Source organism: Alteromonas sp. CNT1-28, from assembly GCF_022348345.1.
GTDB classification, from domain to species: Bacteria; Pseudomonadota; Gammaproteobacteria; order Enterobacterales; family Alteromonadaceae; genus Alteromonas; species Alteromonas macleodii.
The window spans coordinates 1-57,671 of record NZ_JAKREZ010000024.1 but is presented as its reverse complement, the minus strand read 5'-3'; the positions used below and the strand labels follow the sequence as shown (position 1 = coordinate 57,671).

49 protein-coding genes (1 of these 49 running past the window's edge) are annotated in these 57,671 nt (G+C 44.9%); 12 read left to right on the top strand and 37 right to left on the bottom strand.

The features are described 5' to 3' along the window. Window positions 1-2,711, bottom strand: the 5' portion of a protein-coding gene (locus MHN02_RS14710) for a beta-galactosidase (RefSeq protein WP_239247028.1). It extends 409 nt beyond the left edge of the window; only the first 2,711 of its 3,120 coding nucleotides appear in the window; its start codon is at window positions 2,709-2,711; its stop codon lies off the left edge, out of view. A gap of 104 nt (window positions 2,712-2,815) precedes the next feature. Here MHN02_RS14710 and MHN02_RS14705 point away from each other — a divergent pair, with 104 nt between their 5' ends. Next, on the top strand, window positions 2,816-3,670 hold the full coding sequence (locus MHN02_RS14705; RefSeq protein ID WP_039225847.1) for an AraC family transcriptional regulator: 855 nt from the start codon (window positions 2,816-2,818) through the stop codon (window positions 3,668-3,670). Here the strand turns inward: MHN02_RS14705 and pmbA are convergent. Continuing rightward, window positions 3,667-4,998 (bottom strand): metalloprotease PmbA, encoded by a 1,332-nt coding sequence (gene pmbA / locus MHN02_RS14700; RefSeq protein ID WP_239247026.1) that lies wholly within the window; start codon window positions 4,996-4,998, stop codon window positions 3,667-3,669. The two genes, MHN02_RS14705 and pmbA, sit on opposite strands and share 4 nt — an antisense overlap. A 72-nt stretch (window positions 4,999-5,070) precedes the next feature. Here pmbA and yjgA point away from each other — a divergent pair, with 72 nt between their 5' ends. Both yjgA and MHN02_RS14690 read left to right on the top strand, forming a co-directional pair. Continuing rightward, window positions 5,071-5,628 (top strand): ribosome biogenesis factor YjgA, encoded by a 558-nt coding sequence (gene yjgA, locus MHN02_RS14695; protein WP_239247023.1) that lies wholly within the window; start codon window positions 5,071-5,073, stop codon window positions 5,626-5,628. Window positions 5,629-5,689: 61 nt separating this feature from the next. Then, complete coding sequence (locus tag MHN02_RS14690; protein ID WP_239247020.1) at window positions 5,690-6,118, top strand: hypothetical protein; 429 nt, start codon at window positions 5,690-5,692, stop codon at window positions 6,116-6,118. Window positions 6,119-6,205: 87 nt separating this feature from the next. Here MHN02_RS14690 and tldD read toward each other — a convergent pair whose 3' ends face one another. The 29 genes from tldD to MHN02_RS14545 all read right to left on the bottom strand — a co-directional run bounded on the left by tldD (window position 6,206) and on the right by MHN02_RS14545 (window position 38,416). Beyond that, a complete protein-coding gene (gene tldD / locus MHN02_RS14685; protein WP_239247017.1) occupies window positions 6,206-7,648 on the bottom strand; it encodes a metalloprotease TldD in 1,443 nt (480 codons plus the stop codon). Then, a complete protein-coding gene (locus MHN02_RS14680; RefSeq protein WP_239247014.1) occupies window positions 7,641-8,459 on the bottom strand; it encodes a carbon-nitrogen hydrolase family protein in 819 nt (272 codons plus the stop codon). The genes tldD and MHN02_RS14680 overlap by 8 nt, the downstream gene beginning before the upstream one ends. Further along, window positions 8,452-12,447: a YhdP family protein gene (locus MHN02_RS14675; RefSeq protein ID WP_239247011.1), complete on the bottom strand. Its 3,996-nt coding sequence runs from the start codon at window positions 12,445-12,447 to the stop codon at window positions 8,452-8,454. The genes MHN02_RS14680 and MHN02_RS14675 overlap by 8 nt, the downstream gene beginning before the upstream one ends. 26 nt (window positions 12,448-12,473) lie before the next feature. Further along, window positions 12,474-13,940 carry a ribonuclease G gene (rng, locus tag MHN02_RS14670; protein WP_014947913.1) on the bottom strand — a complete coding sequence of 489 codons (1,467 nt, stop codon included), beginning with the start codon at window positions 13,938-13,940 and terminating at the stop codon, window positions 12,474-12,476. Beyond that, a complete protein-coding gene (locus MHN02_RS14665; RefSeq protein ID WP_039236916.1) occupies window positions 13,937-14,527 on the bottom strand; it encodes a Maf family protein in 591 nt (196 codons plus the stop codon). Before MHN02_RS14665 ends, rng begins: the two co-directional genes overlap by 4 nt. A 36-nt stretch (window positions 14,528-14,563) precedes the next feature. Beyond that, window positions 14,564-15,040: a rod shape-determining protein MreD gene (gene mreD, locus MHN02_RS14660; protein ID WP_061093985.1), complete on the bottom strand. Its 477-nt coding sequence runs from the start codon at window positions 15,038-15,040 to the stop codon at window positions 14,564-14,566. Further along, on the bottom strand, window positions 15,033-15,935 hold the full coding sequence (mreC, locus tag MHN02_RS14655; RefSeq protein ID WP_014978010.1) for a rod shape-determining protein MreC: 903 nt from the start codon (window positions 15,933-15,935) through the stop codon (window positions 15,033-15,035). Before mreC ends, mreD begins: the two co-directional genes overlap by 8 nt. A gap of 37 nt (window positions 15,936-15,972) precedes the next feature. Next, entirely contained in the window at window positions 15,973-17,016 is a 1,044-nt protein-coding gene (locus tag MHN02_RS14650) for a rod shape-determining protein (protein WP_014947909.1), read from the bottom strand. 355 nt (window positions 17,017-17,371) lie between these two features. After that, on the bottom strand, window positions 17,372-21,064 hold the full coding sequence (locus tag MHN02_RS14645) for an H-type lectin domain-containing protein (RefSeq protein ID WP_171336924.1): 3,693 nt from the start codon (window positions 21,062-21,064) through the stop codon (window positions 17,372-17,374). Further along, window positions 21,064-21,525: an agglutinin biogenesis protein MshP gene (locus MHN02_RS14640; RefSeq protein ID WP_171336925.1), complete on the bottom strand. Its 462-nt coding sequence runs from the start codon at window positions 21,523-21,525 to the stop codon at window positions 21,064-21,066. The genes MHN02_RS14645 and MHN02_RS14640 overlap by 1 nt, the downstream gene beginning before the upstream one ends. Then, entirely contained in the window at window positions 21,515-22,270 is a 756-nt protein-coding gene (locus MHN02_RS14635) for a type II secretion system protein (protein ID WP_171336926.1), read from the bottom strand. The genes MHN02_RS14640 and MHN02_RS14635 overlap by 11 nt, the downstream gene beginning before the upstream one ends. Further along, window positions 22,270-22,878, bottom strand: a complete 609-nt coding sequence (locus MHN02_RS14630; protein WP_171336927.1) for a type II secretion system protein — start codon at window positions 22,876-22,878, stop codon at window positions 22,270-22,272. The genes MHN02_RS14635 and MHN02_RS14630 overlap by 1 nt, the downstream gene beginning before the upstream one ends. After that, window positions 22,868-23,329 carry a type II secretion system protein gene (locus MHN02_RS14625; RefSeq protein WP_171336928.1) on the bottom strand — a complete coding sequence of 154 codons (462 nt, stop codon included), beginning with the start codon at window positions 23,327-23,329 and terminating at the stop codon, window positions 22,868-22,870. The genes MHN02_RS14630 and MHN02_RS14625 overlap by 11 nt, the downstream gene beginning before the upstream one ends. Before the next feature lies 1 nt (window position 23,330). Next, complete coding sequence (locus MHN02_RS14620; protein ID WP_075177603.1) at window positions 23,331-23,834, bottom strand: type II secretion system protein; 504 nt, start codon at window positions 23,832-23,834, stop codon at window positions 23,331-23,333. A gap of 22 nt (window positions 23,835-23,856) precedes the next feature. Beyond that, window positions 23,857-24,444 (bottom strand): prepilin-type N-terminal cleavage/methylation domain-containing protein, encoded by a 588-nt coding sequence (locus MHN02_RS14615; RefSeq protein WP_014978004.1) that lies wholly within the window; start codon window positions 24,442-24,444, stop codon window positions 23,857-23,859. A 45-nt stretch (window positions 24,445-24,489) separates the two neighbouring features. Then, window positions 24,490-24,984, bottom strand: a complete 495-nt coding sequence (locus MHN02_RS14610; protein ID WP_171336929.1) for a hypothetical protein — start codon at window positions 24,982-24,984, stop codon at window positions 24,490-24,492. Window positions 24,985-25,011: 27 nt separating this feature from the next. Continuing rightward, on the bottom strand, window positions 25,012-26,247 hold the full coding sequence (locus MHN02_RS14605) for a type II secretion system F family protein (RefSeq protein ID WP_239246944.1): 1,236 nt from the start codon (window positions 26,245-26,247) through the stop codon (window positions 25,012-25,014). Further along, entirely contained in the window at window positions 26,247-27,959 is a 1,713-nt protein-coding gene (locus MHN02_RS14600) for a GspE/PulE family protein (RefSeq protein WP_039236887.1), read from the bottom strand. The genes MHN02_RS14605 and MHN02_RS14600 overlap by 1 nt, the downstream gene beginning before the upstream one ends. Continuing rightward, a complete protein-coding gene (locus MHN02_RS14595; RefSeq protein WP_239240357.1) occupies window positions 27,959-29,185 on the bottom strand; it encodes a tetratricopeptide repeat protein in 1,227 nt (408 codons plus the stop codon). The genes MHN02_RS14600 and MHN02_RS14595 overlap by 1 nt, the downstream gene beginning before the upstream one ends. Next, window positions 29,182-30,084 carry an AAA family ATPase gene (locus MHN02_RS14590; protein WP_239246941.1) on the bottom strand — a complete coding sequence of 301 codons (903 nt, stop codon included), beginning with the start codon at window positions 30,082-30,084 and terminating at the stop codon, window positions 29,182-29,184. Before MHN02_RS14590 ends, MHN02_RS14595 begins: the two co-directional genes overlap by 4 nt. Window positions 30,085-30,086: 2 nt before the next feature. Then, the gene (gene mshL / locus MHN02_RS14585; protein WP_239246938.1) at window positions 30,087-31,835 is read right to left on the bottom strand and encodes a pilus (MSHA type) biogenesis protein MshL; all 1,749 of its coding nucleotides are present in this window, start codon (window positions 31,833-31,835) and stop codon (window positions 30,087-30,089) included. Then, window positions 31,819-32,139, bottom strand: a complete 321-nt coding sequence (locus MHN02_RS14580; protein WP_239246935.1) for an agglutinin biogenesis protein MshK — start codon at window positions 32,137-32,139, stop codon at window positions 31,819-31,821. The genes mshL and MHN02_RS14580 overlap by 17 nt, the downstream gene beginning before the upstream one ends. A 9-nt stretch (window positions 32,140-32,148) precedes the next feature. Then, window positions 32,149-32,796: a type II secretion system protein M gene (locus MHN02_RS14575; RefSeq protein WP_061439059.1), complete on the bottom strand. Its 648-nt coding sequence runs from the start codon at window positions 32,794-32,796 to the stop codon at window positions 32,149-32,151. Then, the gene (locus tag MHN02_RS14570; RefSeq protein WP_061439056.1) at window positions 32,771-33,397 is read right to left on the bottom strand and encodes a PilN domain-containing protein; all 627 of its coding nucleotides are present in this window, start codon (window positions 33,395-33,397) and stop codon (window positions 32,771-32,773) included. The genes MHN02_RS14575 and MHN02_RS14570 overlap by 26 nt, the downstream gene beginning before the upstream one ends. Further along, window positions 33,394-34,308, bottom strand: a complete 915-nt coding sequence (locus MHN02_RS14565) for an agglutinin biogenesis protein MshI (protein WP_156085765.1) — start codon at window positions 34,306-34,308, stop codon at window positions 33,394-33,396. The genes MHN02_RS14570 and MHN02_RS14565 overlap by 4 nt, the downstream gene beginning before the upstream one ends. Before the next feature lie 166 nt (window positions 34,309-34,474). After that, window positions 34,475-34,978, bottom strand: coding sequence for a hypothetical protein (locus MHN02_RS14560; protein WP_239240361.1), 504 nt, complete (start codon window positions 34,976-34,978; stop codon window positions 34,475-34,477). A gap of 135 nt (window positions 34,979-35,113) precedes the next feature. Then, window positions 35,114-35,698, bottom strand: coding sequence for a phosphoglycerate mutase family protein (locus MHN02_RS14555; RefSeq protein ID WP_168462950.1), 585 nt, complete (start codon window positions 35,696-35,698; stop codon window positions 35,114-35,116). 107 nt (window positions 35,699-35,805) lie between these two features. Continuing rightward, the gene (gene glpD, locus MHN02_RS14550) at window positions 35,806-37,353 is read right to left on the bottom strand and encodes a glycerol-3-phosphate dehydrogenase (RefSeq protein WP_239246932.1); all 1,548 of its coding nucleotides are present in this window, start codon (window positions 37,351-37,353) and stop codon (window positions 35,806-35,808) included. A 304-nt stretch (window positions 37,354-37,657) separates the two neighbouring features. Further along, window positions 37,658-38,416 carry a DeoR/GlpR family transcriptional regulator gene (locus tag MHN02_RS14545; protein WP_101563271.1) on the bottom strand — a complete coding sequence of 253 codons (759 nt, stop codon included), beginning with the start codon at window positions 38,414-38,416 and terminating at the stop codon, window positions 37,658-37,660. A gap of 160 nt (window positions 38,417-38,576) precedes the next feature. On the opposite strand from MHN02_RS14545, the gene glpK reads away from it, so the two are divergent. From glpK to MHN02_RS14515, 6 genes are all read left to right on the top strand, one after another. Next, window positions 38,577-40,061 carry a glycerol kinase GlpK gene (gene glpK, locus MHN02_RS14540; RefSeq protein WP_014947887.1) on the top strand — a complete coding sequence of 495 codons (1,485 nt, stop codon included), beginning with the start codon at window positions 38,577-38,579 and terminating at the stop codon, window positions 40,059-40,061. 305 nt (window positions 40,062-40,366) lie between these two features. Then, window positions 40,367-43,111 carry a TonB-dependent receptor gene (locus tag MHN02_RS14535; protein WP_239246929.1) on the top strand — a complete coding sequence of 915 codons (2,745 nt, stop codon included), beginning with the start codon at window positions 40,367-40,369 and terminating at the stop codon, window positions 43,109-43,111. 66 nt (window positions 43,112-43,177) lie between these two features. Further along, window positions 43,178-44,632 carry an SLC5 family protein gene (locus MHN02_RS14530; protein WP_239246926.1) on the top strand — a complete coding sequence of 485 codons (1,455 nt, stop codon included), beginning with the start codon at window positions 43,178-43,180 and terminating at the stop codon, window positions 44,630-44,632. Between the two features lie 24 nt (window positions 44,633-44,656). Beyond that, window positions 44,657-46,204, top strand: a complete 1,548-nt coding sequence (locus MHN02_RS14525; protein WP_239246923.1) for a tryptophan halogenase family protein — start codon at window positions 44,657-44,659, stop codon at window positions 46,202-46,204. 43 nt (window positions 46,205-46,247) lie between these two features. After that, on the top strand, window positions 46,248-47,000 hold the full coding sequence (locus MHN02_RS14520; protein ID WP_239246920.1) for a SapC family protein: 753 nt from the start codon (window positions 46,248-46,250) through the stop codon (window positions 46,998-47,000). A 97-nt stretch (window positions 47,001-47,097) separates the two neighbouring features. Next, window positions 47,098-49,227, top strand: a complete 2,130-nt coding sequence (locus MHN02_RS14515) for an alpha-galactosidase (protein ID WP_239246917.1) — start codon at window positions 47,098-47,100, stop codon at window positions 49,225-49,227. Window positions 49,228-49,300: 73 nt separating this feature from the next. Here the strand turns inward: MHN02_RS14515 and MHN02_RS14510 are convergent, their stop codons facing one another. The 6 genes from MHN02_RS14510 to MHN02_RS14485 form a co-directional block, all read right to left on the bottom strand. Next, the gene (locus MHN02_RS14510) at window positions 49,301-50,587 is read right to left on the bottom strand and encodes a dienelactone hydrolase family protein (RefSeq protein WP_239246915.1); all 1,287 of its coding nucleotides are present in this window, start codon (window positions 50,585-50,587) and stop codon (window positions 49,301-49,303) included. Between the two features lie 179 nt (window positions 50,588-50,766). After that, window positions 50,767-51,720, bottom strand: a complete 954-nt coding sequence (locus tag MHN02_RS14505) for a hypothetical protein (RefSeq protein WP_101563268.1) — start codon at window positions 51,718-51,720, stop codon at window positions 50,767-50,769. Between the two features lie 370 nt (window positions 51,721-52,090). After that, the gene (locus MHN02_RS14500; RefSeq protein ID WP_239246913.1) at window positions 52,091-54,265 is read right to left on the bottom strand and encodes an AAA family ATPase; all 2,175 of its coding nucleotides are present in this window, start codon (window positions 54,263-54,265) and stop codon (window positions 52,091-52,093) included. Then, window positions 54,262-54,702, bottom strand: coding sequence for a hypothetical protein (locus tag MHN02_RS14495; protein WP_008468269.1), 441 nt, complete (start codon window positions 54,700-54,702; stop codon window positions 54,262-54,264). Before MHN02_RS14495 ends, MHN02_RS14500 begins: the two co-directional genes overlap by 4 nt. Window positions 54,703-54,705: 3 nt before the next feature. After that, complete coding sequence (locus MHN02_RS14490; RefSeq protein ID WP_239246911.1) at window positions 54,706-55,269, bottom strand: recombinase family protein; 564 nt, start codon at window positions 55,267-55,269, stop codon at window positions 54,706-54,708. Between the two features lie 266 nt (window positions 55,270-55,535). Continuing rightward, window positions 55,536-56,273, bottom strand: a complete 738-nt coding sequence (locus MHN02_RS14485; RefSeq protein ID WP_272492255.1) for a WYL domain-containing protein — start codon at window positions 56,271-56,273, stop codon at window positions 55,536-55,538. An 88-nt stretch (window positions 56,274-56,361) separates the two neighbouring features. Here MHN02_RS14485 and MHN02_RS14480 point away from each other — a divergent pair, with 88 nt between their 5' ends. From MHN02_RS14480 to MHN02_RS14470, 3 genes are all read left to right on the top strand, one after another. Next, window positions 56,362-56,724, top strand: coding sequence for a hypothetical protein (locus MHN02_RS14480; protein WP_239246907.1), 363 nt, complete (start codon window positions 56,362-56,364; stop codon window positions 56,722-56,724). Beyond that, window positions 56,705-57,025 (top strand): DUF1905 domain-containing protein, encoded by a 321-nt coding sequence (locus tag MHN02_RS14475; RefSeq protein ID WP_239246905.1) that lies wholly within the window; start codon window positions 56,705-56,707, stop codon window positions 57,023-57,025. Before MHN02_RS14480 ends, MHN02_RS14475 begins: the two co-directional genes overlap by 20 nt. A gap of 76 nt (window positions 57,026-57,101) precedes the next feature. Next, window positions 57,102-57,560 (top strand): DUF6194 family protein, encoded by a 459-nt coding sequence (locus tag MHN02_RS14470; RefSeq protein ID WP_239246903.1) that lies wholly within the window; start codon window positions 57,102-57,104, stop codon window positions 57,558-57,560. Window positions 57,561-57,671 lie beyond the last annotated feature (111 nt).

The following is a 57,671-nucleotide window of genomic DNA, read 5'->3' as shown; positions in this document are numbered from 1 at the left end:
TCGGCTACAGGTACCGCCGTTTGCATACCAATACGCGGCATAGGCGGTAAACCATCATCCAAAAGCACTTCAACGTCTACCGATAGCTTGGCCTGTACATTTATGGTGTAAACCCACTTTGTTGCCGCTACCAGCTTTTCTGAATGGTGATAATCAAATAACGATGTTATACGCACGTCTTGCGCGCCCTGCTCAACGTTTACGCCCGTGCAAGTGCGTGTCCACTTGCCAATTCCAGCACGACGCCAGCGAGACTCCCACGCATTTGGGTCTGGATTATCAACTTCGCTTACCCCAATGTCGTTATCTAGCGGCGCTCTGAAAAAGTTATCTTCTAGCGGCGCGCTAAGTGTTTCCTCCGCGCCTTGAAGCCACGAGGTTAATAGCCCGCTCTCACTATTAAAGCTAAATACGTTATTTTGCGCATGTACCAGCAACATCCCATCCTGAGCTTCAATTGATAGCTCACTAGTGCCGCTTGTTGTTTCGTTATCATTAAGAGAAAACGATACTATTCCACGCTTGTTGACTAGCGCTAACTGGGCGGTGTCCATAACATGCCCTGCTTTAGCCCACGAGCAGTCATTCGCTAGTACCACATCAATATTTAAGTGGTAGTCAGCGCCTGCTTTAAACGAAATATCTGGGCTAAGACTGAGCGTCTGTGCTTGTTGTGGCGCTATGTCGATTTCGCATTCGCCCTTCGCCTCAGCAATCGGTTGTCCATTTTCTAGCACTTGCCAACGTAACAACTCGTTGTCTGTGCGTCTAAATAAGTAATCGCTGCTTGCTGTAAGCTCAAACTTGTTGTCTTTCTCAACCAACGAAAAGCTTAAGTGCTGCTGACAATATTTAGCTTCTAATAAGTGCGGATGTGGCGTTCTGTCTGGAAATAACAGACCGTTTATACAGAATTGTCTGTCGTTTTCAGTATCGCCGAAGTCTCCGCCGTAAGCCCAGTATGCTTCGCCGCTATTAGTGTGCTTTACTAACCCTTGATCAACCCAGTCCCAAATAAAGCCACCTTGAAGGCGAGGATAAGCCTTAAACGCTTTCCAGTATTCATCAAAGCTACCCAAGCTATTACCCATAGCATGCGCATATTCGCATAGAATAACGGGGCGGTTTTCCCCCGGCATCGACAACCATTTTTTAATGGCCCACTTAGGCACTGCATCGTCTTTAATGTCGGTATCAACCCGTGCGTACATTGGCGCAATAATGTCGGTAGCCGAAGTATCAGCGCCGCCGCCTTCGTACTGTACAGGGCGCGATGGGTCAAATGACTTTGCCCAGCCATACATTGCATCGTGGGTAGGGCCGTGACCAGACTCATTCCCTAACGACCAAATAATGATGCTGGGGTGGTTTTTGTCTCGCTCGACCATTTGCGTAAAGCGCGCCATGTAGGCGCCGGCCCAGAGCGGGTCGCGAGAAAGCCTTCCCATTGGGAACATACCGTGGGTTTCGATGTTAGCTTCATCCACCACATAAAGCCCGTATTCGTCACAAAGCTCATACCAACGAGGGTGATTTGGATAATGAGCGGTACGTACGGCATTGAAATTGTTTTGCTTTAACAACTTAATGTCTTCAAGCATGTCATCTTCATTAATGGCATGCCCTTTCGTTTGATGGTGTTCGTGACGGTTAACCCCACGAATTAGCACGGCTTTACCATTTACCAGTAACTGGCCGTTTTTCATTTCAATGTTTCTAAAGCCAACGTTATAGGCCTCAACATCAACGGCATTGCCATTCTCATCAATAAGCGAGACTACGATGCGGTACAGATTCGGTGTTTCAGCAGTCCAGTGTTTAGGTTCATTCACATGAAGCGTTTGAAAAACTACATCATCCCAACCGCCCTTTTCATCAATACGCTTATTGTTAGTGCCGGTAATGACTTGCTCGGTAACAGCGTTATCGCCATCAAAAAGCTGGATACCCACTATGTAAGTAGAAGGCGCATTGATGGCGGTACGTACGGTTACTACTGCGTCGCGATAGCATGCGTCAAGGCTTGGCGTAACAAACACATCCTGAATGTGATGCTGAGGTTTGGTGACAAGATTTACGTCGCGGAAGATACCGCTAAGCCACCACATGTCCTGATCTTCTAAGTAGCTGCCGTCTGACCATCGGATCACCATTACCGCTAGTCGGTTTTCACCTTCGACCAAGTAGCCAGACAAATCGAATTCAGCCGGTAGTCGACTGTCTTGGGAATAGCCTACGTACTCGCCGTTGCACCATAAGTGAAACGCGCTATTTACCCCTTCAAAGACGATATGATTGCGCTGTTTTAACTCATCCTTGGTAACGTTGAACGTTGTTCGGTAGCAACCCGTTGGATTCTCGCTAGGAACCACAGGAGGGTTCACCGCGAAGGGATATTTCACGTTACAGTAAATCGGTTTGTCGTGACCTTGCAGCTGCCAATTAGAAGGTACCGCAATAGGCTGCCAATTAGCAGATTCATCATCACTTAATGTTTTAGAAAGCAGGCTTTCAGGTACGTTTGCTGGTGCCTCAAATAAACGGAAATCCCACTGACCGTTTAAACTACGCTTTTGCGCATTGGTATTGTGCAATGCGTCTTTTAGCGTTTTATATCCGTGATGTGGACTGTGGGCATTGATGCGATTCCTCTGAAATACAACCGGGTTTTGCCAATCGTTTTGAGCCACTACTTGCGCAACATTAAGCATGTCATATCCTTTACTTTTTCGTTAAGCGCAATATAGCTAACTTTCATTAAATCCTTTATGCTCTAATCTTTCATATATTTATCCAAAACTATCATTTCACATTTATGCAACTTAGCTTTAGAGACATTGTAGACATAGGCCCCAAGTGCTTTGAACGCTTTATTGATAGTAGTAATGCGCCTGAAATCAGCGACCTGGAGATTGAACTAGCAGGATGCTCTAACTTATCAGGTGACTATACGGTAGGTCGCGTTTCGCCTCCTAACCACACCTTGTTTTACAGCATTCATGGACAAGGAAAATTTCGTGTCCCGTCAGGCGAGATGCAATTGGATGAAGGACAGCTAATTATTTTACCCGCTGGACAAAGTTTCGAAGTCACAATAGTCAGTGAGCAATGGGATATAATTTGGGTCAACCTGGCAGACTCCGAACGCTGGACACTATTTAATAAGCTAGGTGCTGTGATAGTGGATAATGCCATGCTGGAAGGACTGCATCATGCAATGGAACTTTTGTATTTAGAGCGTGACGTCGAGAATCGAAATTCGGCGATGCAAGTTGTCTCTCGCTATCTGTATCGTATTATTGATGCGCCTTTGAGTGACGTACATACTCACGATGAGAAAGAACGACGCCAGGTAAGCAGGCTACACAGCCTCTTTTCTGCGGTTGAAAAACAGCTTCAGTTTGATTGGGATATGGAAAGCTTAAGTGAGAAAGCGCATTATTCTGCCCCTCACCTTCACAGGCTGTGCTTACAAGTATTTGGGAGAAGCCCCAAACAGCACGTTATCCATTTGCGTATGACACGAGCCAAAAGCTTATTACTAAGCACGCAGTGGCCCGTATCTTATATCGCCAGTTATGTAGGCTACGCAAATGTATTTACGTTCTCGAAACGCTTTAAGAAGTCCACCGGGCTGTCTCCTTCAGCGTTTCGAGAAAGCGTAAACTAGCTGCCTGCTATCTTCATTTGGTCAATAAGCACAGAACCGGTCTGTACACTACCGCGCACATCTTTTTCAGCGCCAATTGCCACAATGCCTTTAAACATATCTTTCAGATTGCCAGCAATAGTTACCTCGTGAACTGGGTATTGGATGATGCCATTTTCAACCCAGTATCCCGCTGCGCCGCGCGAGTAATCGCCCGTCACACCGTTAACGCCCTGCCCCATCAGTTCGGTTACGAACAAACCTGTGCCCATTTCTTTAAGCAGGTCGGCGTCGCTGTGACCCGTATCACCTACTAGCCAGTTATGAATACCACCGGCATGGCCATTCGAGCGGGTGTTTAGCTTACGCGACGAGTAAGTGGTATAAAGATATGTAGCCAATTTACCCGCATCGACAATGGTCATGTCAGAACATGCCACACCTTCGTTGTCGAAGCTTGAGCTTGCCAGACCGCCTTTAATAAACGGACGCTCTTCAATATTAAGCCATTCTGGGAAAACTTGTTTACCCAAGCTATCTAGCAAGAAGCTAGAGCGACGATAAAGGCTACCACCGCTAATAGCTCCGACATAATGACCAAACAAGCTAGATGCGATGTCACGGTGTAAAAGCACAGGCACGTTTGCGGTGTTGATTTTACGAGCCCCCAAACGGTCTACAGTAGCTTTAGCGGCATCAATACCCACTGCACTTGCCGATTGCAGCAAAGACGCTTTACGACTTACTGTGTAAGCGTAATCGCGCTGCATATCGTTATCTTGTGCGCCAATAACCATACAGCTTAGTGAATAACGGCTGCTAGGATAACCGGCGTTAATTCCATGGGTGTTGCCGTAAACGCGCATACCTAGATTTGCGTTATACGACGCGCCATCTGAATTTGTAATGCGCGAGTCGTAATTCATTGCCGCCGTTTCGGCTTCAATAGCAGTTTTAATGGCCTTTTCAGTATCTAATTCTTCAGGGTGATACAGGTCTAAATCAGGGAACTCGGTAGCGATAAGGTCGGCATCGGCCAAACCTGTACAAGGATCTTCACTGGTATAGCGAGCAATATCTACGGCTTTTTCTACCGCGAGTGTTAGCGCCGCTTTGCTCAGATCTGCGGTAGACGCACTCCCCTTTCGCTTGCCTACATATACGCTGATACCTAAGCCGCCGTCGTTGGTAAATTCAACGTTTTCAACTTCTTGCATACGTGAAGATACGGCGATGCCCTGCACTTTAGACATGCTGGCTTCGGCTTGTGTTGCGCCTTTAGAAAGGGCTAATTTCAGTACATCATTTACGACATTTTGAATGTCGGCTAACTGCTGCTCAATTTGCATAGTAAGTTTCGCTGTCTTAATTCGACTGTGATAGTTACAATTTAGCTAAAGTGTAACACTAATGAGTTTGAAATGAGTGATCAGAAATACAATTCTCCTGAAGATCCTTACTTCGAAGATGCGCAAGCAGATGAGTTCGAAGAGGAAGAATTAATCAGTAAAACTGAGCTGAAGCGTCAAGCTAAAGAACTTCACAAGCTAGGTGAAACGTTGGTTAACCTGAGCGATGCTCACATAGCGACGATTCCAATGGATGAAGAGCTTGCTGACGCCATCGCTATTGCCCGCAAAGTGAATAAGAAAAAAGACGGTTACCGCCGTCAGCTTCAGTTTATCGGCAAAGCTTTACGTCAAAGAGATACCGCCCCTATTGAAGAGGCGTTGGCTAAAATTACACATCAGCATCAGGCGAGCAATGCGGCCTTTCATGCACTAGAAAAAGCCCGTGAAGCCGTGATTGAACAGGGCGATCCCGCTATTCAAAAGCTGATTGAAGCGCACCCTGAACTTGACCGCCAAAAGCTACGCCAATTTCACCGCCAAATTAAGAAAGAGCGTGAAAAAAATGCGCCGCCTAAAGCATTCAGAGAGCTGTTTCAGTATTTGAAAGACGTTATTCATGAGGATTAACGGTCAGCAATTAAAGTAATCTCAACATCACAGTTTCGTTCACTAGCCAAAGGGGGATAGTGTGAAAATATTTTCCAACCCTAACGCAACACTGAAAAGCAAGTACGGTCAGTATCAAATTGCTGTACTTGGTAACATTGTTGGCGTGTCGGCTGAAGGTATTGCCGATGACTCAGCCATTGAACGCTATGCGCGGGATATGATGGATGTGATTAACAGCTTTGGTGGGAATCACTGGGCATTTTTAGGTTTTTTGCATGGTTCTGCCCTACTCACTAAAGCAGGTGAGACAGAACTGCAGCGTTCAATAGAGTGGCGTGCGAAGCATGGAATGGCGCTTGGCGCGCTAGTTATTGGCGATACCACGGTGCAGCCTATTGTAAGAGCGCAATTTCAGAGAATTTACGACAATGCAGGCCTTGAGCTAGGTATTTTTACCAACGAGGAAGATGCTATTGAGTGGTTGAATGGAAAGGGATTTGAAAGTTAGCCACGACCTATACCAGTCCGCATACAAAAAAGGTTGGTGCCTAGGCCCAACCTTTTTTAATTTTCCAGTTTACGGGTTTGAGCTGAATTAAGCCGTACCACCCACCGTCAACTCGTCAATTTTAAGCGTGGGCTGACCTACACCCACCGGCACGCTTTGACCGTCTTTACCACATACACCCACGCCTTTATCTAGGGCAGTGTCGTTGCCAATCATTGAGATTTTTTGCATAACCTCTGGACCGTTACCAATTAAGGTAGCCCCTTTCACTGGTGCAGTAATTTTACCGTTTTCAATTAAGTAGGCTTCCGCGCTAGAAAATACAAATTTTCCTGACGTAATGTCTACTTGTCCGCCAGCAAAGTTCGGCGCGTAAATACCTTTGTCGATAGACGCGATAATTTCTTGCGGGTCGTGTTGGCCTTCCAACATATAAGTATTCGTCATGCGGGGCATAGGCAAGTGCGCATAGGATTCACGACGACCATTACCGGTAGGCGCAACGCCCATAAGCTTGGCGTTATGTTTATCCTGCATATAGCCTTTTAAAATACCATCTTCAATAAGCACGTTGTGTGCTGTTGGTGTGCCTTCATCGTCTACCGACAACGAGCCACGACGGTCGTTTAATGTGCCATCGTCAACAACCGTCACGCCTTTTGCTGCAACGCGCTGACCAATACGGCCACTAAATGTTGATGCACCCTTACGGTTAAAGTCGCCTTCAAGACCGTGCCCAACCGCTTCGTGAAGTAATACACCGGGCCAACCGTTACCTAATACTACAGGCATAGCGCCTGCCGGTGACGCCACAGCCTGCATGTTAACGCGTGCCATGTGAAGGGCATCTTCTGCCAACGTCTCGTAATACGGTTTGCCGTTTTCGTCTTGTTTAAAGAACGAGTAGGCATAACGACCACCAGCTCCCGCTGAACCACGTTCACGTCTATCGCCTTGTTCTAGCAATACCGAGCAGTTCAAGCGCACTAGCGGGCGAATATCAGTAGCGAAAGTACCGTCACTGCCAGCAACTAAAATTTCTTCATACACACCGCTTAAGCTCACCACTACCTGATTGGCAGACGGCTCTTGTTTGCGGATATAGGCATCTACTGCTTTTAAAAGCGAAATTTTCTCAGCGTCTTGCATCGCAAGAATAGGGTTATTTTCGCTGTATCGCGCTTGCACTGGTTTTTGTCCAAGCGAAGCAACTTGTTGTAAACCGCCGCTTGGCGCAATGCCGCGAGCCGCTTTACACGCTTTGGTCAACGCTTCTTCGCTTATTTCATCTGAATAAGCGAACCCTGTTTTCTCGCCGCTAATTGCGCGCACGCCTACGCCGCGCTCTATGTTATAGCTGCCTTCTTTAATAATGCCGTCTTCCAACACCCAGCTTTCGTGCTGGCTTGACTGAAAATATAAATCGGCATAGTCGGTATCGTGACGATGAATAGTCGCTAAAGCACGCTCTAGCTTAGAGATATCTAGCCCTGAGTCAGATAATAAATGACGCTCAACAGATTTAGACAAAGTGACTCCTGAATCGGTTATGTTCGGCAACCGGCATATTCTGTTTAATGGTTTCTCTTTCTGCAATATCTACTTTTGCCGAAACTAACCCTACATCGGTTTTGCTTTCGGCAAGGGTCTCCCCCCAAGGCGACAGTACAAGACTGTGACCGTATGTTTCGCGGCCATTTGCATGCACACCACTTTGATTTGCAGCTACCACAAAGCACTGCTTTTCAATGGCTCTGGCTTGCAACAACGCATGCCAGTGAGCTTCTCCGGTGCGTTGGGTAAAGGCCGCTGGCAACACCAAAATATCGATATCGCCCATTGCAGTAAATAACCCTGGAAAGCGTACATCATAGCACACCGCAAGACCAATGTTGCCTATTGGCGTTTCAACAGTAACCACCTTGCTGCCCGCTTCGGTTGTCGCCGATTCACGATAACTGCCCGTGTTGTCGTTAACTGATACATCGAACATGTGAATTTTGCGGTAGTCTGCTAACACATCGCCATTGGGGCCAAACAGCATGCAGGCTGCGGAAAACTTCTCTGGGCTATTGGTTTTCACTGGAAACGTACCCGAAACCAGATAGCACTGATATTGTGCAGCAAGCGCTGACAAACGGCGCTGAATCTCTCCTTCGCCCTTTGTTTCTGCCACAGCAAGTTGGCCTTTGTCTTTACCGCCGAAATAAGCAAAACACTCTGGAAGCACAACTAAACTGTTTTTCTCAATCTTTGCCGATGCCATTTCGTTTGCAACGGTGTCGAGATTTTCTTCCACGCTTGGCGCAGATGTCATTTGTAATGCAACTAAATTAACCATCGATCACCTCCATTTTAAGCCTGCGTACGTCATCTTCCGTTAATGGCCTGTCTTGCGGGTTGGCCGGTACAGGCGCATTTTGCGCAGGTAAGCTGATGTCTTTGCTGTTGCGCTCAACTTCGTCGAACTTAGGATCTTTTATGGTACCTGTAACGCGATAGTTCACATTTGAAATCACTTTCGCAGAGGTTAGCACCTGATCTATGGCAAGAGCAGCGAGTGCAGTAGGCGGCGTAGCCAAGAAATACACTAAAAACGGTAAGTTCCCGGTTACGTTCGGTGCGAACGATACGTTGTAATTTAATCCACCGGTATTGAGATCGGTGAAACCCGTGATCTCTATTTCACCAGCGCCGCCGTCAATTTCAGTATCGTCGGTATACGCTTTGCCATCAACAATACTTAACGTACCGCCCATATCGTCGTAGAAAAAACCCTTAGCAAAAACGTCTCGAAAGTCGAGGCTGAGCTTCCGCACTAACGAGTTCAAGCTAAACAGGGTAAAGATACGTGACCCCTTATCACTCAACTCAGTTAGATACCCATCTGACAGCGACCACTGAACATTACCGTTTAGCTGTTCAAACCCGAAATCCATCGGCGCATTTGGCCAAGTGATATCAAACGCGACGTTTGCGCTAGAATCTTTTATACCTGATTCAACACCGTACTCTTTTAGCATCTGCCCAACGTCGGGAGACGTTAATGTTCCGTTTAACGCGCTTTGAATCTCGCCTCCCATGTGCTTCCAATAACCCGTTGCGGTAACGTTAGTTTCATCAGATTTCACTAGAAGCTGACGAATGGCTAAACCATTCTCTTCCTTCGCGATGTCTAAGGTAATTTCACCCAAATCGATGCCGTGCACGCCACAGGACTGACAATAAAAATAAATGGGCGGTAGCGTATTTGGGTCAATATTGTAGGGCGACTCGTCTTCCTCATTTGGCATAGCACTATTCGTAGCTAACTCAACGCCGCTCTCTGAGTCGGCTTTTGTCGTCCCCCCGGCTTCAGCAGGCTTCTCTAGTGATAAATAGTCGGCATTTATCTCAATGCCCTGCTCGTCTAAATCACTATTAATACGAATAGTGGCTCTTGCCTGAGGCGACGCTAAGTCTAGGATCCAATCTTTATTGCGTTCTGTTGCACTGAGCTGCGCATCTTTAATACTGTGGCCAGCAAAATTTAGCTTGTTGGCTTTGGCGAATATCCGCGAGGGAGTACCAAACAAATTCGCTTTTTTGCTTTCGTTTGATTGGATACTCGATTGAGCATTTGTTTTTGCAACGTCGGTGCTGGTGTCTTTCCCTTTACCGGAAAGTAACATATTTATAGTGGTAAACCATTCTTGCACATCAGCTTGAGCTAGATTCGCACTGATACTAAAACCTGTACCAATGTTGGCTATATCGCTTTCGCCAAGTGCCAAGTGCGCACGTGAAAACTGCATTTCTTGGTGCGGTAGTACGCCATCAAAACGAATGTTATCACCAAGTGACGCCTCCACATTTGATGCTTTGCCATCGCCTTTACTGGTAATAAGCAGCGGTAAACTGCTGCCCGCTGGCGTATCGAAGGGAGCAGGCAATACACTTTGTGTGGCCGTTAAGTCTGCGGTTAAAGTAGCGGAATAGTTAAAGCCACTATTTGATAGCATCAGGTCGACTTTAGTGTTCCAATCACTTTCGCCGTCGATGTATTCGGTGAGATCCGTGTTCACATAGTTAGCGAGCGGATGTACATGCCATCGTCCACCTAACTCTACATTTAGGTCGTACGTGTCGCCTTGTCTACCGGATAGCGACAAGCTCACCGGCTGTTTAAGAAACTGCGCCTGAAGCCCACTTGCGTCTATATCGCCATTAACAAATGACACCTCTCCCGATGCCTTATCAAATAGCATATTTGTGGTCGCAACAAAAACGGGGTTATTCGACAAGTGCGCCGTTCCCGATGCCACCACATCTTTGCCTTTAAACGGGATATCAAGCTTTATGTCGGCAGTTAGAGGCCCGCCAATTTGCACGTCTTCGTTAAGTACTTTGCCTAAAGATTTTTTAAGGGACGAATCCATCATTAACGCGGTTAGCGCGTTGCCAGTGCCAGTACCATTGGCATAAATAATCAGGCGAGCATCTGGACTAAAACTTGGAATGGCAGCCGACATATCACTGATTTTCATACCAGCAAGCGTCGCACTAGGGCTCTCCATCACTAATGCATTATTCACAAAATACAAAGATAGGTCTAAGTTATTAAGTGCCGGCCAGTCTGGCGCAAAAAGAAAATCCCCCTGCTCAATATCGACATACGCCTGAAAAATGCCCGTGTTGTCGTCAAACGGAAAGTCACTCGTGCGACCGTGCCACAGCACGCGCGCATTTGCGATTTCACCTTCTCCTGTAAACGCACGAGTAAGGTATTTGTCGGTATTGGCCCCCATTAAAGAAGGGGGAAATAAACTGCTCACCTCATTTAGCGCCAATGGGCTTACATCCACATAAAGCGACATAAACCCTGTCGACGTATTCAGTTTAAACTGCGGATGAAGAGTAACGGCATCACTATCGAACAGCATATCGCTGCCTTTTACTACCCACTGCTTGTCTTCGCTATCTATCTGCTCTGGGTAAATATAAAACTGAGATTTAAACAGGTTTATATTGACGTCTTTCTTAATTACGCCGTTGGCACTTAGTAAGCTATCCGCACTCTCTAAGTAGATAGCGCCATTATTTTTATACCAGAAAAAGTCTGCATCTAGCGACGAAAGACCTGGTACCTTATCTGTTTTGTCCCACTGCAAATCTAGCACTTTAGCCGCTAAAGAAGGCTGGCCGTTGTGCCATTGAACCTGCAACGTGGCCAACTCGCCTTTTGGATTAAGCCCGCGTATTTCTTCTTCACTGGTATCATCCATGAAAAGCGGTAACAGCAGCAGAAAGGGGTTAATTTGCACCGGCTTTACGGTGTTTATCAGCGCATCACCATTTGCACTTATACTGCCAATTAGGTCTGTTGTAAGGGTCTCGTTGCTCGAATTAAGCACCAATTGATCCACTCGGACATTCCAGCCTCCCTGTCTGTTCTCATCGTTAGGCAACGCCTGAAGACTACCTCCGCTGATACCTGTTACCGTTTTCGCGCGGCCACTGCCCCACTCTAAAAGGCTTTCGCTAAGCTCGGCTTGTACGCTAGTGACTTCACTTTGAGAAAAGTTAGTCCATACTTCAAAGTTTGCGCGGCTTTGCGCTAGTGGACGCTTGGTTTTGATGAGATCGCTAACCCACGGAGAAATATCGAGCTCTTCTGCTTTGGCGTAAAACACGCCGTCAAAGTCTTCCCGCGTGCCCGTGATATCAATGATAAACGACGCCGAGTTAGCCGCTAAATCTGCAACCTTAAGCTGACCTAAACCTTGGTGTCGCTCTTCATGGTTGTTCCACGATAAACTTTCAATATCAAATGAATTGGTTTCATTAAGGTGAGTGACAGATACCACCCCGTCTTCTAACGAGAAGCTTTGAAGCTGCTCTAAAAACAGACGCTCTAGTGCATTTACTACAGGGAAGTTATTCTTATCGCCTCCAGAAAGGCGATCGGCGTCAATATCAAGCTTAAGACCACGCAGCTCAAAACGGGTAGATGAGATAAGTTGGTGGCGTAGCGATTCCCAAAAATCTAGCTCGACGTAGATTTGCCTGATATCCAATGCAACAGGGGAAGCATCGTTTTTAGCCAACGACACCGAATTGAGCACAATACTTGGACCATTGCGCTGCCAAACAGCATGCACACTTTGGATGGATAGGTTTACGCCATACTGCTCATTAATATAATTTTCCAACAGGTGTTTGTTGTGCTCAATATGCGGCAGAGCATAGCGTGCAGCGCTTAAAACAAGCGCGAAAAGTACAAGCAATACGGCGAGTAGCAGCCAAAACTTCTTAAGTAGATAAGCGGCTACCGACGAAAAATTTGTCACATTTTGCCTTTGTATACGTTAATGCGTTACATCATGACGACGTCGTACTTATCCTGATTGTACAATGTTTCTGTTTGAACCTTGATTTGTTTAGACACAAATACTTCCAGTTCTGCCAGCATATGAGACTCTTCACCCATTAAGGCTTCCGCCACTTTTGGTGAAGCGTAAACCACAAACTTGTCTGCGTCGTAGGCGCGATTCACCCGTACAATTTCACGCATAATTTCAAAGCAAATGGTTTCAATGGTTTTTACCGTGCCTCGCCCTTTACACACCGGGCATTCTCCGCACAATATATGCTCAATGCTTTCACGGGTGCGTTTACGGGTCATTTCAATTAGCCCTAGCGCAGTAAAACCGTGAATATTTATCTTGGCTCTGTCCTTGTTCGTCGCCACCTCTAGTGAGTGTAAGACACGTCGTTTGTGGTCTGGTTCAATCATATCGATGAAGTCGATAAGGATCATCCCTCCCAAGTTGCGCAATCTTAACTGACGGGCAATTGCCTGCGTCGCCTCAATATTGGTGTTAAAAATTGTTTCTTCTAAGTTCCGGTGGCCAACAAAAGCGCCCGTATTAATATCGATTGTGGTCATCGCTTCGGTCTGATCAATGATCAAGTAGCCGCCAGATTTTAAATCGACACGGCGTTCCAAGGCTCGCTGCGCCTCATTTTCCACATCGTATAAATCAAAAATAGGTCTATCACCCGGGTAGTATTCGAGCTTGCCGTTCATTTCAGGCACATACTCTTTGGTGAACTGGTGAAGTTCATTGAATGATAGTTTCGAGTCGATACGAATTCTGTCGAGCTCTGTACCAACAAAGTCGCGTAGCACTCGTCGTGCTAGCGGTAAGTCTTCGTAAAGCACGTTCGACTTACGCTTTTTCATACGCGACTGAATTTTATCCCACAGCCTTCGCAAAAATGCTGCGTCGGACTGCAGTTCGTTTTTGCCCACGCCTTCCGCCGCAGTACGCAGAATGAAGCCACCGTTTTCATCACAAAACTCTTGCACCAGCGACTTTAAGCGCTCTCTTTCTGCTTCTTCTTCAATGCGTTGAGATACGCCTACGTGAGTTACCGAAGGCATAAATACAAGATAACGGCTGGGGATAGTAATGTCTGTGGTAAGGCGTGCGCCTTTGGTACCGATAGGATCTTTCACCACCTGAACCACAATATCTTGACCGTCTCGCACCAACTCGCGAATGTCTTGCTTTTGAATATGGCTTGCCGAGACTTCTTCAGCAATTTCATTGTGAATGACAATGTCAGATGCATGTAAGAAGGCGGCCTTTTCTAAACCGATATCAACAAATGCTGCCTGCATTCCCGGTAATACACGGCTAACTTTACCGCGATAGATATTGCCAACCAAACCGCGTTTGGTATGACGCTCTACGTGAATTTCTTGCAGTATTCCGTTTTCAATAAGCGCCACCCGTGACTCTGACGGGGTAACGTTAATAAGCAGTTCAGCACTCACGACACAACTCCAAATGCATTAAGTAATTGGCGGGTTTCGTACAGTGGTAGGCCTATTACGGCACTTGCACTGCCGTTAATGGAAACTACAAACTCACCACCAATACCTTGAATAGCGTAACTCCCTGCTTTGTCGGCAGGTTCTCCTGTTTCCCAGTATGCGTCAATTTGCTCATCCGTCAATGCTGCAAAAGTCACAGATGTGGTAATTACTTGAGTCTGTTGCTGAGCGTTATCAAGCACACAAATAGCGGTAAGGACGTCATGAGTTTTACCAGAAAGCATAGTGAGGATGCGCTTAGAATCTGCTTTATCTTCTGGCTTGCCAACACTTTGTCCGTTAAACGATATTAGGGTGTCGCTGGCCAGAATAACCTTGTCGTCGGTCATTGCCTGCTGATCCTCAAGGTATGCTTTCACCGCTTGGGCTTTTTCACTGGCTAGCCTTGCGACAAGCTCCATCGGTGGCTCGTTGTCACGGGGCGACTCGTCAATATCGGCAGGCTGTATTGTATGGGCTATGTTCATTTGCTTGAGCAAAGCGGTGCGTCGTGGAGAGGCTGACGCTAACACTACCGATTTTGTCATTGGCTTACCTTTGGTTTAATCGAGAACGTGTTCGGGTTACGAAATTGAAAACTGTCTGCGCGTGCGTCGAAGCAGCCAAAATACCCACGGCCACAACACCATTGACGTTATCACCGGCCACAGGTAATCGACTTGGAAATAAATATCAGTCAGTAGATGCTGCACCCAAAATGTAAGTAAGTGGTATAGCGCTGATAGTAGACCGATAATAATGGCTTGCTGCCAAACGGAGTAATTTCTTAGTCTTTGGTAATTAGCCGCTAATATATAAACACAAATACTTAAGCCGAAACTATGAATGCCCAAGGTTGTGCCTACAAGCACATCCATGGCTACGCCCGTTAAGAAGGCTACACCCACATTCACTCTGTGGGGCAACGCCATGCTCCAATATGCTAATACAACCAGCACCCAGTCAGGCCGGTACACATCTACTTGAGTGGGCAGTGGAACAATTTGCAGTACCAGAGCAACTAACAGACTAATCCATATAACGAGGTTACGTTTACGCATCTGAAGATTCTTCCTCGTTTACAGCTGGCTTATCAGTGTCGTCAGTTGAGTTAGCATCAGACTCATTTTCTGACTCAGGCGTGTGCCATAACAGCAATAGGTGTCGAAGCCTGTCTAGATTTGCTAAAGGTGTGACAATAACACGAGCAAAAGGGCGGCTTTCATCTCGGACGACTTGTGACACTCTTGCCACAGGGTAACCTTCTGGAAAGACTTTTCCTAAGCCAGACGAAATTAATGTATCACCTTCTTGAATATCGACACTATGAGGAACATGCTCTAGATACAGCTCGTTTAGTGCGCCGCTTCCGGTTGCGATAAAGCGAATATCGTTTCGAAGAGATCGCACAGGAATAGCGTGGGTAACATCGGCAATCAGCAATACACGGCTGTTTGTAGACCCAACTTCCATTACCTGACCCACTATGCCCTTATCATCAATAACTGGCTGAGACAGATATACGCCGTCTATCGCACCCTTGTTGATAACCACCTGCTGGCTATACGGGTTTTTATCCACCGCCATTAACTCAGCAACCATTTTTCGAGAAGAAACCCGAATAGGTGCCTGCAGTAACTCTCGTAATTGTGCATTTTCTTTTGCAATGACATCGAACTGCTGGAGCTTTTCGCTCATTAGCAACAGCTGATTATTAAGTTTCTGGTTTTCGGCCAGCAATTGTTCTTGAGAGGTAAGACGCTGGGCACTTTCATTTAGCATTAAACCGGGAAGGTTTGCTAAATACTGAAGTGGGCTCATTAATGAGTTGAGATAAACCCGCGTTGATTTGAAACCGTCTAGCTTATGGTCGACAAATATCAGAATCACCGACAGCACAAGCGCCAGTGTAAGCCTGTTATTTAACGAAGGGCCGCGGGTAAAAATAGTATCCATGATACAAATAAGGCAACCTTACGGTTGCCTTTCCTGTTTATTCGTAGCTAAACAGGTCGCCACCGTGAAGGTCAATCATATCGAATGCCTTACCACCGCCGCGTGCTACACAAGTAAGCGGATCATCAGCAATAACAACTGGAATGCCCGTTTCTTCCATTAGCAATCTATCTAAGTCTTTAAGTAACGCGCCACCACCGGTAAGTACCATACCGCGCTCAGAAATGTCTGAAGCAAGCTCTGGCGGAGACTGTTCAAGCGCCACCATAACGGCTGAAACAATGCCGGTTAGTGGTTCTTGAAGCGCTTCAAGAATTTCGTTTGAGTTTAGCGTGAACCCGCGAGGGACGCCTTCTGCTAGGTTGCGACCGCGCACTTCAATTTCGCGCACTTCTTCACCTGGGTAGGCAGCACCTATTTCATGCTTAATGCGTTCAGCGGTTGCTTCACCAATTAGTGAACCGAAGTTACGACGAATGTAGTTGATAATAGCTTCATCAAACTTGTCACCACCAATACGAACAGATGATGAATAAACTACGCCGTTAAGTGAGATAATGGCAACTTCTGTTGTACCACCACCAATATCGACCACCATTGAACCTGTTGCTTCTGATACAGGTAAACCCGCACCAATAGCAGCCGCCATTGGCTCGTCGATAAGATAAACTTCGCGGGCACCTGCACCCAGTGCAGATTCTTTAATTGCGCGGCGCTCAACTTGTGTTGAGCCACAAGGAACACACACTAATACACGAGGACTTGGGCGCAAGAAATTATTGTCATGCACTTGTTTAATAAAGTGCTGAAGCATTTTTTCAGTGACGTAAAAGTCGGCAATAACACCGTCTTTCATCGGACGAATTGCACGTATATTACCCGGCGTACGACCAAGCATTCGCTTAGCTTCTGCACCTACCGCTGCAACACTTTTTGGTCCTGCTGCGCGCTCTTGACGAATAGCTACTACTGAAGGCTCGTTCAGAACAATACCTTGGTCTTTTACATAAATCAGCGTATTAGCTGTTCCGAGGTCGATGGACAGATCGTTAGAGAACATGCCTCGAAGCTTTTTAAACATGAAGAGTGTATTCCTGTTTCTGTGTTAACGCGTATTTGCAAAGGTGAGATGGCGACGCTTTAACGTGAAGTCGATATTTATTCGCACACTTTAACAATGGGGGCTATTTTGGGCAAGTAATGCTGTAATTAAGTGACGAAATAACTGCATTTTTGCTTAGTAGTTTTAGCGCTTTACCCATGAAGGGATACCACACACGCGTTTCCAAATAATTTTAAAACTAGACCCACATAGTGACCCTGTGAAAATTAGAAGGTTCAAAAACAATTTGCTAATAATTTACATCTCTTTATGTTGGCGCCACTACGGTGTGCTACGCAACCAGCATTACGATCAAGCGGGATAACCTTCTTTGCTAATTATTGATTTGCTCGCGCTTGTAAATGATATTGTCGTTTCCTCGATACACACCATACGTGAGCGTTGCGTTTGGAGGGTTATCAGCTTCGCCATCTCCATCCCAATCCCACAATAGCCAAGCATCAGGCGTATAACTAACAGGATAATTGCCAGCACCGTTTGGTGATGACAGGCGTATTCCGTCACTATTTCTATAGGCTCCTTCACTTAACGACTCTTCCCCCGAAGAAACCAATTCACCAGATTCGTCATTCACGTTGTCGTGATCATAAGCCGTACAACTGTCATACTTATTAATTCGCCAATTATTTCCGTCCCAATATTGAGTGCGAAGCGGTAACAAAAGCGCTTCGTCGGCTGCACCGTAGTTATTTATCAACGTTGCACGACCGTAGGCAAAGCTGATTGAATCACCAAAATCGTCAACGCACTGACCGGAACAAGAAAGTCCATTGAAGTTTGCGCCCTCAATTTGTGCTTGGTCTGCCACCAGTACGACAGCAGCATCGATATATGCCCCATCCTGCGTTGCGCTACCTAAGCGGCTAAATGCAATGTCATTATCAGAGAAAGTAATTTGTCCTGTCGCTCCGCTTTGAGGCCAGCCTATCGAGTTGATATTTTCCAAACGGTTTAGCAAATTACCGTCATGCTCAACCTGCAAACCGAGACTGGTTAGCTTATTAAAACCATCGTAGTAGTTTGTGGTGCGGCTGCCATTTTGGTTAAGTGCGGTTAGCGAGAAGCTTACTTCACTAATAGGTTGTTCAAAGTAATTAAATGCACCATTGACGTTACATGCTGCTTCAACACTTCCGCTCAAGGCAAAATTAGAAGGTGCGAAACGCCCAACGTTTTGCACCAGCCCTTGCACGTTGGTATCTGACAAATAAGTACTCTGTGCAGCAATGGAAATTGTACCTACCTCATCGTAATTAACACCAACGTTAACTTTACCTTCGTCGCTAAATAAAACACTGGGCACGCTCAATGTACCCGTTGCGCCGCCACTAGGAAGTATATTTAAGGGTGTTAACAACGCGCTACCTGAAAAATGCTCCGCGGTATTATTGTTTTCCAGTGCTGCAAAGTTATCTGGTATTCCATCGTCGTTACTGTCTTCACCATCGACCCACTGTACTGTTCGCAAGCCTAAGACAAAGTCTTCCCCTGTCAGTTTGAGCAGCGAACCATTCGCACTATTCGCGTAACCGTTAAGATTGGAGCTCGTGCCGCTATCATTTAAGATATTCATAGCAAAGCCGAATGGACGCACTTTAAAAGTATTAGAAGAACCTGCAATACCGCTTCGATTAGTTATGTCTGCTGACAACGACAACTCTCCCGCATCTGGGTATTGAATTGTAAATGCAGCTCGCGAGTCAGCATCAAATTGGATAGGAAAGGTGCGTGGGGTTAGCCCCAGTTGATGTTCATTACCGTTATTGATAAGCAGTAGGGTGTTAGAACAATTGCTCGAACTAGCACAGTTATAATTTAATTCAACATCGACAATTTGATTTTTTAGCGTGTCAGAATTCCCACATGCTTCGATTGCATAGGTCTTGCTGTTAAAGCCAGTGTCTGAAGGCTTACCAGAAAGCTGAGTAACGATGGTTTCTGAATCATCAGTGATATTCTTAAACACCAGCCCGTCGGATTCATACTTTATTTTACAGCTACCTAAATTCACTTCTTTACCACCGATAAAGCAACGCAATTGAGAAGATGGATTTTCTCCCGAAGTAGCAAGTTCAGGATCTGCGCCTCTAAGGCTATCGAGTGTTAGCGAGGTCTGCCCGATAAACGTTACGCTGTCGTCAGGCGACCATCGATAGTTACCGCTATTAACGGGCACTAAGTTGACTGTAGATGGCTGAGAGTAGAGTAAATCACAGTTGACGTCTGCACAGGCTTTTAGGGTAACTTCTTTCGCGGCGCAGCTGCTACCCTTGTTATCAGCCAGTTCAAAACGATAGTGATTCAGTACTTCAATGACTTCCCGACCGCAGATGCCAGGAATATTGTTTGGCACGTCATTAGCCGTTACCCTCAGAGTAGCAGGTGAGCCAACGCCTCCTCCCGCGGTAAAGCGGCCTCTCAATGTGCCTTCAGACACATTGGCAAAGCTTATTTCACCTTTTGCTAAAACCAATGCGTTGGGGTTTGAGCCATCGATGACCACATCTCCATCGACATAAATAGCGAGATAAGCCCCTTCAGCGACAGTGATATTTGCGTTCACCATGGTGAACTTTGTAGCCACACCACCTATATTGTCCCCTGGGTCAGAAACATAAATTCGCGTGGGTGCAATTACGTTGTAGTTACCCGCCGCCATGGTTACCAGTTGACGGTTAAAATAATAATCCCCTGCTAAATCCCCTTCTGCTATCTCTGGGCCGCTATCGTCAATGGTAATTGTTGGTATCGCTCTCGCTTGTGAGTCGGTAAGCGCATCTGTGTTGTTCACGGTACAGTCGACAGGGTTCTGTCCGCATTTTGGGTAGTCTGCAGATCCACTTGTAGCGTCGGTGATAAACTGCTGTGCTGACAACACACCTGCATTTTCATCAATCATTCGGCTACCGGCTGCGAGTGAAATTGCGGAACCACCAAAAGCGGCAACCGCGCCAGGAAAGGCGTCATCACAACTAGGAACTTCGCCACTAAACACAAACTCTGAAGTCATAGCCAGAATGCTAGCGTCTTCTTCAGTGTGGTTGCGCTCAGAGTCTAAGCTCCTATCCTCATCTACACGAAGTCCAAGCCTATTTTTGTTTACGCCGCAGCTGCGAAGCCAACCGCCATCGCCGCCGTTTCTACTTATTTTACTGGCTGCAACCAAAGGAGTTTGCGTATAGTTGTTTTTAAAGTCATTTCGAAAGCAACCATCGTCCCACCCCTGTATGCGTACGTCGGCAAAATCGGCTTCCCAAACCACTTCAATACCATTGTCATCGAAAAATCTACGATTGAATCCCTCTGTTGTCGCCATGTAAGCTACCGTTTCATTGTGTGTAACTGGCGCATAATCTGTTTCAGACGCTTCCAACGCCATAAAATAAGACGGTGCTTCATACTTTGCTGCAATAGTTAGAAACGGCAACAAATGTTCGTTGGGTGGCTTCTTTCCATTAACGTCAACTTGGTTGTTTAACGTTTGAATAGAGTGAAAGAAAACAGGCTGTTCACCAAAATCAGTTTCAAGTGAAACGCGAGCATATCTCGCATTTTCTTCGCCCACCTTCAAGGGGCCGTCAGGTTCATACCAAGGAGAGCTTGTCGATGCCTGAATAGTCCCCCCTCCGAGCTCCATCTTACCGACTTCAACAATATCACCGTCAGGGAATTCATGAACGCCATACGCAATCGCTAAGTAATGTGCTCCCATCGTGATATGCGGACCATCTTCTCCAGAAGGCTCAAGGGGCAAAGCTTCAAAACCTGTGCGGGTAACGTTGCGAATTTTGACAATCGCTGGGTTGCTACCTTGATTAGTAGAGAGCATAAACACCGCTGGCGGCTCGTCGTATACCTGTGAAAAGCTAATGGTCGTCCACTCTGCTTTATTGTAGGTGTTTTGAAGCTCGATGAACCTGCCTTCGATTTGAGGGACGGCTTGCACGGGCAGTGCAACACATAACGTGAGAAACAAACAAAACAGCGAAATAGACTTTAAGTTCATTATTGTTCCTGCCTTACTTCCACAGTTACACTTCTAGAGGTATCAATTTGCCCGCTTCTACAACTTGCCGTTGCAGTAAATTCGTAGACATCTATCTTTCCGGACGTGACATCAGGCTCAATTACGTCGTCTGGTGTCTCAACGCATTCAACGCGAATAACACAATTAGGGAAAGAGACCGTACTTTGCGGCATAAGCTCATATTCGTCTGGACACAGCGGGTCCTCAAGTTCGACAAGTCTAGATACCAACATCTCAACACCGCTCTGCGCTGCTAAATAGGCGCGAGCGCCATAATACTCAATGGATTGCTGACGTATGTTTGACGAAATCTGATTAGACAACGCAATGCCAAGTCCTAGAAGTACAATGCTAATAATGATAGCCACAATGGTGGTAGAGCCACGTTGTTTTGATAGAGTGCGAGAAGGCGATAAAGTATATTGTCTATTAGGGAACATTGGGGAAATGTACCTCGTGCGAGAAAGCCAACGCCTCGTCATCATTACCGATGAGCGTTAAGTCTAATTTGACCAAAGCATTTTGGCGCAAACTTACCGTTATTACGTCTGCACTCCAACTACTTACATTCGTTGCGATAATACCTGTAATCGTTCCATCTCTTCGCACCAAGGCCTCACCTTGCGGCCTTGTTTCCTTACACACTGACACTGGATTTTCGTTAAACACAAAAAAACGCTTCCCTGGGGAGGATTGAGTGTTTACGGCTCCTAACTCAATTATGTATTGGTGATCTAAAACATTTCCTTCGTTATCGGTCGCGGCGGTATATCCATTATAGTCTACGCTGTTATCAATCGCACTTTGCGGACTCGTTGGGTAGATAACTAATTTATCTCCAGATGCGGGGGCTTTCATTTTAAAAACGACAGAATGTAGCTCATCATCAAAAGGGTCTGCGGTATATGTACCGCTCATAACGATTGGATAGTAGGTTAAGCACCCTAAACTAGCGTCAAAAGAGACCGAGTTAGGCACAATATTTCGAAGTTCTTTTTCCAATCGCAAAATAATAAAGCGCGCATCTGAAACAAGTCGGGTACGCTCTGCGCCAGTTATATAGATTTGTGCGCTTAAAGAAATAACCTGTGCCACGGATACGCTAATCACGCCTAAAATAGTGATCACTAAGATAAGCTCTATAAGTGTAAAACCGCGTTGGCGTCTTGCTTTTGGTAGGGACATTAATAGCTCCCTCGATAAGCACTGAAGTTGTAAACTTGGCCGTCTGGAGCTGTGACCGCGATATCGATACGCTTGTATTGTTTATTTTCGGGAACCACGCAGGCATTAATTGCCTCTTCTGGGTCTGGGCAATATACAACTGCTTGAGGATCAGAAGTCACATCTATTGAAGAGTCATACGTAACATCTACTTTGTATGCAAAGCCATTATAATTGCCGCCAACATTGCTAATAGCATAACCATTATAATCATCTACATCGTCATAAGCTTCTTCAGAGGTTTCACCAGCGTCGGGACCTAGAAGGTCGGAACACAAGTTATCATTGGCATCAGACGGATCAGGTTTATCGACGCAGGTGACAAATGGCGGGCTTCTGTCACTATTTTCATCATAAGAGCGACTAAGAATGTCATTCATTAAAGACTGCCCTAATTTCGCCGCTTTCACCTGACGAAATGGCTCTGCGGTTTGTTCAGCTTGCGGGACAATAAGCGACAGTACTACGGTTAGGCTAATCGTAAATACAACAATGCCAATCACCAGCTCTAGCAGGGTAAAGCCGTTCTCGCATTTTCTATGTACAGGCAACACAACCCTAGCACGCATAAACTGCCCCTTCGCTTTGTAAACACATGGCAAAGGTACTTATTTGAATTCTACAATTCGTTGAACACGCTATATTTCGCGGCCTGCCAAACCCGTCAAACTGAATTTGAGAAAAGCTATCGCCATTTTCATCGGCAGTTTGAAAAGTAAAGTCGGTGCTTGATGCATCGACTACCTGATCGGCATCAAAAGCGGTAGAAAGGGCGTTTGTACAATCGTGGCCAGCGGGAGGGGCAATGATTGTGGCGGTTATTTTCACACAGCTAGTGTCTTGCACATTTTGCATAGCACGAAACTGCATGTTACGAACGACTTGAAGCGTGCGATCGCGAAGGGCGATAGCTTCTTCCGTATCGTTACCAAGAAAGCGAGGTGCGGCGGTTACCGCCAGCACCCCAATAACCAATATGGTTATGATAAGTTCTACTAATGTAAAACCGGTTTTCTTCACATTACTGAACGCAAGTTTCAACGTTAATAGAGGGTCTCTCACCAATAGCAGAAGGAGCTGTGTAGGTGATAGCACAATTTGAGTCTGCGTCAGTAGGAGCTGTAGTGTAGCCAGTGTAACCTTTATAATAAATTAGGATTTGAGCTGGATCCGAATTCGGTACAGGATTAGTTAGATAATCGTTGCCAATATCTGAGTCTAATAGATCATTCAAATTATCAAGTGTTGCATCTGGATAACCGTACACTGTTTCCACAGTGATGTTATTACCAATGTCTACCGTACCTGTTTCGGCATTGGCTTGGCCATTGATCAATGCTTTGCCATAGACCACTGACGAAGCAGATTCCAAAGCTCCGGCAATTCCCTGTAATACAGAATCACGCGCATCATCTTGAAGGTTCAAAAACTTAGGTGCTGCGGTTACCGCTAGAATACCCAGCAGTACAATAACAATGATTAACTCGATTAGGGTAAAACCCTGTTGTGTTGATACTTTTTGCATAATTAAACTTCCTAGGTATTAATTAAAAAACAGTAACCTGGCCAGTGGCTGGGTTGTAAGTGAAACCGTCGTACGTTGTGCCGTCTGGCGTTCCGTCTGCCGGTGCTGAACTATTAGGTAAACCCATAGATTCAACTAAGTAGTAAACACAAAGTGTATTTGCACCTGAGTCGTCCTCACGAACGGCATATCTGAAATCAGCAACAACGGTGTCGTTCGTCGACGTTGTGTTTGTTGGTGCTGACTGAAGAATTAGGTCAAATACGTTTTTGCATTCAGTGTCGTTAACGGTAGAAATAAGTGTGTTGCCTGTAGAGCTTCCCGTTGGGTAACCAATGGTGCCGTCTACCCCTACTTGCGTTTGATCGTAAGTGATTACAGTGCCGTTCCCATTTCCATTGTTTCCGCTCGGACGGCCTTCAACTTCCCACTGCGCTCTTACAAGACCTACCGCGGCTGCAAAACCGCCGGCAACACCTTCAACACTTGCTTCACGAGCTTCATCAGTAACATCAATAAAGCGTGGTAATGCTGTGGCCGCAAGCAACCCTAGAATGATTACAACAATTATCAGCTCGATTAGCGTAAAGCCTTGTTGTTTGGTGTTCATAACATCTCCTTGATGACGATAAAGGCGAATTGTGCCGCCGTTTAATCAACTGTTTCTTTGCCTGACAACGCCGCTACCAGCGTTATATTCAAACCAAATCTCTCTTCCCCAAAAGAATGCACATTGTAAGTGACCGTTTGCATACTGGTCGCTTACAGTCACTGTTGACAGCGCTTCACCTTCTCTTAAGGTTGCAAGTGTCAGCATGTATTCGCACGCATTCCCCTGTTCTTTTTCAAGCCCTTCGGGCCAGCCTTTTTCATTAATGTATAGCTCTGCCGCCACATCTTTGCGCTGTTTAACTTTGCCACCAGCGTCAAACTCAGTTTCGTAAATAAGCACAGTATCTTGCTTAGTCTTTATCCATTGTGCCCTGGCTAACATCACCACTCGCTGAAACTGTGCAACCGCGTTCTCTTTGTTAACCTTTTCCGCTTCATCAATAATTGGTGTCGCGTAAAACACGTATGTTGTCCCAATAACAGCAAGCAATACGCCTATAACAACAAAATTAAGTAACCCCGTTTTGGTGCTTGCCACGCTTTTCCCCAGTTATAAAGCGCTTTATCAGCCGCCTTTCACCGCCGACATCATGTTCCACATTGGCGTAAATATGCCAAGCGCCAGGATCAATACCATTACCGCAACAAAACCAATCAAAATAGGTTCGATTTTGGCCGTTAAACTTTTCAAGTCGAAGTCGACTTCACGTTCGTAATAGTCAGCACTTTCTTCTAACAATGGTTCTAGTCGCCCCGTCTCCTCACCTACTGCAATCATCTGTAGTACAAGTGTAGAAAACAGTTCGCTATTTTTCGAAACTCTAAGCAAACTTTCGCCTTTTTCGATCCCTTGCCGCATTTCTTTGATGCGCTTTTGCATGTGCGCGTTGTCAACGGCGTCGGCAGTAAGTGAAAGCCCTGCGGTTAACGGCACGCCTGCACGTAAGATCATTGAAAAACTTCGGCTATATCTTGAAAGTAATGATCGCTCAATAATGCTGCCCACGATAGGCAACTTTAGTTTAAATTTGTCCCATTTGAGTCGTCCATTAGTCGAACTAACGTATTGTTTAACAGCGAAAATCCCTCCCACAATCACAATAATTAGCAGCCACCAATAGTTCACAAAGAAATTGGAAGTACCAATTAACACGCGGGTCATAATTGGAAGTTCAGTGTCAAAGCGCTCAAACATTTGGGTGAACACTGGCACAACAAATAGATTCAAAATAAACATGGCAATTGCTAGCGCAATTAACACAAAAGTGGGATAGCGAAGCGCCGATTTGATGCGCTTGCGGGTTTCTTGCTCGCGCTCGAAATAGAGGGCAAGCTGTAGGAATACGTCGTCTAATTTACCGGTATTTTCACCTACCACCACCACGGATATGGTAAGTCTCGTAAACACCTTTTCATATTTAGCCATGGAAGAAGACAGACTTCGTCCCTGCTCTAACTGGTCTGCAATATCTTTCAAAATCTCTTGAAAGCGTTTATGCGATGCATTTTCGCTTAGGCCTTTAATGGCGCGAATAATGGGAATACCGGCCTTTAGCAATGAGTACATTTGGCGGGAGAATATGATCATTTCATCCAGTCCCACCTTTTGTTGAAATAAACGCGTGATATCGAAGCCGTCTCCTTCATTTTCTGCACTGCGTTTTTTTGATTCAACAATGGTAAGAGGCACAATGTTTTGTGACAGCAAGGCTTGTGCTGCGGCTTGCGCTGACGCGGCTTCAATAACCCCTTTTTGAGGCCCGCCTTGCGTTGACTTACCTGCGTACTTGAACTGTGGCATTAGTGATTCACCACTTCAGGAACAAATTCAGCGACTTTGAACACTTCATCTAAAGAAGTTTTGCCCTGAGCTGCGTAGTCCAGTGCCATGTGAGATAAAGGAACAAAGTCTTTATTCGCCTTAGTCGCATCTACGAAGCCCTGCGTATCGTCTTCACGCAAGGCCTCCATCATGTCCTCGTTCATTTCCAGAAATTCAAAAACGCCTATCCGGCCTTTGTATCCTGTGTGATTACAACTGTTACACCCGCGCCCTTTATAGAAGGTGGCAGTGGCTAATTCAGGTTTCAAGAAGCCAACCCACGCTTGTTCTTGGGCGGTTGCAGGCTTTTCTTCTTTACAGTTTTCACACACCCTACGAACCAGACGCTGTGCAAGCACTCCTCGTAATGAAGTAGCAACCAAATACGGCGCCGCGCCCATATCGATAAGGCGAATAGCGCTGGTTACTGAGTCGTTGGTGTGAAGCGTACTTAATACCAAGTGGCCGGTTAATGCACCTCGAAGACCAATCTCTACGGTTTCTTGGTCACGCATTTCCCCCACCATGATAATGTCAGGGTCTTGACGTAACGTAGTGCGAAGAATGGCGGCAAAGTCCAGCCCAATTTTGGCATTAACCTGAACTTGGTTGATTCGCGGTAGACGGTATTCAATGGGGTCTTCAGCCGTTATGATTTTAAGGTCAGGCTTATTGAGTTCGCTAAGTGCCCCATACAGAGTCGTAGTTTTACCGGAACCCGTAGGCCCCGTTACCAGGATCATACCGTGGGGACGATTAATGGCAGCTCTAAATTTCTCTGCCATAGCATCGGGCATACCGGTTTGGTCTAGCGTTAGTAGGCCAGCAGACTGGTCTAATAAACGCATAACTACCGCTTCTCCATTGGCTACCGGCATGGTCGACACACGCACATCTAAGGTGTGTCCTTTCACTTTAATATTAAATCGTCCGTCTTGTGGAATACGCTTTTCAGATATATCCAAGCCAGACATGAGTTTGAGTCGTAGTACCAGCGCCGACGCTATTTTCACTTGGTTGAGCGTGTTTTCTTGCAAAACGCCGTCGACACGTTGACGAATACGCAGGATTTTTTCATCGGGCTCGATGTGAATATCTGATGCCCTAACTTGAACGGCATCTTCAAATATAGAGTGAAGTAGCTTAACGACCGTGGCATCCGAGGTGGTGTCATCAAGGGCTGACAACTCAAAATCAGCCTCGTCTGCATACTCTTCACCTAGTTTTTCAGCAAACGACGCAATGTCCTGGGTACGGCGGTAAACAGAATCAAATGCCTCTAGCATTTGGTTCTCTTGCACGATAGCCAGCTCAATGGTTCGAGGAGCGACTAACGGGCCGAGTTGGTCTAAGCCTCCCAAGTCTGTTGGGTCGCTCATGCCCAGCAGCACTTCATCGTCGTCCGCTTCTAACACCAAGGCACGATAGCGACGTGCGTAAGTCTCTGGGATAAGCTGAGCTTGCTCTGGGTCTATACGGCGCTGTGTTATATCCAAAAAAGGAATATTTAGCTGCTGTGCCAAGAAGCGAAGAAGCTGGGGTTCGCCAATAAAGCCCAAATCGATAAGTGTATCCCCCAGTTTGCGCCCTGACGTTCGCTGCGCCGCAAGCGCATTGTCAAGCTGCTCACTGGAGATAATGTTTTCGTGAACGAGTAAGTCGCCAAGGCGCATCTTTAATCGAGGTCGCATTAAGGCTGCTCCTGTAAATCAGTTAGACGCGAGTTTGCATATTGTGCAGATGCAGAGGAAAGCCCGCCAATGGCGAGTGCCCTGGAATAAGATGATATCGCCAGGCGCTCATCTGCCAATGCGTCATAATTCACCCCTAGTGCCAACCACCATTTCGCATTATTAGGCTGTAGCGATGTCATAGCGCTGAATGCTGAGATCGCTTGCTCTGACTTATTGATGGTTTGAGCAGAGGTGCCCTTTAAAATTAGATAGTCGGCACGGCCTTCGGCTAACGCTTTAGCATCCAAGCTATCAGGCATCAAATTCAATACTTCTTCGAAGCGGCTTTCCTGCACCAGAATTTTGGCCATTAGCTCTCGCCAAATTAATTCGCTAGGCGAGATCACAATGCCCTCTGAAAGTACCTGCAGTGCCTGTAAATTATTGTTTTGTCCAAAATAAAGTGCAGCTAGCTGCTTGCGCGCCTCGTCATTTTGCGGAAAGGTTGCCAGTGCTAGCGTGAAGCTTTTTTGAGCCTCATCAAAAATGCCAAAGTTATACGCTTTAAGTCCTGCTTCTAAATGCACTGCACTTTGTTGTTCAGGTGACTTAGGTGCTACCTCAACTACAGGCTCTCTGGTTATGATATTTGTGGGTTTAGGCTCTGCGGCCTTCGAGCTTGAGGGTTGTGTTTTGCTAACCGCAGACAGTTCTGATTGAGGGCTACTGGCGTTTGCGCTGTTATTGACGCTTGACGCATTCACATCATCAGCTGTGCTGGTTGCTGATACCGTAGTTGTAACCCTTTTTCTGTATTGAGCTTCATCATCTTCAAGGGACTCATCAACGGTATTGAAAACAAGCTCAGCCACATCTGACGCACTGTTTTGTAGCGCCATATCACTTTCAGATAACGGGGTCGATTGCATTCCTTGTGACGGCGCATTTATATCTGCTGTGCTATCGGCAACGCGCTCTGATATTGTACTTTCAGCAGGCGGGTTGTTAACGCTCGGGGCACTTGAAACGGCCGTTGTGCTTAATCCATCTTCATTTTTTTCGCGATGGGAAGTACCAGATAAAAGTGTAATTACTAACCATACTACAAACACCAAAACGGCGATGATCATGAGCGCTTTTGGCCACACTGGACGTTGACTGACTTCAACGGTTGGCGGCAAACCAAAGTCTTCACTTTTATTGCGTTCATCCAGTGACTTTAAGGTGTCATTCAAAATACTCATATGCCACCTGCGCCGTATACATGCAGTACACTTGCTACTGCCACCACAGCAAGCGACAAAATAACAAGACTCTGCCTTGGGACAAGTCTGCGTTTACAGTCATGTGTATCGAAAACGGCGCTTAGTGTATGTGACCAGGTCGCCGACGCCTTGCCCTGACCATATGCGCGCAAAAGAATCTTATGACAAACTATGTTAACCAAGCGAGGCGTACCCTTGGTAACCAACGCTATAAATGCGCGCAGTCCTCTAGATATCAACTGCTCGTTACCACCTGCTGTCGTCAACCGGTGACCAATGTAGTAATCGACTTCGGCTGACGTCATTGTGCGTAAAGTGTAAGAAAAACTTATTCGCTGGCGGATTTGTCTTACTTTAGGGTTTGCCAGGTTGTCATCAAGTTCAGGCTGTCCAAACAAGACAATTTGAAGCAGCTTACTTTTTTCCGTTTCCAAATTGCTAAAAAGACGCAGCATCTCAAGAGCATCCCAACTCAGCGACTGCGCTTCGTCAATGATTAATACCGCTTGTCGCCCCTCTTTTTTAAGGGATAATAGCTTTGTCTCTATTGCATTATGCAAGCCTTGATTATCACTATTTCCTTCCGTAACAATACCTAACTCTCTCGCAAATGCTTGGCGTAATTCATCAGGCGAAAGGTATGGATTGGGTAAATAGCAGGCTACAAATTTATCAGACAGATGATTAATTAATTTACGGCATAACAATGTCTTACCTGTACCGACTTCACCGGTTACTTTTATAAAGCCTTCAGACATACTCAATGCTGATAAAATGACTTTTAACGCTTCATTGTGTGGCGCAAGCGCACAAAAGAAATCCGTATTCGGGGTAAGCGAAAACGGCATATCTGTGAAGTGAAAAAAGCCCTGATACATAATTAGTTTCTATACCACTGATCAAGTAATGACTGAGTGCGAAGACGTTGTTTTTCCCACGTGTCCGGTTGCACAACTGATGGGCGTATCAAGATCACCAGCTCGCGCTTACTCTGCGTTTTGGCTTTGTTTTTAAACGCGTTACCAATGAATGGAATGTCGCCCAACAAAGGCGTTTTTGATTCTTGCTCACTGGTAACGGTTTCCATCAAACCGCCAATCACGACAATTTCTCCATCGCGGGCACGAATTACCGTATCTGACTCTCGGATATTACTTTGTGCCAGTGGCAGCAAGATTTGCTGATCGCCCACCTGAATGACTTTAGTCTGCTCTGCCGTTTCCGTTACTGATGGGTGAACGTGCAATATAACCGAGCCGCTTCTATCAATTTGAGGGGTAACATCTAAAGCAATACCTGAAAAAAACGGGGTAAGTTCGATGTCATTTTCGTTTTCGGTTTGAGTCGCGCTTTGATCTTCACTGGTCGACACATCGGTGACAAAGTATTCGTCCTGACCCACTTTAATCACTGCTTTCTGGTTGTTAGTGACGGTCACTCTGGGGTTACTCAACATCTGAACATCACCTTGGGTTTGCAGCATATTGATAACGCCGTCAAAGTCACCTCGGGAAATTCTCAAAGTAGAAACGCCGCCAATATCTGTAGAGATTGAGTTCCCTATGCCATTAACTGCATTAATGGCTGGATCTATACCTGCAGCGGTATTTGCAGCAAAGTTTGACGCTATAGCTCCGCCACTGAAGCCAAAGTTCACACTGCCCGTCAAGCCGCTTGCAATACGATCCCAGCGCACGCCTTGCTGATAGCCATCGTTTAGCGTGACTTCAATAATGCGCGCTTCTAATACCACCTGTCGCTGCAAGCTCTCTTGGCTTTGGTTTAAAAAGTCTTTCACCACTGCGATTTCACTGGGCAATGCTCGAACGGTCACTAAGCCCGCTTGAGGTGAAACCACAACCTGACGGCCTTCTGTTGGAGAGATCAGTACTTTTAGTGCCTCTTTTAAATCGCTCCAAAAGTCGTTTTCACTGGTAGTCTGAATGTTTGAGCCATTGAGCTGTTGGATGTTATTGCCGCCAAGTCCGCCTTGGCCTCCAAAACCACCCTGACCACCTAGCGCGTTCCCGCTAATGTTATTATTGCCGTTAATTCCACCGTTGTTGCCACCATTGTTTTGGTCTTGCTCACTTACCCCACCGGCAATAACGCTTACGTTAGATACACCGAAGCGCTTGATCATAAGAAAGTTAACCGGGATAGATTCCGTCTTTAGTTGAGAAGGCATAACCTGAATTACCTTCCCTTCTAAAAACACGTCTAACGGATACATTCTCGAAATAATGGTTAACACATCTTCTAACGCCACTTCTTTGAGCGTTAAGCTAATCTGCCCTGACACGGCTGGATGAACGGCGACACTGTAAGGTGTGTCTTCAACTAACGCGTCGAAAAACGGACGCACGTCTACATTGTTAGCAGAAACTGCGAACATTTTCTGTGATGTTGGCGCAGGTAACGCTTGATAACGGGCAACCTCTGCCAGCAGTTCTTGATTAAGCTGAGGGGGCGGTGTTGGTTTACTTGATGTCGTATTCTGAGAACGTGCTAGTTCATCGCGAATATGAGGTTTTACTTCCTCGCCAACACCATAAGATTGGCAACCTGCCACAACTAACGCTGCAGACAAAACCAATGTGTTAACAATGAGGCTATTTTTTAATTTCATATGCATACATTCTTAGTATTTTCTGCTGACGTCCGTCAGTGATAACCACGTTCTTGGGGTTAATTTTTGATACGGTGTATTCGTTCAGTGTGTCGCCCACGCGGTAAGATTTACCCGATATGATGGCGCTATAACCTGTACTGCGTTTAAAGATAGATTGAAGTGCTAGCTCTCCTGCTACCGCTTCATCATTGCTAGACACTGATGCACTGGCGATTGCAGGCCTAGTCGGGTCGACAGACGCAACTGCAGGTAAGCATGTTGCTATCGCTAAAGCTGTGACCACAATTCTTAACCGTTCCACACTCTCTCCTTACAGCGAGATAAAGGTTTCATTATTGCTTACCGTTGCTAACCCCAGTGCTAACGTGGCACTTGGGTAAGCTTCAACGTTGTAAGCAAAATCTGTTACTACGACTTTTTCAGGCGCGGCTTGAAGGCGCGCTAGGTAGCTACGCAGGTCAAAGTAACTTCCCTCAATAATTAAGCGCATGTTATGACGGTAAAACGGTGTGCTTTGAGACTCACCGTCACCAAAGCGTACTGTTTCGGTAGGCTCGACCTTAAAATTCACTAAACGTACGTTGTCTTCTTCGTTTAGAAGCGTCATAAGCAGCTCGGGCATTCGATCGGCTGCGACAAACCCTTCATTAAGTGAAAGTAGTGCCTCATCAATTGATAGTAGGTCTTTTCTGGCCTTATCGAGTTCTAGCTGCGTGCGCTTTGTATAATCGATGGTTAGCGCTTCTTGAATAGCATCTCTTTGAATGACCAATGCTTTGTGCTCGCTCTCCTTTCTGATGACTGCTTTATCGGTTGCAGACAAGTCATCAAGTGCAGGCGAAACACCGAACCAGAAGAATAGATAGATAATGAGAGCAAAACTCACCCATGTAATTAGCTGTTTTTCTCTGCTTTCAAGAGCGGAGAATTTCTCAGAGAGCTGCTGGTACTGATTCATCAGCGTCTCCTTCAAAATCTGTGGATATCAAGAATTGTTTCACGTTTTCTTTGCCGTCTACTTCATCAAACTGCACTGAAGAAAATGACTTACCTTGGAAAAACGGAGACTGCTGCAACTTTTTAAGCCACACAGGTATAGATGAAGGCGCCAAGGTTTGGCCTGACAGGCGAATGGTTTGTGTATCGATATCAATACTCGTCAGCCATAGGTTCTGATTGTGGAAATTAGCCAAGTCGTCCATCACCTCGCCGTACTTTGTTGCGTCAAATGACAACTCTCCGCTATCAAGATACGCTAACAGACGCCTTCGGTTTTCAATTTTGGCGTTCACCTTTTCAAGCTGTTGCTGAAGCGACTGGGTGTCTCGTTTCTTCTCGAGTGCAGCGCTTAAGGTTTTAATTTCGCTATTCAGTTGGCTAATCGCGTTTGTTTTTTCATTTAACTTTTTCTGCTTCGCCCCCAACGTAATATTGAGCGCGATTACCACCACCAACATGACACCTATTGCCGCGCCATTAAGCCAAAGTACCTTCGAGAATGGTAACCGCTCTTTCTTTGGTTTAAGAGAGTCCTGATAGAGGTTTATCGTTCTTTTCATGCCACCTCTCTCGCTGCAACAAGTGCACTTGCTAACGCAAAGTGGCAGGCAGGTTCAACTACATCGGCTAAATTAAGCTGTGAAGTAAAGACATTCATGGCAACGGGCTGAAACGGCTTCAGCCGTTCGATCACTGGCACACAGTCAAATTGAGTTTTAAACAGAATTTCTTTTAAAGGCGGCTGCTTAAGTTGCGACTCATAGAAATCCATTGAGCGTTGAATTTCTAATCCCAAAGTATCACTTAGCTGTGACAGGTCTGTCTGCTCATTAACTTTGCTTACAAATCCACGTAAGCGACGTGCCAACCAAATAGCCTGAGAGCGCACTATCATTAAAAACGGTTCACTGTTGGGCTCTTGGATGATGAGTAGTCGCGCATAGTCATCATTTGGCACCATTTCAGTTGCTAACACTTCTTTGGTGTGGATATGTGTAAGCTGCTTGTCTTTCTTTTTTGCCATGCTCGCTGCGACGGCAGCAAGTGAGGACCTTTCGGCAGCGAATACATTTATCTTTTGGCCGCCACTCCGACTTTTAACCGGGTAGTCGACATAGTCTAAAACCATGTTGCTGGAGTCATAGGGAACCAGCTCTCCGAGAGTCCACGGTAACGCTGTTGTAATATCCTCTTCTGCCATTTCTGGCTTATCAACCTGTACCATGTGGTACATATGCTGTGAAAGCACTATAGAAACATTACAGGTCGACTTAGCAAACGGGCTTAACGCCGCCGATAGCTGTTGCTTGAGAGGCTGATGCTGATCATAGGGAATTGAAGAAACAGAATTAAGTGAAACAGCGTCGCCACTGCGCTCTATAGCCACAATGTGTAGCTCAGAAGCACAGACCGATACGCCTACAGTGACGCTAGTTTTTTTACTTTTCGAAGAAAATAAGCGTGAAAGCATATATCTACTTAATTCGTTAATGCCGAGTATTATCTTATAATCAACAATACCTTATGGCGCCAATAAGTAACATGGCATTAACTCAAAAGTAGACTAATTATCTAAATAGAACAAATACCTATATAAGCATAGGCCTATATTGTGCACCCTCGTTTATGTGGCCAGTTTAATCGCTTAAATTTGTTACTGTTCCATTTGCAGGAAAATAGTCGAAATACGCGCCGCTACTTAAGCTGAAGCGACACCAATAGTTGTCTTCGTTCTCTTCAAGTTCAGCATAGTAGTCTGCATGGATCTTAAAGCCGTCCACGCGCAGTGGTGTCGCCATTAGCGACGTCCATATTTTTTCACACCCTTCACTAGAAAGCTCTGCGGTCGGCCATCCGTTGTGATTCATTCGCACCGGAGTACGATTCGTTTCTTTGCCCGACTCGTTGTAGTGAATCAGCATTATCATAGTGGTGGGTTGGCGGACTCGCCATTGCCAGTGAGACGAGACGACGTGACGCTTAAACGTATCTAGATTTAGTGCAAATGCGGTGATTGTGGTGTCTTGCTCGTCGGTATGAAGAAAGTTGATAGTGACGCCAAAGGTAATTGCAAAAATAGCTGCAATAGCCGCTTTAAAAACATTAGACGTGGAAGGTTTCTTTTTGTTGGTTTTATTCATTGTCGATTCCCCATGCCTTTGTTCAAGTCGTTAGCGCTTGTTAGGCATTGTTCTATTTTATCGACATTTTGAAGAAAAAATGAAGTAGGTATAAATAAACCTTAAGAATTTCTGGTTAAAAACGAAGGCTCAGCATTATGGCAACGGCTTGTGCAATATCGTAATTCCCCAAAAATCACCGTCTTTTTGCTTTAATTGCCAGCCATTTTTTATGAGTAATTTTCGGGTGTAATAGTTAGTCATACCATGCCCGAATAGCACTATCCGCTCGTGTTTCTCACACAGTTTTTCAATACGCTCGGAAACAAGATTAACCCTTTGCTTGGCAGCTTTGAAACTTTCAAATCGACCTTTAAATCCTATAAACCATAATGCACGGCTTAAGACGACCCAGTGCCAACTGCGCAAGGTGAACGGAAGTTTGTAGTAAGGAATATCCATTTCTTTAAGATGGGGCAACTCTTCATCAATTTGAGTCGCGCCGTAATAAGCCGCAGACAATTTAGCCCTTAGTAACGGGCTAACCACAATGTAGCTGTCGTCGATATGGGTCTTCTGCTTTGGGTGACTTGTTGGATCGAGTATCGATTTATCATAGTTACGCACCCACTGAGCATATTGAGCTGAGTTTACTTTGTCATTATGCGCCGAGAGAGGCTTACCGTGTCTAATAAGTACGACTTCCTTGACGGAAGTATTGTTTATCACGTCCATGTTCATTTTAAGTCGTCTACTTTATCCTGCTGGGCTAGCTAATCAATGGCGATTGAGCCACCTTATTGCTTTTCAAGCAAAGATGGCTCCTTCTAATGCGTAACTTTCACGGGTTATGCGCTTGCCAATACAGCATCCACAGGCTCATCCGATTGAGCTGCGCCAGAAACTTTCATTGAGATATAAGAAGACAGCGCTTCCTGTTGTGCTTTGTCCAAGCGTAATCCATGTTTTGTTCTGCGCCAAATCACGTCTTCTAGACAACAAGCCCACTCGCACTCTATAAGGTAATCAACTTCTGCCTGATACATACCAGCCCCGAAATGAGTCCCCATAGCATCGACTGACACTTTACCTTTAAGAAACTTATAACATAGCAAACCATACTGTCTTGCGTAGCGTTCAGCGATAGCGTTGTCCAGCCAAGAAAACTCGGAAGTTAGTTGAGCAACTAACGATTCTTGACTCTCAAATGCACCACCTGGTAGCGGTACTTCTTTGGTCCACGCTTTTTTCGCTTTCGGGAAACATGAGACAAGTTTATCTACCGCGTGCTCTGAAAGCTTTCGATAGGTTGTAATCTTGCCGCCGAAGATATTCAGTAATACGGGCTTTCCAGCCTCACCCTTAAGCTCTACTTTATAGTCCCGAGTAAGTTCTTGTGCTGACGCGTTTTTCTCTTCTAAGAGTGGTCGCACGCCACTGTAAGTATGGACTATATCTTCGCGTGTTATCTTGGACTTGAAGTAGTTGTTTACGACGTCAATTAAGTAATCAGTCTCTTCGTTTGAAATTGCAGCGTCTGACGGGTTACCTTTAAAGTCTTCGTCTGTCGTGCCCACAAGTGAGAAATCACCTTCGTAAGGGATCACGAATACAATACGCCCGTCTTTATTTTGCAGAATGTACGCTTCGTCAGAGTTATATAGCTTGGGAACGACAAAGTGGCTTCCCTTTACCATGCGCATCGCATTGGGGTTGTGAATATTTACCAAGCGATCTAGAAACGATACTGCCCACGGTCCAGCCGCATTAACAATTGACTTGGCCTTAACTGTAAACGTTTTCCCTCGAGACGTTTTAAGCTCCACATTCCACAAATTATCTAACTTTTCAGCTTTAACGCATTCAGTACGCGTATATATCTTCGCCCCCTGATCTTGGGCAGCTAGCGCATTTAGTACCACTAAGCGTGCGTCATCTACCCAACCATCTGAGTATTCAAAACACGTTGAAATATCGCTAACCAGCGGGCTTTCACTGGTGGTCGTTAGCTTACGTGAGCGCGGCAACATATTGCGCTTAGCCAGCGAGTCATAGAGGAATAAACCAATTCGTATCATCCACGCAGGGCGTAAATGCTTTTGGTGAGGCAAACGAAAACGTAGCGGCCACATGATGTGAGGCGCTTTCTTCAACAACACTTCACGTTCTGCCAGCGCTTCTTTCACTAGGCGAAATTCATAATGTTCTAAATACCTAAGTCCACCATGAATTAATTTGCTGCTAGAAGAAGACGTTGCGCCTGCGAGGTCACCTTTCTCGCACAAAGCAACCGAAAGCCCGCGTCCCGCAGCGTCAAGCGCGACGCCTACGCCGTTAACACCGCCGCCAACGACTAAAACGTCGACTGTCTGTTCAGTTTGATTGCTTTGACTCATACATTGCCTCTAGTGGTATTTATATGGATATCCTCATATGGTTGTCTATTTGACAAGCAAAAAGAAAACATGTCAACACAAAACGAACATTTACGAACATTAAAGAAAGTTAAAATTCGTAGTTAAAAGGAATGAACAAATCCAATCGCAACAATATTTGACTGATTTACATTGAAAAATACGTGGTGTGTAAGAGCGCTTGCGGCAACAGTGCGTAATGTTTAAAGAAGGCTGCCAAAAAGTAGAATGCGAGCAAAACCGAGAACAGGTTTAAAAGTAGTGGAAAACTATAGCAAATAGATGGTCACGCTTTGACAAAGGTGATGTTATTTTCTTCGATTATCTTGCTTATGCTGGGCGGCGGCGTTTTATCACAAACCAAGCAATCAACCTGTGAAATGTGCCCCTGCTCCACCATTGCGCGGCGTTCAAACTTACTGTAGTCCGCAGCTAATATAACGTGTTGAGTATGTTCCAAAATGGCTTGGGACACTTTCACTTCTCTGAAATCAAAGTCAAGTAGTGCACCGTCCGAACTAATACCACTGATACCGATTATGCCGTAATCCATGCGGAACTGGCTTATAAAATCGCAGGTTGCCTCGCCAATGATTCCGCCATCGCGATAGCGAACTTCACCGGCAGCAATAATGACGGAGAAATCCTCTTTAGACGAAAGAATGGTAGCAACGTGAATATTGTTGGTTACCACGTGAAGATTTTTGTGGTTGAGCAACTTAGTTGCAATCATTTCCGTCGTCGTACCGATATTAATGAACAACGATGCGCCGTCGGGGATCATCGCAGCCACTGCTTCAGCAATTTTCTCTTTGACTTCGCTGTTTTGGGTTTTCCTTTCCTGATATGGCGTGTTTTCCCAACTTCTGTTAAGGCCAGCACCACCATGATAGCGGCTCACCACACCATTTTCGGCAAGCTGGTTAAGGTCTCGGCGGATTGTTTGCGGCGTAACTTCGCAAGCACTGACCAAATCATCAATAGACATAAAACCATGTAGCTTTATAAGCCCAACAATTTTTTCGTGTCTTTGCGTTTGATTCATCGCGAGTCCTCAGAATTAGAAAATTACATCAATTATACGTGCTTAACTTCAATGTTCCCATAACAAAACGAAACGCCAATGTTCGTTTTCGAAAATATAGCATTGTTAATCCTGTGTAAATGATGCAAACTCTATGAAAACTATCTTCAGGAGTGACCTTATGGGACAACATATCCTTGCCATTGACCAAGGTACAACAAGCTCTCGCAGCATCATTTTTTCTCCAAAGGGCAGTATAGACGCTATTGCACAGCAGGAATTCTCTCAAAAATATCCGAAAGATGGCTGGGTTGAGCATGATCCAGAGGAAATTTGGGAAAGCGTTGTCTCTACCCTCAAAGAAGTTTTCAATAAATGTTCATTAACACCATCAGATATCGCAGCCGTTGGTATCACTAACCAGCGCGAAACAACCTTAGTGTGGAATAAAAACACTGGTGAGCCTGTCTACCCGGCTATCGTTTGGCAAGACAGACGCACAGCCCAGCTTTGTCGAGATTTAAGTGAAGACGAAGAGCTCGTCTCACACATTACTGAATCGACAGGGCTTCTGTTAGACCCTTATTTCTCTGCCACAAAAGTAGCTTGGATATTAGACAATGTAGAAGGTGCAAGACAGCAAGCCGAGGACGGAGAGCTGCTGTTTGGAACCGTAGACACGTTCCTTATATGGCGCTTAACGGGTGGTGAGTCACACAAAACTGATGCCACCAATGCCTCGCGTACAATGCTGTTCGACATCAATAACCAATGCTGGGATGAGAAATTACTTAATAAATTCAATATCCCACGCTCAATGCTACCCGAGGTGATGGATTGTGCGGCTGACTTTGGTGTAACGAAAGAAGACATCATAGGCAGAGCTATTCCTATCCAAGGCGTAGCAGGCGACCAGCAAGCAGCATTAGTAGGCCAAGCGTGCTTTGAAAAAGGCATGGCCAAGAGCACCTACGGTACCGGCTGTTTTATGATATTGAACACTGGTGACGCCCCTTTGCAATCGAAAAACCGATTACTCACCACCGTTGGGTATCGTTTAAACGGCAAAACGACTTATGCGCTTGAAGGCAGTATTTTTATGGCCGGCGCAACCGTTCAATGGCTCAGAGATGGTCTGAAGCTTATCGACGATGCCGCCGAATCTGAGGCACTTGCACAGCGAGCAAGACAAGATAACGGCGTCTTCCTTGTCCCGGCATTTACTGGTTTAGGCGCACCTTATTGGGATCCAGATGCCCGTGGCGCAATTTTAGGTTTAACCCGCGACACAGGCATTAGCGAAATCGTTGCTGCGGGACTTCAGTCTGTTTGCTACCAGACTAAGGACCTGCAAAAAGCAATGGAAAGCGATGGCGCTCGCCCCACAACTATTCGTGTAGATGGCGGTATGTCGCGTAATGATTGGGTAATGGGCTTTCTTTCAGACATATTGGGCGCTGAAGTAGAACGCCCTGAGATTACGGAAACCACCGCTCTTGGTGCTGCCTTCTTAGCAGGATTACAGGCTGGTGTCTTCAATTCAATCGACGATTTAACCCATTGTTGGAAGAGTGATAGCGTTTTCACTCCAAGATTGACCAAGCAAGAACGTGATCAAGCCTATGATGGTTGGAAAGCCGCCGTCGACCGTATCCGCTGCAGCTAATTTTTCTTTATTTTTCTGATTGTTAATAAAGTGCGGCTATAGACCGCACTTTTTTTATACAAAAAAATTTTTTATAACATTGTAATTACATTGTCATTTTGTGCTAGTATTAGATCCAAGGTAAACGTTTCACCTTTTACCTTAAATCAGAAACGCTATATTTTTCATAAAGTTACAAATAATAATCACGAAAATATAACGTTAAATGTGTAAAAGTATTGTTAATAAGCTTGATCCGCACATACTAAAAACGTAATTTAAGTGCAAAGTACGTTAAAACGTAGCCTACTCACGGAGAAAACACAGTGACACATAAAATTAACACATCACAGTTAGGCCCTATCGCGAAACGCTCACTTTTAGGTGTTGCTATCGCCTCTGCCCTACATGCCCCTATTTCACTGGCACAGGAAGCAGCTACTGCTACTGATAAAGAAGTGGAAGTTATCGAAGTTAAAGGTTTTACCAGCTCTCTGAAAGCATCAATGCTAGATAAGAAAGCATCTGATGTTGTTTACGACGGTATTACGGCTGAAGACCTAGGTAAATTTCCAGACCAAAACGTAGCTGAATCACTACAAAGAATTACTGGTGTTGCCATTGATCGTTCAGGTGGTGAAGGTCAATTTATTACTGTGCGTGGTTTCGGCCCAGATTTTAACACCGTACTTGTTAACGGCCGCCAAATTGCTACAGAAAACCAAGGTCGTGCTTTTAGTTTCGATACGCTTCCAGCTGAACTTATTAGCGGTGCAAAAGTTTACAAGAGCCCTCTCGCTTCTATGCAAGAAGGTGGTATCGGTTCAACCGTAGAAATCACAACTGCTCGCCCATTCGCATTTGACGGCTTCAAGGCCGTTGCAAGTGTAAAAGGCATGTACGAAGACATTTCTGAAGAAACAACGCCACAAATGTCGGGCTTAATTACCAATACCTTTATGGATGGTAAATTAGGTGTGTTAGCTGCTGCATCATTTCAACAGCGTAAGCTACAAACAAACATGCTAGAAACGCGCTACTGGCGTCCAGGGGTAGACATTACTGATCGTTCAGAACTGGACAACCCTGAATACGCAGACAATGCACAATACAGAAATGTATACGTCCCACAGAACTTTGACCAAATCGTTGATTTAGTCGATCGCGAAAGAACATCTGGCAACCTTGTTGTTCAGTACGCTCCTAACGATGACATGACGCTTACCTTAGATGGCCTTTACTCTAAGTTTGAAGTTGACTCAGACGCGCACAGTGTTGGTCATTGGTTCACAGACAGTAACCTCGACAACATGTCTTTCAACGATAATGGCAGCCTAACTGGTGTAACAAGTACTATTGTAGAAGGTGTAGGTGGTGCAACTGACTTTATCCGTCGCCGCTATGGTCGAGACGTTGAAATCCAAGCATTCGGTGCAAACTTTGAATGGTTAGTAAACGACAACTTAACTGCAAACATTGATATCTCAACTTCAACTGCCGAAGACAGCAGTGGTGGCGACAACTTCTTCACTGTTGTGGGTTACAACAATGAATACAGTGTAGACTTCACAGGTGCTACCCCATCATTGACTGTTGCCGGTGGTGATGCCGCTTTGCAAACACCGTCGCTAGGCCGCATGCACTATAACGAACGCAACGGTTTTGACACGGAAGATACCATCAGTGAGTACCGTGCAGACTTCACTTGGGTACCTGATTCAGACAATGCATTCCACAAAGCAGATTTTGGTATTTACTTCCAAGATCGTGAAAAATCTAATACTCGCTTGTTCGCTTCAGGTTGTAACGTTTATTGCGGCTACAATTTTGACTTCCCTGATGAACTTTTAAGTGTATTTACTGCACAGAACTACTTCGGCGGTGTGCCTAATCAGTGGCTTACCTACGATCCTGAAGCGTTCTTTGACTACGCAACGTCTGATGCAGCAGTACAGCAAATTGCTGACGCTACAGGTCAATCATTCGATGATGTTCGCGCAGCGATTGACGCAACAAATATCGGCAACCCGCAACCAAGCAACGACTCATTCGTAGTGAGTGAAGAAGTTCTAAGTGCATACGCTCAATTCTACTTCACTACCGAAATCTCAGACATGCCACTTGATGTTAACTTTGGCTTCCGTTACAGCGAGACTGACACTTCAGTTGATGGAACAAGTCAAATTGTAAGAGATCTTCAGCCTATCCCTAACGATCCGTCTGACCTTAATGTGGTTTATGAAACAGAAGTCGGCGCACCAGTTAATGAGAAAAATAGCTATTCTTCGCTGCTACCTAACTTAAACGTTAAGTTACAGTTAACAGACGATTTATACCTACGATATGCATTCTCAGAAACGCTAACCCGTCCAATGATGGATGACTTAGTCCCTGTGTTCAATGTGACTTCAAGCCGTCCAGGTAACTTACAAGCACAAGCGGGTAACACTGAACTGAAGCCATATAAAGCCACCAGCTGGGACGTGTCGTTAGAATGGTACTACGATGATACTAGCTATTTCTCAGCTGCAGCCTTTAACAAAGAAGTAGAAGACTTTATTGCGGGCGATGTTGCTGATGAGTCTCTTTCCCTAGATAGCGGCGAGTATGTATTTAGTGTACTTCGTCCTCGCAACGGCGATACTCTTGGAGTTGAAGGTTTAGAGCTAGCTTGGTTGCACACGCTTGAAAACGGTTTTGGTATTCAAGCTAATGCTACTATCGCTAATTCAGATGCTGAATTTAGCCTGCCAGGTTTAGGTAACTCACAAAACATTACATTGTTCTACGAAAAAGATGCGTTCCAAGCGCGTGTGGCACTGAACAATCGTGAAACCTTCATGCAAGAAGCTGTAAGCACGTTAGGCGGTACTGAGCCTCGTTTCACTGAGACTTACACCCAAGTTGATATGAGTGTAAGTTACGATGTAACAGAGTCAGTTACGGTATTCTTTGAAGGTATTAATATTACCGATGAAGAGCTAACGCGTCGTGGTCGCTTGTCAGAACAATTCGTTCAACAAGTTGCTGACGGTGCGCGTTACGCCGTCGGTGTTCGTGCTAGCTTTTAATAGCAACTAGTATAACAAGGGGGCGCTGTTGCCCCCTTTTGTCTTTATTCTGCTGAGGAGTTTTTCGTGTCAGGCAGCTTAACCCAACTTGTCGTTTTTATTTTCATTACCGCACTTATCGGACTTCTTACTTACCTAAAGTGTCGCGGTCATGGGCATAGTAAAGCCAACGAAAACAAAGAATATTTTTTAGCTGGCGGCGGACTAACATGGATTTACGTCGCGGGCTCAATCACACTAACAAACTTAAGTACCGATTCACTTGTAGGGATGAACGGTAACCAAATGGCACTGCTTGCGTGGTGGGAATTTGCGGCGGTTGCCGGCCTTATCATTCTGGCTAGAGTATTTCTTCCCGTCTATTACCATTATCAGTGCACCACAACCACTGAGTTACTGGAAATGCGCTATAACAACAAGCATATACGCGCGCTAATAGGCCTTCTTTTTTTCCTAGGAAGCAGTCTTATCTTTATGCCTGCGGTTATCTACACAGGCTCATTGTTCATGATTACTATGTTCAATGTAGACATTCCACTGATGTACGTTGCCACTGCCTTTGCATTGATTGGGGCTTTCTACGCCATCTTTGGTGGTCTTCGCGCGGTTGCAGTTTCAGATACCTATTCTGGCGTTTTGCTTCTTACTATGGCTATCGTTGTAGTCGTTCTTGCACTTTTTGCCATCGATTTTGATTTCTCGGGCATACCTGCCGAGCGCCTTACCTTAATTGGCGATAACGATTCCCCGCTTCCATGGCACACGTTGTTAACGGGTATGGTGTTTATCCAGACCTTTTACTGGAGCACTAATCAGGTTATTACTCAGCGTGCAATGGCTGCACCTAATTTAAAGGAAGCACAAAAAGGCGTGTACGCAGCGGCAGTCATTCGCTTTATCGTAGTTCCAACCATCATCGTAGTTCCTGGCATCATTTCATATAAGCTTTATGGAGATATTAACGATGTTGCATACGGCACGTTAGTAGGTGACGTGTTACCAAGTTGGTTATCTGGCGTGTTTGCAGCGGCTATTGCTGCGGCGGTACTCACCACTTATAACAGTAACCTCAATTCTGCCACGGCATTATATGTTTGTGATATACATGAAGCTTATATACAGAAGAAGCCACATGTTGCCCGCTTGAGCGGCTTTGTAACAGCAGCGCTTACCATAGTATCGCTTCTCATGGTCCCGGTTTATGCGCAAGCAGAAAGCATAATCAATTTACTTCAACAGCTATTTGGTTTGTTAAGTATGCCTATTCTGTCCATATTTATCGTTGGCTTGTTATTTAATAATGTAAATGCCAACGCTGGAATAGCGGCCGTTGTTTTCGGTGTAGGTCTGTATGCTTACTTTAGCTTCGTGCACGCACCTTTCGGCCTGCATTACATTCATTTGATGCTGGTTACTCTGGTTTGCTGTATTGCTCTTGCCCTTATATTGAATAGGCTGGTGTTTAAGCAAAGCGCGCAGTGGCGTGGACGTTTGATAGAAAACGAACCAGCACACGGCTAAAAGGTTAGGTTACTCTTTTATTGTATGTCTCAGATTAATCGGATAATTATCGTTGGTGGCGGCACTGCTGGTTGGCTTACTGCAGGCCTCCTTGCTGCCACTCACAGTGAACCCGATAAAGACAGTAATAAACTGACTGTTACTGTCGTTGAGTCGGATACCGTTCATCCCATCGGGGTTGGTGAAAGCACGTGGCCTACTATGCGACGTACCTTGTCCAAGATTGGTATACCTGAGGCTGACCTAATCAAGCGTGCAGGAGCAACGTTTAAGCAAGCCAGTAAATTTGTTAACTGGCACAAAAACGAGATGGGCAATGCCTATTATCATCCATTCAGCGCGCCCCAAGGCTCTGCTAATTTAGATATCACGCCATATTGGCTCTCTTCTCAGGATAAGAAGGGGCAATATGCTAACGATGTTTGCTTTCAGCCCGAACTTTGCGAAGCCGGTTTGGCTCCTAAAATATCTGCGCATCCAAATCAGTCATTTGTTGCAAACTATGGATATCATCTAGACGCTGGGCAATTTATTGATCTAATTCGAACGCATTGCACACAGAAGCTTGGCGTTCGACGTATCGTCGACGATGTGATATCCGTGAATCCAAACGAAAATGGTATTGGATCTGTTGAAACGCGCAACAGCGGAAACCTTACAGCTGAACTATATATAGATTGTTCAGGCTTCAGTAGCTTGCTGATTGAAAAGGCCTTGAGCGTTGAGTTGGTCGACGCGTCTCGGTATCTCTTTTCTGACAGAGCTCTCGTATGCCAAATGTCGTATGAAGATACAAACGCTCCGATAGCATGTTATACACAATCCACGGCACAAGAAGCCGGTTGGATATGGGATATTGCACTTCAACATCGCAGGGGAACTGGGTATGTATATAGCAGTAAACATCAATCTGATGATGCTGCTAGAGATACCTTTGCAAAATATTTAGCCCAATATACTAACGCCCCCGTGGATAAATCTGCGTTTCGCGAAATACGCTTTAGTACCGGTTTTAGACGTAAGTTTTGGGAAAAAAACTGTGTCGCCATTGGACTTTCCAGTGGTTTCTTAGAGCCTTTAGAAGCCTCGTCACTTATGCTGATAGAGCAAAGCGCCACTCTCCTTGCCGAGCAGTTACCAGCAAACACGCAGGTTATGCCTCACGTTGAACATCGCTTCAATGAACAGCTACAGGGCATGTGGGAAAGCGCCATCGATTTTTTAAAACTTCACTATGTACTTAGCAATAATAATGCAGCTTTTTGGAAGGTTAATCGACTTGAGCAGTCAATTCCTCCGAGACTCTTATCGTTGTTAAAAGAATGGCAATTCCGACCAATTTTGGACAGCGACTTCTCGAAAAGTAGCGATACATTTAGTGCACAGAGTTACCGCTACATTCTCTATGGCATGCTGAACAGCAACAGTAATATCAATTCTGCCAGCACTTATCGGCGCACCTTAAAACACGCAGAATTTGCCGACAAACAACTGTCCCTAAACCAAGCTTTGATAAAACAGTTAAAGTCGCGAATGCCTTCACATCGAGGCCTTATAGAAAGTTTTTACTAGGCTCAATTGGCTCAGCGTAGTTAATAAATTCAGTGGAAATATTATGTCGAAACCGCAATACGTTCATCTTGATCCAACCAAGCATAATGACATCAGATTGATTGATGACTCATCATTTAGCCACGCTAAAGATTTCAAACTAGTCAATATAGGATTTAACGAAATCGCATCGCTAAGTGGTTGTATGCCATTGGTTTTAGTGAAAAGCGGGAATGACGAAACGCTAACGCTGGCATGTTGTGTTGGTATTGAGGAATTAGGCAATGTTTATTGCGGTGAAGAACGATGGCTAGGTCATGCCGTACCATTGAGTATTCAATGTTACCCATTCAACTTTACTATAGAAGGCAATCGCGTAAATGTACTCATCGATGAATCGTCTCACCGACTTACCAAACTCTCAGGTGAAGGCGCTAAACTTTTTTCATCAGATGGACAACCAACAACAATCCTTAAGCAGCAGCAAGAAAATTTAGCCACGCTGTTAGCTGGGCAAGAGCAAGCCGCTGCCTTTGTGAGTATTTTAAAGCAGCACGATCTCTTATCTCCACTTTCCGTCACTATAACGCGACAATCTGGGCTAAGTTTTCATACAGATGGGCTCTATTCCATCAATGAAGAAAAGTATGCCCAACTTGAAGCTGACACCGTATTGCAGTTTCACAAAGAAGGTATATCAATGGCGATAAACGCCCTACTTCTATCGCTACGGCAATACAATAGATTGGTGCAACTAACCCAATCATTCGACGACCCTGCTATGAAGGTGGGTATTAAGCTCGATAACTCGTTGTAAATCAAGAACTGTACAGATGCTTCTGCTGTACACATCAATCATCTTTTCTTTAAACAACATGCGCTATAGAAATTTAGGCATGTAAAATGAGGTTTTTATGTCGTCATTCATATCATTTGTTCGCCTGTCGAACGAAAAAGCCACATTAATATTCGACTGCCAGGGTCGTATGCCCAAAGTCATTTACTATGGTGCGCCATTAAGCGACAGTACAACGCCAGAAATGCTGAGCGTTTTAAATACGCGCCAAGAAGCAAAATGCGCCCCTGTAATTGAACCGCCCATTTCATTAGTACCGACCCATGGTGATGGATGGACGGGTCAACCAGGACTAGAGGTGTTTGGCGATGCCGACCAGTGGTCAGCAGGTTTTGTTCTAACCGAAGTAAATCAAGACGCACAGTCTGTCGCTTTTGTTGGTGAAGACGCTCGTCGCGGCATGCGTCTTATCACCACCGTTGAGCTCGATGATGAAACCAGTGTCGTTAAGTACGTTTCTCGTATCGAGAACAGTGGTAAAACACCTTTCAATTTGGGCTATCTGAACGCCGCAACCCTGCCCTTGCCTACTACAGTGAGCAAAATCAAAACGTTTGAAGGCCGCTGGTCGGCCGAGTTTCAAACCAAGGATCATGACTTGTTCTTTGGAAGTTATGTACGTGAAAATCGTCGAGGCAAAACCTCTCATGACACCTTCCCTGGTCTGATCGCCTTTTCACAAGGAACAGGCGAACTTCAGGGTGAGTGTTTCGGTTACCACCTAGGCGCTTCAGCAAATCATAAACTTCGCGCTGAGCTTATGGCTGATGGCAGAAGCTATGTTCAATTCGGTGAATTGCTGTTCCCTGGCGAAGTGGTACTTAACGCGGGTGAAAGCTATACGTCCCCCGTGCTTTATACCGGCTACGGCTGTGAAGGTTTCTCTTCTCTCTCACAGCAGTTCCACAATTTTATTCGTAGTAAAGTGTTAAACCACAGCGCCGCGTCAAAGCCACGCCCAGTACACTACAACACATGGGAAGGCATATACTTCGACCACAAAGAAGACACGTTAAAGGCGCTTGCTGACAAAGTGGCACCACTTGGTATTGAGCGATTTGTATTGGATGACGGGTGGTTTAAAGGCCGTCGTCACGATAAAGCAGGGTTGGGCGACTGGTTTGTGGATGAGGCTATCTATCCAGAAGGGCTAGATGGCTTAATTGACCACGTTACCGGACTTGGTATGGAATTCGGCATCTGGTTTGAACCCGAAATGGTTAACCCCGATAGTGATTTGTATCGTGCACACCCCGAATGGGCGTTGCAAACCGAAAACAACCCTCATGTTGGCTTCAGAAATCAGTACGTATTGGATTTAACCAACCCCGAAGTGGTTGAGTATTTGTATACTGTAATTACCGATGTACTGAAAGCCTACCCAAAAATCAGCTACATCAAATGGGACATGAACCGCGACGTAAACCACCCCGGCAACCTTCACGGTAAACCTGCGATGCATGGTCAAATGGCTGCGCTTTACAGCTTAATAGACCGCGTTAAGGCAGCGAAGCCAGGCATTGAGATAGAAAGCTGTTGTTCAGGAGGCGGCCGTGTAGATTTAGGTATTTTGCCATACACAGATCGTTTCTGGACGTCGGATTCTAACGACGCACTAGACCGTTTGTATATTCAGCGTGGTTGTTCTTATTTCTTCCCGTCTGAAGTAATGGGAGCACACGTTGGCCCGCGCGACTGCCATATAACGGGTAGACACTTACCTATTGAGATTCGCTCGGCAGTAGCCTTGTTTGGCCATATGGGTATAGAGATGGACCCACGTGAACTTACCGACCACGAGCAAAGCGTGCTTACCGACGCTATTTCACTTTACAAAAAGTATCGTCATATCACCCACGGCGGCGACCTTTTCCGCATGGACGATGACGGCATGAACGTAAAATTTGGTTATGTGTCTAAAGACAAGCAAGAAGGTATTTTTGCATATAACAGCGTTATGGAAACTGTTCGTACTACGCCAAACCGCTTCTACTTTGCAGGTCTTGATGCTAACAAACAATACACCATAGAGCGTGTTTGGCCTGAAAAGCTAAAAGAATACACCCCGTCTATTTTGCAACAAACTGAAGGGCAAGTATTCTCTGGCGAAGTATTGATGAAATACGGTATGCAGCTGCCGGTGCTCTTCCCACAAACTGCATTGATCTATACCGTTAAAGCGGTATAGAGCTGAAGACTCGAAAGCTAGAAGCTAAAGCGAGCTAAGCGTTGTTACGCCGCTGCTCGCTTTTTTGTGGTGCTTACTTGCTTTGCATCTCCAAGCCTAACGCCCAGCGATCGTCAAACCCTTTCCAAGGCTCTGGCTTTTTGCCATCTACGGGTACTTGGGCACTACTGCCACTCACGTTCAGGTATTCACAATCATCTTTTAAACCTTTCACATGGCAGTTCATAAGCGCAAGCGCAAAATGCTCGTTAATGGCATTAAGCTTTTGCACTTCCCATGCCGGCTCAATGTAACTTCCCAAATCAAATTCACTGCCATAAGCTTCTTTAGGTGCAGGGTGAGGTGCAACATTGTGGCGTGCATTCTTAATGGTTAGTAACTTAGATTCTTTACTGCCGGTATTATCGAATAACCACTTTATACCGTCGTAGCCAGAAATATCGTCGTTATCCCCAGCAACATAAAGAACAGGAACTTTAATATTGTTTAGCGATTGCACATCAAATAGCTGATGTTGCCCGCCCCATGGCGCCAGTGCTAGCGCCGCTTTCCAGGCTGGTAATGCTTCTTCGCTACTGGCCTTGCCACCTGCGCAGGTGTTAAGCGCTTCTTTTATTAACGCCGCCGCTTTAGGATCTTGTGTTCCAGTGAAGGTTGCAGCGGTTTGGTCGTTAAAAGCATAGCATCCTCCTACCGTGCTAACTGCGCCGTAGCCCCCCATTGAATAGCCAATCACTCCCGCTTTGCTCGCATCCACACTCTCTTTAAAAAAGGTATTTTCGCTGATGCTGTTCAAAGTAAGAACTTGGTCTCGTGAACGATTTAATAACGTACTTGGAAAACCTGAATACGGATTTTCTGCAAAATTAACATCTTTGTTTGTGGAATCTGTGTGGTCGATTGCCGCTACTACATAACCGTGAGACGCGAGGTGTTCGCCTAAATAAAACATAAGGGTGCGGTAACCGGTATAACCATGAGAGATAACTATTACCGGAAAATCAGTGTCAGCAGCGGCTATAGGCGCATCACGGCTTGCATCAGCTTGTACCTCAAACACCTGACCACTTCTTGTTTCATTAATATACGTGGCCTTTTGAGCCGAGCTTGCTGCAGGATACCAAACCTCCAAAGTAAGTGATCGCTCGACTTCATTACCAGCAATGTCTTTTACTTTAACAGGATAAGCCGCTTCGATTGTCTTTACGCCAACATCATAGTTACCTTTCTCACTTAACGATGGCATTACGTCGGCTGGAAACGGCTTATAAAGCGTTTGAGTAGCTGATACCGAAGGAGATATGGCCGCGGTCGCTGAAACCAAAGCAGCACCGCCAAAAAGCAGGGATAACGTTTTCATAATTTGGGTAATTTTCTCGCTATTAACAGGCAAATTTATAATACCTCGTCACGGGTATCGCACAAGCCAAACACTATTATTATTGTTGATTAAGAAGAATAAGGGGAGGTAATAAAATAGGCTGCTTTACGCATGAATTGTCGTGAAAGTAATGGTAAAACGTAAAACCTTGAAAGCCTTCAGTTTGAAAGGTATTGCTTCCACCTTTCATCAAAAAGCGGTTTAAGAAATAAAGGGTATCCATCTGCCACAAAGTTAATGTCTCTTAAGGTTTGGCTTTTCATAGGCGTAGATGTAATGTGAGTTAGCGCGCTGTCTAGATCACTCGTTACCGCTTGTCCTAGCTCACTCTTAGAACACAGTAAGCGCTTTGTTCCTCTTAGCTGCTGGGACAGTTCACTGATTTGATAAACATTAAGCGCATCGAGTTCTTCTTCTGGTAATGCTGAAAGCTCGCGGTGCCCTACATAGCCAAAGTCTATTCTTCCACTTTCCAGTAGGGCAATGGTATGCATGCCTAAGTCTTTGCCTAACCCATTTAAACGAACCACATTGTTTTTTGTAGCCCATTGCTCAACAGTATCGGCGTATACGTTATTCACATCGTTGTAGAGTACCGTTCTCAAATTTTGCTGAAGCAGAGCGCGTAAAGAAATGGACTCAAAATATCCCTGCGTTGGCTGAGACTGCGCGGTATCTAATTCATTTTTCAATGAAGGCTGAAGCGCTTTTCTTGCAACAATGAGTAGCGGTAAGTTTATAGAGGTTGGCTGGGAGTAATATCCCCACTCAGCGCGTTCTTCTTGGTAAGCGGCGCCATAAAAACAATACACTTTTTGTGCGGATTGTTGATGCTGTACCAACGACCATGCGCGTTTAACCGGATAAGCTTCAAATTGGTGGTCGTAGTTATGCAGGTGTGTAGAGAGGTACGCCATGACGTCATAGATCGGCCCTGAAGTGATACTGACACCACTGCCTTCAATTCCAAGCTCGGGTGGTCGCAACCATACTACTGTAGGCTTTTTGGAGGCGCAGCTTTCCCCTTCACATTCGCCGTCTGTTTGCGCAAACAACACGCTGCTTTTAAGACACAACAAAACAAAAGCCACCAAGGTTACTACTACTGACACTGCAAAAACCCAACCTTTTACACGTAATTCTTAAAGCTCACTCATCGCGTTTATGGGAAAACAACAATGGGAATATGATGAAATTATTTTAAGGTAATCGGGGGAAGAATGGCGGGCACCAATCTCATAATTGGGCGAACTTAGCTCAAAAAAAGAGCCGCTATTAAAGCGGCTCTTAGAATATTTTCAACTCGTGAACTGTTTTTGCTTAAAACGGTTATCTAAGACAAGCTAGACAAATTCAGGGGCAGTACAGAAACAAAACCCTTTACTAGCAATAGATTTTGCAAAGTGACCCTAATTTACTTTTAAACATTAAAACACAACAATGTAGATAAACTGCGCTATTTTCCACCAATTACGGTTAAGTTTAAACATTTTTCAACATTTCTGCCAAGGCGGTTTTGCGAGTATCAACTGCGCCTTGTTTGTGAACACCATAACGAAAATCCGTTTCCTTGCCAATAATATGCACTTTATCTTCTGCTCTTGTCACAGCCGTATACAACCAACTACGGTCAAGCAGCCTTCCTCGTTCAAGCAATACAATCACATTAGGAGCTTGTGACCCCTGCAATTTATGTAAGGTTAAGCAGTAAGCAAGATCGATATATTCAAATAATTGCCAATCCACTTTCAGCACACGTTTGTTACCTTTTTCATCAAGGTCTTCAAGTTCAATTACACAAGCATATTCATCAGTAGGTTCAGCACTCTTTATGACCCCCAATGTACCATTCTGAACATCGTGTTTATGACTGGTTAGGGTAATGACAATCGGGTCACTTTCCCTGAAATCGTAGCTTCCTTTGGTAATTGGCATATCCGTAAGGTCAAGAAGCTTGCTATTAGGATTCACAACACCTTGCAGGATGATGTTTGCTTTTCTTACCGTATTATTGGTGGGAGCGACTATCATGGCGTTGTTATACTCAGAATACGCAGTTACTGCGTCTTGCAGAATATCACCTGTTGATTCATGGAACGTAATATCAGCGGTAGTTAATGACTCTGGCATTATGCCGTGCCTTATAGCATTGGAATATGCAGGCACACTACTATCAGCTCCCTGTCGTTTCACGACATCAAGTTCTACATGGTTTATTACACCGCTTTTAATGACATCATTTAAAATGAAACCCGCATTAATCGGTGGAAGCTGATAAGGATCACCAATTAACAAGATTCGAACCTTATCAGAAAACAAAGTAACCAAACGCCACATGGTATATGCATCCAACATAGAGGCTTCATCCACAAGCAGTACCGCCTTATCTTCATCAAGATCAGTTTCTCGTAACAGTTTTGCAATCGTCTTCGTTTCATTACCGATTGATTGTTGAAGCCTACGGGCTGCCTTCCCAGATAACGCAACGGGGTATATCGTATAACCTAATTTTTGATAAGCATTTACAATAAGCTTAGTAGTCGTTGTTTTACCTGTTCCAGCTCCTCCAGTTAGCGCAAAGACGTGACTGACTAATGCCGTCCTTACTGCACGTTCTTGTGCTTTTTCAATGGGCCAATCGGCAGGGAACGAGGTCCTGAATGCATCTTCCAACTCGCTCGACCAACGGTTGTTTGATTTTCTGAGGTTACCAAAACGCTTGGCTATCGTTTTCTCAAATATATAATTGCCTGAAACATAATATTGGTTGTTTTGCTTAACAAATCCTATGATATCGCCATCTAGCTCACTTGCCCTTGCAACTAGCCGTTGGTCTTTGTTCAACAGCTTAGAAACATACGATTCAATATCTTGCCAATCTGCAACCGTATTGCCTTGATCGCTCCATAATATCAATGCTTGTTCAACGATTGCTACCAGTCTGACTTCATCATCCTGTTTGATACCGAAATGTTTTTGAGCGATAGCGTCTACCTTGTTAAATCGCATCCCCAGTGAAAATAAGCGGTATGGGTTCTGCGTAAGAAAATTGATCGCATCCTGATCTGCAAATCTGAATAACTGCCGCTGGATAGGGGCTTCTATTTCCCACTCAACCAATTGAGCTGAGTGTTTTAAGTTGGAATACTCTTTATAGCCAGCCCATAATCCATGCACGGCTTTATCACCAAGCAGAACATTCCTGACAGCTTGAAAATTCGTTATTGACTGGTCTTGTTCGTATGGCGCATATTTATCACATTCAAGTATGTTAAATATATCGCTTCTAAATTCATTCCAAAGAAATTGTGCGCTTACCTTACCTATGCCTTCAAACGTTTTCTCAGTGCTTAAAAAAGTTACAAAGCCAAGGCTATTATCAGGCATAACACATTTCAGTGTCGGCTCCATAAAGCGCCAGACATCAACATAACCACCCGTACTTACTTGTTGTTGCCTAATACTGAAATTTTGCTCTTTGAGAATTTTCCATTGCTGCCCGACTTTCGGATCAATATTTAACTTTTCTTGAGTAGTCAGAATCTCAATACGATGCGCACCTGCTTTGTGGTTAACAAAAACAGCTCCCAGCCGGACATTATCCGGGTGGTACTGGTATATTCTGGTGATCCTTACCAGATAAGCACTACTCTTCATTTCCACAAGCCCATTTCAATCAGTACATCTTTAAATTCAGATAGCTTGGCAACTTCGGCAGCTAACTTAGCGTTTTCGTTTTGTAGTCTTCGGTTTGTTCTTTTTAGGTCTCTGACTTTAGCGCTATCTTTGATGTCTTCGTCAGTTTCTTTCGATACATCAATGATCTCCTTATCGAGAGGCAGGTTTTTCTTACGTTGCTGGTACACACCGGAGGTAGCAAGTTCTTGTTTAAGTTCTTGCAACAAATCAAAGAGCTTTTTATTTCTTTTTTCCTTAAATGCAGAGGAATCAAAACCAAGCTCATCAGCAATTTTTTTGGGACTTAACGTATCGCCATGCCAATAATCCAACCAGTTAGGCAACTCTTTTGATTTCATTTCAGCCACCCAGCCAAGGAATAAGTCTCTGTTACGTTGACCTCTTTCTTTACTCATATATTAACTCCCCTCGACGATGCGTCTTATCGTCGTCCTGCTAACGCCATACTCCTTTGAGAGTTGGTTCTGTGACTTCTGTTTTGATTGCACTAACTTTCGGATCTTTTCCCTATCCGAATCAGAAATAGTCTTTGGCCTGCCCATATGCTTCCCCTGAGCAATAGCCCGCTCACGGCCTTCAGTCGTATTTTTGATGATTAGGCTTTTGTTTAATTCGGCAAAAACGGCAATAACATGAAGAACAGCTTTTCCAAAAGGCGAATCATCCGCACTGTTAATAACTCCATCAAGCGTTGTAAGAGCAGCACCTTTTGAATGGATACCATCTATTGCGGTCATGATCCCTTTGAGGCTTCTGCCCAAACGATCAAGCTTCGTAACGCATACAACATCTCCTTCACGGATGTAGTCGAGAAGATCGTCAAATTTTTTTACATTATCCAAAGAGTTACCGCTTTGCTTGCCAGAGAATATCTTCTCGCAGCCATGACGCTCTAATGCTGCAACTTGAGCTTCAAGATCTTGCTCCTGCGTGCTAACCCTCGCATACCCTATTAACGCCATCTCCAGCCTCTTTACGTGAACCTAAGGTATAACTTTAGTACATTTATAATAGTCTATGAACGTATTATTTATAATAGTTTTTAGTTCATGAACTAATTTAATCATGCTAGTTTAGTAACAAATAGCAATCTATGGATAATTGAATGCGCAAATGATATTCTGGAAAGTCGCTTGGGCAGCGAGTTTTGCAATCGCGCCCGATTAGATTTGATCAGTTGAGTATTTATCTGAAAGAAATTCGCTAGTAAAATCTGAACTACTACAAGTTATAACCTATTAAAATAAGGGTCTAGTTCATCTCCAATTAGTAGTTTTCTGCTTTTTAACCTGAAATCATCTCGTTGCAATACCGCGTGTTTGACTCGGTCAATTCGAAACACCCTAACATCCTCCCTCAAATTATCCCAAGCAACCAAGTACCAAATTGGCCAGTTGAGAAGCATGAATTGGGGTTCAATAAGTCGATGCGTTATTACATTATCTTCAGATTCATATTTTATTTTGATCTTTTTTAAATCTATAAAGCCTTGAGATATTGCTGGTAATATTGTCTCATCTGGCATGGTATATGTCTGTGATACGTTTTGGGATGCCTTGCTGCCAACTAATATCCTCGCTCTCAACTCGTTGATTTTAATTTGTTGTTCGGAAGGAAATGCCGATGCAATACGATTTCTTATTGAAGATAAATTCTCCATAAGAATTGGCGATTTGAGTTGCTCTGCGACGATAAGTGCCAAAAGCAATGAAATAACTTCGGTTGAAGACATTTGTAATCTTCCAAGTCCCCATCGTCCAACAAGTCTAATTCCCCCACCTCTTCCCCGATCTGAATCAATAGGAATACCCATCTCTTTTAGTTCAACCAAATCTCTTCGTAGTGTTCGAAGGCTAGTGCCAACTTGATTGCATAAATCCACGGTGGTCCAGTAACTTCTGGAACGCAAGCAACTCACTATCTCGTCTTGTCTGAGTTTCTTATTTTGAAAGCTTCCCTTGGGCATTTTTTTGATCCCACCAACTTTAATGTGTCATAAAGTGGCACATTATACTATATGCTTTACGTTAATAATCTACAGAGAGGAAAAAATCATGAAGAAGTACATAATACTGCTAGTTGCTATATTCATTTCGATGAATACCAAAGCAGACGTTTTTGAAATTGTATCTTTTAAATACAAAGACGATGTCCCTTTTGACATTCAACAAAATTCAATAGCGAGCTTGAATGATATTGCGTCTACTTTTCCGGGGTTTAAGTCACGCACGTTTTATTACAGCAAGGAAAACGGACGTTGGTTTGACCTAATCACATGGGCAAGTTTAGCTCAAGCAAAAGCCGCAAGTGAAAAAGCGATGCAAGACCCAGAAGCAATGAAGGTATTTGCATTGATGGATGAACAATCTATGATTTTTTCGTACTACGAAAAAATGGGTGGGGTACCTGAAAATTAACTATCACTTTGATGCGAATTTATGGAGATATAGCGGTAAGGGCGGTTGGTACTTTGTCACACTACCCCGCTCTCTGTCCGATCACATCAAAATGGCGCATGGCTGTTCTCAATCAAGTTGGGGGCGACTTAAAGTCAACGTAACTGTTTCTTCTGACAAATGGACTACGTCTTTATGGTACGACACAAAATTATGTTCTTATCTTCTTCCAATAAAGGCTGCTATCAGACAGAAAAACTTATTAGAAGTAGATCACGAAATCAGTATCAATATTGAAATAATTGATGGTCTTCAAATATGAGTGTAAAGAAGTAGGCTTTAGATGTATGGGATCAATTTAAGGTTAGTCACCAATCAAATGTGCCGGAATCAATTAAATGAAATCAAAAGACATCATTAATAGAATAACAGATTCGTTTGAAGGCTTATCACCAAAAGCAAGCTGGGGAGAAACGTCTCTTTTCTACAATCCTGAAAAGCGCCTACCTAATGGGATCTACTTTTGCACTTTGAAAGAAAAAGATGGGGAGAACGATAAGGCATCTGGGCTGAATAGGGAAGGCGTATTCAGATTAAGTTTTGCTTTGAAAAAAACAGTGTACGAAGAGTTATTTGGCGATCGCCCCAAAAGACCCCCTAAGGGAGGTGTGATTCAAAGTCCTCACGATTTTACCGAAGCGAACACACTCATGCCCCACCCTGTTTATGGTTGGATGTCTTGGGTGCAAATACTTAACCCGTCATCCGCAAAATTCGAAGAGTTATTACCAATGCTTGCGGATGCCCATACAACCGCAAAAACAAAATTCAGTGCTAAGATATTGAAATCTCGATAAGAGTTGCACTATGTGAATTAGTCTCGACTTAATCTGACACTTCTTCTTGAAAAGATGAGAGTTACCCGTTTTGATAAAGGTGTCGAATCTTTAATCAAAACAAAATAGGTA

Excerpts from the sequence above, each read along its gene's own strand:
- MHN02_RS14705 (WP_039225847.1), top strand. The coding sequence starts at position 2,816 with ATGCAACTTAGCTTTAGAGACATTGTAGACATAGGCCCCAAGTGCTTT.
- pmbA (WP_239247026.1), bottom strand. The coding sequence starts at position 4,998 with ATGCAAATTGAGCAGCAGTTAGCCGACATTCAAAATGTCGTAAATGAT.
- yjgA (WP_239247023.1), top strand. The coding sequence starts at position 5,071 with ATGAGTGATCAGAAATACAATTCTCCTGAAGATCCTTACTTCGAAGAT.
- MHN02_RS14680 (WP_239247014.1), bottom strand. The coding sequence starts at position 8,459 with ATGGTTAATTTAGTTGCATTACAAATGACATCTGCGCCAAGCGTGGAA.
- MHN02_RS14665 (WP_039236916.1), bottom strand. The coding sequence starts at position 14,527 with ATGACAAAATCGGTAGTGTTAGCGTCAGCCTCTCCACGACGCACCGCT.
- mreD (WP_061093985.1), bottom strand. The coding sequence starts at position 15,040 with ATGCGTAAACGTAACCTCGTTATATGGATTAGTCTGTTAGTTGCTCTG.
- mreC (WP_014978010.1), bottom strand. The coding sequence starts at position 15,935 with ATGGATACTATTTTTACCCGCGGCCCTTCGTTAAATAACAGGCTTACA.
- MHN02_RS14650 (WP_014947909.1), bottom strand. The coding sequence starts at position 17,016 with ATGTTTAAAAAGCTTCGAGGCATGTTCTCTAACGATCTGTCCATCGAC.
- MHN02_RS14645 (WP_171336924.1), bottom strand. The coding sequence starts at position 21,064 with ATGAACTTAAAGTCTATTTCGCTGTTTTGTTTGTTTCTCACGTTATGT.
- MHN02_RS14640 (WP_171336925.1), bottom strand. The coding sequence starts at position 21,525 with ATGTTCCCTAATAGACAATATACTTTATCGCCTTCTCGCACTCTATCA.
- MHN02_RS14635 (WP_171336926.1), bottom strand. The coding sequence starts at position 22,270 with ATGTCCCTACCAAAAGCAAGACGCCAACGCGGTTTTACACTTATAGAG.
- MHN02_RS14630 (WP_171336927.1), bottom strand. The coding sequence starts at position 22,878 with ATGCGTGCTAGGGTTGTGTTGCCTGTACATAGAAAATGCGAGAACGGC.
- MHN02_RS14620 (WP_075177603.1), bottom strand. The coding sequence starts at position 23,834 with ATGCAAAAAGTATCAACACAACAGGGTTTTACCCTAATCGAGTTAATC.
- MHN02_RS14615 (WP_014978004.1), bottom strand. The coding sequence starts at position 24,444 with ATGAACACCAAACAACAAGGCTTTACGCTAATCGAGCTGATAATTGTT.
- MHN02_RS14605 (WP_239246944.1), bottom strand. The coding sequence starts at position 26,247 with ATGCCACAGTTCAAGTACGCAGGTAAGTCAACGCAAGGCGGGCCTCAA.
- MHN02_RS14600 (WP_039236887.1), bottom strand. The coding sequence starts at position 27,959 with ATGCGACCTCGATTAAAGATGCGCCTTGGCGACTTACTCGTTCACGAA.
- MHN02_RS14595 (WP_239240357.1), bottom strand. The coding sequence starts at position 29,185 with ATGAGTATTTTGAATGACACCTTAAAGTCACTGGATGAACGCAATAAA.
- MHN02_RS14590 (WP_239246941.1), bottom strand. The coding sequence starts at position 30,084 with ATGTATCAGGGCTTTTTTCACTTCACAGATATGCCGTTTTCGCTTACC.
- mshL (WP_239246938.1), bottom strand. The coding sequence starts at position 31,835 with ATGAAATTAAAAAATAGCCTCATTGTTAACACATTGGTTTTGTCTGCA.
- MHN02_RS14575 (WP_061439059.1), bottom strand. The coding sequence starts at position 32,796 with ATGAATCAGTACCAGCAGCTCTCTGAGAAATTCTCCGCTCTTGAAAGC.
- MHN02_RS14570 (WP_061439056.1), bottom strand. The coding sequence starts at position 33,397 with ATGAAAAGAACGATAAACCTCTATCAGGACTCTCTTAAACCAAAGAAA.
- MHN02_RS14565 (WP_156085765.1), bottom strand. The coding sequence starts at position 34,308 with ATGCTTTCACGCTTATTTTCTTCGAAAAGTAAAAAAACTAGCGTCACT.
- MHN02_RS14560 (WP_239240361.1), bottom strand. The coding sequence starts at position 34,978 with ATGAATAAAACCAACAAAAAGAAACCTTCCACGTCTAATGTTTTTAAA.
- MHN02_RS14555 (WP_168462950.1), bottom strand. The coding sequence starts at position 35,698 with ATGAACATGGACGTGATAAACAATACTTCCGTCAAGGAAGTCGTACTT.
- glpD (WP_239246932.1), bottom strand. The coding sequence starts at position 37,353 with ATGAGTCAAAGCAATCAAACTGAACAGACAGTCGACGTTTTAGTCGTT.
- MHN02_RS14545 (WP_101563271.1), bottom strand. The coding sequence starts at position 38,416 with ATGAATCAAACGCAAAGACACGAAAAAATTGTTGGGCTTATAAAGCTA.
- glpK (WP_014947887.1), top strand. The coding sequence starts at position 38,577 with ATGGGACAACATATCCTTGCCATTGACCAAGGTACAACAAGCTCTCGC.
- MHN02_RS14525 (WP_239246923.1), top strand. The coding sequence starts at position 44,657 with ATGTCTCAGATTAATCGGATAATTATCGTTGGTGGCGGCACTGCTGGT.
- MHN02_RS14520 (WP_239246920.1), top strand. The coding sequence starts at position 46,248 with ATGTCGAAACCGCAATACGTTCATCTTGATCCAACCAAGCATAATGAC.
- MHN02_RS14515 (WP_239246917.1), top strand. The coding sequence starts at position 47,098 with ATGTCGTCATTCATATCATTTGTTCGCCTGTCGAACGAAAAAGCCACA.
- MHN02_RS14510 (WP_239246915.1), bottom strand. The coding sequence starts at position 50,587 with ATGAAAACGTTATCCCTGCTTTTTGGCGGTGCTGCTTTGGTTTCAGCG.
- MHN02_RS14500 (WP_239246913.1), bottom strand. The coding sequence starts at position 54,265 with ATGAAGAGTAGTGCTTATCTGGTAAGGATCACCAGAATATACCAGTAC.
- MHN02_RS14495 (WP_008468269.1), bottom strand. The coding sequence starts at position 54,702 with ATGAGTAAAGAAAGAGGTCAACGTAACAGAGACTTATTCCTTGGCTGG.
- MHN02_RS14490 (WP_239246911.1), bottom strand. The coding sequence starts at position 55,269 with ATGGCGTTAATAGGGTATGCGAGGGTTAGCACGCAGGAGCAAGATCTT.
- MHN02_RS14485 (WP_272492255.1), bottom strand. The coding sequence starts at position 56,273 with ATGCCCAAGGGAAGCTTTCAAAATAAGAAACTCAGACAAGACGAGATA.
- MHN02_RS14480 (WP_239246907.1), top strand. The coding sequence starts at position 56,362 with ATGAAGAAGTACATAATACTGCTAGTTGCTATATTCATTTCGATGAAT.
- MHN02_RS14470 (WP_239246903.1), top strand. The coding sequence starts at position 57,102 with ATGAAATCAAAAGACATCATTAATAGAATAACAGATTCGTTTGAAGGC.